This window comes from Paenibacillus ilasis, assembly GCF_043195395.1.
GTDB classification, from domain to species: domain Bacteria; phylum Bacillota; class Bacilli; order Paenibacillales; family Paenibacillaceae; genus Paenibacillus_AQ; species Paenibacillus_AQ lautus.
Map to the genome: position 1 here is coordinate 576,716 of NZ_JBHDJG010000002.1, position 57,671 is coordinate 634,386.

54 protein-coding genes and 1 riboswitch (3 of these 55 only partly in view) are annotated in these 57,671 nt (G+C 51.4%); of the genes, 25 read left to right on the plus strand and 29 right to left on the minus strand.

What is annotated here, in order from left to right; genetic code table 11:
- Positions 1 to 1,333: the 5' portion of a UvrD-helicase domain-containing protein gene (locus ACETK5_RS22700; protein ID WP_394058019.1), read on the minus strand. It extends 1,136 nt beyond the left edge of the window; 1,333 of the gene's 2,469 nt are visible here — the first part of the coding sequence; it begins with the start codon at positions 1,331 to 1,333; the stop codon falls past the left edge of the window.
- 289 nt (positions 1,334 to 1,622) lie between these two features.
- Between ACETK5_RS22700 and ACETK5_RS22705 the strand changes: the two genes are divergently transcribed.
- A complete protein-coding gene (locus ACETK5_RS22705) occupies positions 1,623 to 1,817 on the plus strand; it encodes a hypothetical protein (protein ID WP_326093680.1) in 195 nt (64 codons plus the stop codon).
- A 202-nt stretch (positions 1,818 to 2,019) separates the two neighbouring features.
- Here ACETK5_RS22705 and ACETK5_RS22710 read toward each other — a convergent pair whose 3' ends face one another.
- From ACETK5_RS22710 to ACETK5_RS22745, 8 genes are all read right to left on the minus strand, one after another.
- Positions 2,020 to 3,267 (minus strand): anti-sigma factor, encoded by a 1,248-nt coding sequence (locus ACETK5_RS22710; protein ID WP_394058021.1) that lies wholly within the window; start codon positions 3,265 to 3,267, stop codon positions 2,020 to 2,022.
- Complete coding sequence (locus tag ACETK5_RS22715; protein ID WP_394058023.1) at positions 3,264 to 3,764, minus strand: sigma-70 family RNA polymerase sigma factor; 501 nt, start codon at positions 3,762 to 3,764, stop codon at positions 3,264 to 3,266. Before ACETK5_RS22715 ends, ACETK5_RS22710 begins: the two co-directional genes overlap by 4 nt.
- Positions 3,765 to 3,966: 202 nt before the next feature.
- Entirely contained in the window at positions 3,967 to 4,161 is a 195-nt protein-coding gene (locus tag ACETK5_RS22720; protein WP_394058338.1) for a stalk domain-containing protein, read from the minus strand.
- Positions 4,162 to 4,306: 145 nt separating this feature from the next.
- Entirely contained in the window at positions 4,307 to 4,933 is a 627-nt protein-coding gene (locus tag ACETK5_RS22725) for a phage tail tape measure protein (RefSeq protein ID WP_394058025.1), read from the minus strand.
- 173 nt (positions 4,934 to 5,106) lie between these two features.
- The gene (locus tag ACETK5_RS22730; RefSeq protein WP_100539962.1) at positions 5,107 to 6,234 is read right to left on the minus strand and encodes an ArnT family glycosyltransferase; all 1,128 of its coding nucleotides are present in this window, start codon (positions 6,232 to 6,234) and stop codon (positions 5,107 to 5,109) included.
- A gap of 151 nt (positions 6,235 to 6,385) precedes the next feature.
- On the minus strand, positions 6,386 to 6,616 hold the full coding sequence (locus tag ACETK5_RS22735) for a hypothetical protein (RefSeq protein WP_100539963.1): 231 nt from the start codon (positions 6,614 to 6,616) through the stop codon (positions 6,386 to 6,388).
- 99 nt (positions 6,617 to 6,715) lie between these two features.
- Positions 6,716 to 8,572 (minus strand): bifunctional diguanylate cyclase/phosphohydrolase, encoded by a 1,857-nt coding sequence (locus tag ACETK5_RS22740; protein ID WP_100539964.1) that lies wholly within the window; start codon positions 8,570 to 8,572, stop codon positions 6,716 to 6,718.
- 268 nt (positions 8,573 to 8,840) lie between these two features.
- Complete coding sequence (locus ACETK5_RS22745) at positions 8,841 to 9,458, minus strand: DUF5317 domain-containing protein (protein ID WP_100539965.1); 618 nt, start codon at positions 9,456 to 9,458, stop codon at positions 8,841 to 8,843.
- 299 nt (positions 9,459 to 9,757) lie between these two features.
- Here ACETK5_RS22745 and ACETK5_RS22750 point away from each other — a divergent pair, with 299 nt between their 5' ends.
- The 3 genes from ACETK5_RS22750 to ACETK5_RS22760 all read left to right on the plus strand — a co-directional run bounded on the left by ACETK5_RS22750 (position 9,758) and on the right by ACETK5_RS22760 (position 11,236).
- The gene (locus ACETK5_RS22750; protein ID WP_076322308.1) at positions 9,758 to 9,961 is read left to right on the plus strand and encodes a cation transporter; all 204 of its coding nucleotides are present in this window, start codon (positions 9,758 to 9,760) and stop codon (positions 9,959 to 9,961) included.
- A gap of 188 nt (positions 9,962 to 10,149) precedes the next feature.
- Entirely contained in the window at positions 10,150 to 10,890 is a 741-nt protein-coding gene (gene nfsA / locus ACETK5_RS22755; RefSeq protein ID WP_394058028.1) for an oxygen-insensitive NADPH nitroreductase, read from the plus strand.
- Between the two features lie 85 nt (positions 10,891 to 10,975).
- A complete protein-coding gene (locus ACETK5_RS22760; RefSeq protein WP_394058030.1) occupies positions 10,976 to 11,236 on the plus strand; it encodes a hypothetical protein in 261 nt (86 codons plus the stop codon).
- A gap of 798 nt (positions 11,237 to 12,034) precedes the next feature.
- On the opposite strand, the gene ACETK5_RS22765 is transcribed toward ACETK5_RS22760, so the two are convergent.
- Positions 12,035 to 14,350, minus strand: a complete 2,316-nt coding sequence (locus ACETK5_RS22765) for a helix-turn-helix domain-containing protein (RefSeq protein ID WP_326111406.1) — start codon at positions 14,348 to 14,350, stop codon at positions 12,035 to 12,037.
- Between the two features lie 378 nt (positions 14,351 to 14,728).
- Between ACETK5_RS22765 and ACETK5_RS22770 the strand changes: the two genes are divergently transcribed.
- The 4 genes from ACETK5_RS22770 (at position 14,729) to ACETK5_RS22785 (ending at position 18,603) form a co-directional block, all read left to right on the plus strand.
- Positions 14,729 to 15,709: an ABC transporter permease gene (locus ACETK5_RS22770; protein WP_100539970.1), complete on the plus strand. Its 981-nt coding sequence runs from the start codon at positions 14,729 to 14,731 to the stop codon at positions 15,707 to 15,709.
- Positions 15,710 to 15,739: 30 nt separating this feature from the next.
- Positions 15,740 to 16,624: a carbohydrate ABC transporter permease gene (locus ACETK5_RS22775; RefSeq protein ID WP_100539971.1), complete on the plus strand. Its 885-nt coding sequence runs from the start codon at positions 15,740 to 15,742 to the stop codon at positions 16,622 to 16,624.
- A gap of 69 nt (positions 16,625 to 16,693) precedes the next feature.
- The gene (locus ACETK5_RS22780; protein ID WP_394058033.1) at positions 16,694 to 18,244 is read left to right on the plus strand and encodes an extracellular solute-binding protein; all 1,551 of its coding nucleotides are present in this window, start codon (positions 16,694 to 16,696) and stop codon (positions 18,242 to 18,244) included.
- A 182-nt stretch (positions 18,245 to 18,426) separates the two neighbouring features.
- Positions 18,427 to 18,603, plus strand: coding sequence for an aspartyl-phosphate phosphatase Spo0E family protein (locus ACETK5_RS22785; protein WP_100539973.1), 177 nt, complete (start codon positions 18,427 to 18,429; stop codon positions 18,601 to 18,603).
- Positions 18,604 to 18,634: 31 nt separating this feature from the next.
- Here the strand turns inward: ACETK5_RS22785 and ACETK5_RS22790 are convergent, their stop codons facing one another.
- The 6 genes from ACETK5_RS22790 to ACETK5_RS22815 all read right to left on the minus strand — a co-directional run bounded on the left by ACETK5_RS22790 (position 18,635) and on the right by ACETK5_RS22815 (position 23,365).
- Entirely contained in the window at positions 18,635 to 19,450 is an 816-nt protein-coding gene (locus tag ACETK5_RS22790; protein ID WP_326111404.1) for a TatD family hydrolase, read from the minus strand.
- Positions 19,451 to 19,529: 79 nt separating this feature from the next.
- The gene (locus ACETK5_RS22795; protein WP_100539974.1) at positions 19,530 to 20,363 is read right to left on the minus strand and encodes an ABC transporter ATP-binding protein; all 834 of its coding nucleotides are present in this window, start codon (positions 20,361 to 20,363) and stop codon (positions 19,530 to 19,532) included.
- Positions 20,364 to 20,417: 54 nt separating this feature from the next.
- A complete protein-coding gene (locus ACETK5_RS22800; RefSeq protein WP_100539975.1) occupies positions 20,418 to 21,173 on the minus strand; it encodes an ABC transporter permease in 756 nt (251 codons plus the stop codon).
- Positions 21,170 to 21,463, minus strand: a complete 294-nt coding sequence (locus ACETK5_RS22805) for an MTH1187 family thiamine-binding protein (RefSeq protein WP_100539976.1) — start codon at positions 21,461 to 21,463, stop codon at positions 21,170 to 21,172. Before ACETK5_RS22805 ends, ACETK5_RS22800 begins: the two co-directional genes overlap by 4 nt.
- 80 nt (positions 21,464 to 21,543) lie before the next feature.
- Positions 21,544 to 22,575, minus strand: a complete 1,032-nt coding sequence (locus ACETK5_RS22810; RefSeq protein WP_394058036.1) for an ABC transporter substrate-binding protein — start codon at positions 22,573 to 22,575, stop codon at positions 21,544 to 21,546.
- A gap of 115 nt (positions 22,576 to 22,690) precedes the next feature.
- Positions 22,691 to 22,802: riboswitch (TPP riboswitch) on the minus strand.
- Positions 22,803 to 22,981: 179 nt separating this feature from the next.
- Entirely contained in the window at positions 22,982 to 23,365 is a 384-nt protein-coding gene (locus ACETK5_RS22815) for a VOC family protein (RefSeq protein ID WP_326119081.1), read from the minus strand.
- 259 nt (positions 23,366 to 23,624) lie between these two features.
- Between ACETK5_RS22815 and ACETK5_RS22820 the strand changes: the two genes are divergently transcribed.
- The gene (locus tag ACETK5_RS22820) at positions 23,625 to 25,160 is read left to right on the plus strand and encodes a diguanylate cyclase domain-containing protein (protein ID WP_394058038.1); all 1,536 of its coding nucleotides are present in this window, start codon (positions 23,625 to 23,627) and stop codon (positions 25,158 to 25,160) included.
- 209 nt (positions 25,161 to 25,369) lie between these two features.
- Complete coding sequence (locus ACETK5_RS22825; RefSeq protein WP_326111399.1) at positions 25,370 to 26,416, plus strand: EAL domain-containing protein; 1,047 nt, start codon at positions 25,370 to 25,372, stop codon at positions 26,414 to 26,416.
- Between the two features lie 229 nt (positions 26,417 to 26,645).
- Here ACETK5_RS22825 and ACETK5_RS22830 read toward each other — a convergent pair whose 3' ends face one another.
- The 3 genes from ACETK5_RS22830 to ACETK5_RS22840 all read right to left on the minus strand — a co-directional run bounded on the left by ACETK5_RS22830 (position 26,646) and on the right by ACETK5_RS22840 (position 30,846).
- Complete coding sequence (locus ACETK5_RS22830) at positions 26,646 to 28,949, minus strand: glycoside hydrolase family 65 protein (protein WP_394058040.1); 2,304 nt, start codon at positions 28,947 to 28,949, stop codon at positions 26,646 to 26,648.
- A gap of 90 nt (positions 28,950 to 29,039) precedes the next feature.
- Positions 29,040 to 29,690, minus strand: a complete 651-nt coding sequence (gene pgmB, locus ACETK5_RS22835; protein ID WP_326119084.1) for a beta-phosphoglucomutase — start codon at positions 29,688 to 29,690, stop codon at positions 29,040 to 29,042.
- Positions 29,691 to 29,811: 121 nt separating this feature from the next.
- Entirely contained in the window at positions 29,812 to 30,846 is a 1,035-nt protein-coding gene (locus tag ACETK5_RS22840; RefSeq protein WP_100539983.1) for a LacI family DNA-binding transcriptional regulator, read from the minus strand.
- Between the two features lie 605 nt (positions 30,847 to 31,451).
- On the opposite strand from ACETK5_RS22840, the gene ACETK5_RS22845 reads away from it, so the two are divergent.
- On the plus strand, positions 31,452 to 33,149 hold the full coding sequence (locus tag ACETK5_RS22845; RefSeq protein WP_394058043.1) for an alpha-amylase family glycosyl hydrolase: 1,698 nt from the start codon (positions 31,452 to 31,454) through the stop codon (positions 33,147 to 33,149).
- 114 nt (positions 33,150 to 33,263) lie between these two features.
- Here ACETK5_RS22845 and ACETK5_RS22850 read toward each other — a convergent pair whose 3' ends face one another.
- On the minus strand, positions 33,264 to 35,528 hold the full coding sequence (locus ACETK5_RS22850; protein ID WP_394058045.1) for an ATP-binding cassette domain-containing protein: 2,265 nt from the start codon (positions 35,526 to 35,528) through the stop codon (positions 33,264 to 33,266).
- Between the two features lie 102 nt (positions 35,529 to 35,630).
- Between ACETK5_RS22850 and ACETK5_RS22855 the strand changes: the two genes are divergently transcribed.
- From ACETK5_RS22855 to ACETK5_RS22880, 6 genes are all read left to right on the plus strand, one after another.
- Positions 35,631 to 36,575: a helix-turn-helix transcriptional regulator gene (locus tag ACETK5_RS22855; protein ID WP_326111392.1), complete on the plus strand. Its 945-nt coding sequence runs from the start codon at positions 35,631 to 35,633 to the stop codon at positions 36,573 to 36,575.
- A gap of 247 nt (positions 36,576 to 36,822) precedes the next feature.
- Positions 36,823 to 37,497, plus strand: coding sequence for a response regulator transcription factor (locus ACETK5_RS22860; RefSeq protein ID WP_100539987.1), 675 nt, complete (start codon positions 36,823 to 36,825; stop codon positions 37,495 to 37,497).
- The gene (locus ACETK5_RS22865; RefSeq protein WP_326111390.1) at positions 37,494 to 38,882 is read left to right on the plus strand and encodes a sensor histidine kinase; all 1,389 of its coding nucleotides are present in this window, start codon (positions 37,494 to 37,496) and stop codon (positions 38,880 to 38,882) included. The genes ACETK5_RS22860 and ACETK5_RS22865 overlap by 4 nt, the downstream gene beginning before the upstream one ends.
- 601 nt (positions 38,883 to 39,483) lie before the next feature.
- Positions 39,484 to 40,404, plus strand: coding sequence for an ABC transporter ATP-binding protein (locus ACETK5_RS22870; protein ID WP_394058340.1), 921 nt, complete (start codon positions 39,484 to 39,486; stop codon positions 40,402 to 40,404).
- Positions 40,401 to 41,117 carry an ABC transporter permease gene (locus tag ACETK5_RS22875; RefSeq protein WP_394058048.1) on the plus strand — a complete coding sequence of 239 codons (717 nt, stop codon included), beginning with the start codon at positions 40,401 to 40,403 and terminating at the stop codon, positions 41,115 to 41,117. Before ACETK5_RS22870 ends, ACETK5_RS22875 begins: the two co-directional genes overlap by 4 nt.
- A 1-nt stretch (position 41,118) precedes the next feature.
- Entirely contained in the window at positions 41,119 to 41,853 is a 735-nt protein-coding gene (locus ACETK5_RS22880) for an ABC transporter permease (RefSeq protein ID WP_326111388.1), read from the plus strand.
- Between the two features lie 119 nt (positions 41,854 to 41,972).
- Here ACETK5_RS22880 and ACETK5_RS22885 read toward each other — a convergent pair whose 3' ends face one another.
- From ACETK5_RS22885 to ACETK5_RS22905, 5 genes are all read right to left on the minus strand, one after another.
- Positions 41,973 to 42,812, minus strand: a complete 840-nt coding sequence (locus ACETK5_RS22885) for a Gfo/Idh/MocA family protein (RefSeq protein WP_394058050.1) — start codon at positions 42,810 to 42,812, stop codon at positions 41,973 to 41,975.
- Between the two features lie 34 nt (positions 42,813 to 42,846).
- Positions 42,847 to 43,929, minus strand: coding sequence for a Gfo/Idh/MocA family protein (locus ACETK5_RS22890; protein ID WP_071222181.1), 1,083 nt, complete (start codon positions 43,927 to 43,929; stop codon positions 42,847 to 42,849).
- Between the two features lie 150 nt (positions 43,930 to 44,079).
- The gene (locus ACETK5_RS22895; protein WP_394058052.1) at positions 44,080 to 45,027 is read right to left on the minus strand and encodes a helix-turn-helix domain-containing protein; all 948 of its coding nucleotides are present in this window, start codon (positions 45,025 to 45,027) and stop codon (positions 44,080 to 44,082) included.
- Positions 45,028 to 45,239: 212 nt separating this feature from the next.
- Positions 45,240 to 45,824, minus strand: a complete 585-nt coding sequence (locus tag ACETK5_RS22900; RefSeq protein WP_100539994.1) for a TetR/AcrR family transcriptional regulator — start codon at positions 45,822 to 45,824, stop codon at positions 45,240 to 45,242.
- A gap of 201 nt (positions 45,825 to 46,025) precedes the next feature.
- On the minus strand, positions 46,026 to 46,373 hold the full coding sequence (locus ACETK5_RS22905; protein WP_394058055.1) for an alpha/beta fold hydrolase: 348 nt from the start codon (positions 46,371 to 46,373) through the stop codon (positions 46,026 to 46,028).
- Between the two features lie 194 nt (positions 46,374 to 46,567).
- Between ACETK5_RS22905 and ACETK5_RS22910 the strand changes: the two genes are divergently transcribed.
- The 3 genes from ACETK5_RS22910 (at position 46,568) to ACETK5_RS22920 (ending at position 50,860) form a co-directional block, all read left to right on the plus strand.
- Positions 46,568 to 48,547 carry a peptidase U32 family protein gene (locus ACETK5_RS22910; protein ID WP_394058057.1) on the plus strand — a complete coding sequence of 660 codons (1,980 nt, stop codon included), beginning with the start codon at positions 46,568 to 46,570 and terminating at the stop codon, positions 48,545 to 48,547.
- 118 nt (positions 48,548 to 48,665) lie between these two features.
- Positions 48,666 to 49,964 (plus strand): aspartate aminotransferase family protein, encoded by a 1,299-nt coding sequence (locus ACETK5_RS22915; RefSeq protein WP_394058059.1) that lies wholly within the window; start codon positions 48,666 to 48,668, stop codon positions 49,962 to 49,964.
- Positions 49,965 to 49,984: 20 nt separating this feature from the next.
- Positions 49,985 to 50,860: a UbiA-like polyprenyltransferase gene (locus tag ACETK5_RS22920; protein ID WP_394058061.1), complete on the plus strand. Its 876-nt coding sequence runs from the start codon at positions 49,985 to 49,987 to the stop codon at positions 50,858 to 50,860.
- Positions 50,861 to 50,925: 65 nt separating this feature from the next.
- On the opposite strand, the gene ACETK5_RS22925 is transcribed toward ACETK5_RS22920, so the two are convergent.
- On the minus strand, positions 50,926 to 52,674 hold the full coding sequence (locus ACETK5_RS22925; protein ID WP_326111381.1) for an alpha-glycosidase: 1,749 nt from the start codon (positions 52,672 to 52,674) through the stop codon (positions 50,926 to 50,928).
- 344 nt (positions 52,675 to 53,018) lie between these two features.
- On the opposite strand from ACETK5_RS22925, the gene ACETK5_RS22930 reads away from it, so the two are divergent.
- On the plus strand, positions 53,019 to 53,279 hold the full coding sequence (locus ACETK5_RS22930; protein ID WP_012818820.1) for a metal-sensitive transcriptional regulator: 261 nt from the start codon (positions 53,019 to 53,021) through the stop codon (positions 53,277 to 53,279).
- Positions 53,280 to 53,507: 228 nt separating this feature from the next.
- The gene (locus ACETK5_RS22935; protein ID WP_326119095.1) at positions 53,508 to 54,521 is read left to right on the plus strand and encodes an NADP-dependent oxidoreductase; all 1,014 of its coding nucleotides are present in this window, start codon (positions 53,508 to 53,510) and stop codon (positions 54,519 to 54,521) included.
- Between the two features lie 167 nt (positions 54,522 to 54,688).
- On the opposite strand, the gene ACETK5_RS22940 is transcribed toward ACETK5_RS22935, so the two are convergent.
- From ACETK5_RS22940 to ACETK5_RS22950, 3 genes are all read right to left on the minus strand, one after another.
- Complete coding sequence (locus ACETK5_RS22940; RefSeq protein ID WP_100540001.1) at positions 54,689 to 55,180, minus strand: cytochrome c biogenesis protein CcdC; 492 nt, start codon at positions 55,178 to 55,180, stop codon at positions 54,689 to 54,691.
- A gap of 110 nt (positions 55,181 to 55,290) precedes the next feature.
- Positions 55,291 to 55,866 (minus strand): TetR/AcrR family transcriptional regulator, encoded by a 576-nt coding sequence (locus tag ACETK5_RS22945; RefSeq protein ID WP_100540002.1) that lies wholly within the window; start codon positions 55,864 to 55,866, stop codon positions 55,291 to 55,293.
- The gene (locus tag ACETK5_RS22950) at positions 55,863 to 56,582 is read right to left on the minus strand and encodes an MBL fold metallo-hydrolase (protein ID WP_100540003.1); all 720 of its coding nucleotides are present in this window, start codon (positions 56,580 to 56,582) and stop codon (positions 55,863 to 55,865) included. Before ACETK5_RS22950 ends, ACETK5_RS22945 begins: the two co-directional genes overlap by 4 nt.
- A gap of 229 nt (positions 56,583 to 56,811) precedes the next feature.
- Between ACETK5_RS22950 and ACETK5_RS22955 the strand changes: the two genes are divergently transcribed.
- Positions 56,812 to 57,003 carry a hypothetical protein gene (locus ACETK5_RS22955; RefSeq protein WP_326111376.1) on the plus strand — a complete coding sequence of 64 codons (192 nt, stop codon included), beginning with the start codon at positions 56,812 to 56,814 and terminating at the stop codon, positions 57,001 to 57,003.
- 144 nt (positions 57,004 to 57,147) lie between these two features.
- Positions 57,148 to 57,671, plus strand: partial view of a sigma-70 family RNA polymerase sigma factor gene (locus tag ACETK5_RS22960; RefSeq protein WP_394058065.1) — the 5' portion only. It continues 4 nt past the right edge of the window; only the first 524 of its 528 coding nucleotides appear in the window; it begins with the start codon at positions 57,148 to 57,150; the stop codon falls past the right edge of the window.
- A protein-coding gene (locus tag ACETK5_RS22965) for a DUF4179 domain-containing protein (RefSeq protein WP_394058067.1) crosses the window boundary here: on the plus strand, positions 57,668 to 57,671 show its 5' end (the start). Its footprint extends 1,400 nt past the window's final position; the window shows 4 of its 1,404 coding nt (coding positions 1-4); its start codon is at positions 57,668 to 57,670; the stop codon falls past the right edge of the window. Before ACETK5_RS22960 ends, ACETK5_RS22965 begins: the two co-directional genes overlap by 8 nt.

The following is a 57,671-nucleotide window of genomic DNA, read 5'->3' on the forward strand; positions in this document are numbered from 1 at the left end:
AATTCCGCCGATCCAGCGACAGCCGCAGATGGTCCATGAGCGGTTTGACAATCCACTGCTCGTAGAACAGATCTCCATTCTCGTAATGAATGAACGGAATCTCCCGCATCACGAGCTGTTCGAAAATAGCCCGGCTGTTGTTCGCGGTTCGGTACAGAATCGCATGATCGCGGTACTGCTTTCCGTGCTCCCGGATTCGTTCGGTAATATGAGTCAGCAGCAGCTCCGCTTCTTGGTCGGGATCGCCTGGACGAAGGTATAGCGGTACGCTGCTGCTCTTGCGGGTAGACCGCAGCTGTTTGGGACGGCGGCGTTCATTGACGCGGATTATTTCATTCCCCAGCCCGACAATCGAGGAGAGGGAACGATAATTGATATCCAGTGTCACCACCTTGGCCCCGGGAAACGTCTGGTCGAATTCGAGAATGAATTCGTTTCGCGCCCCGTTGAAGCCATATATGGTCTGGTCATCGTCACCGACAACCATCAGGTTGCGATGCGGGGCGACCATCTTCTTTAGCAGCTCATAGGGCAGCAGTCCCGTATCCTGAAACTCGTCGACCATCACATAACGGTACCGCCTTTGAAGGGAGGCCAGCAATCCGGGATCCTGAGACAGCAGACGGTGGGACATGACCAGAATATCATCGAAATCCATCTGGCCGTGGTCTTGCTTCCACGCTTCATAACGGGCGAAGATTTGCCTTTGCTCCACTTCCGCAGGTGTTTTGACAGGCAGCTCGTCAAGTCCGGTCATACTCATTCGATGGGCCGACCAGAGCGATAGCAGCGTCTCGGCTTCGTAGCTATCCTGCAAGCCCATTTCCCGCAGGATCCGCTTCATAATAAATTGTTGATGCCTGGCGCTGCTCAGGATTTCCTGCCTGTAGCCGCGGGTGCGCAGCAAGTATAAGAAGAAGGAGTGGAAGGTTCTTGCCGTTACTTTGGCGGTTTCGCTAGCCCGTAAGCCGGGAAGCGCCATGATGCGTTCCTTCATCTCGGCTGCCGCCTTGGATGAGAAGGTGACAAGCAGGATGGAAGACGGATCGATCTTCTTGGCCGCAATGAGGTAGCCTGTCCGGCTGACCAGCACGGAGGTCTTCCCGGAACCCGCGCCTGCAAGCGTAAGCAGCGGTCCTTGCGTATGTCGTACAGCCTGAATTTGGGCGCGATTAAGCAGCAGCCCCTGTGATTCCAAGCCGCGAAAAAAAGCCGCATCCGGCGCGTCATCGCTGATCAGGTCCTGGCTGTTCTCGAAGGTAGCCAGCTTGGCAAACGGAATATCCTGACGCTCACCGCCGTATGGGCGTTTATAAAAGGGTATGGATGTCATGAAATTCACCAATCATTTCGTATTTCGGTTATCGTTCTACCAGTTTATCGGATTCTCGGAAGTCTGGCAAAGCGCAGGATATGGATAAGAACCTCGGGATGCGAACACTTATGAATTCATGATGTGAATTTCAGAGGCGCACGCCAGAATTGAGCTGATTTGTTCCGACACATCTGTCAGCCCAACCCATGGATACGAACCAACTTTACACCCGGGGAAAGTGTTATATCATTTAGGAATGCTTTTAGAAGAGCAAAAAAAGAACAGACCATGTTCAAGGAGGACTCTTATGCTGGTTGTTATTGCTATTTTGCAGCTCATTATGATAGGCATTTTGCTGAACATCAACGGGAAGCTGAAGCCGCGAGACTATATTGCTGAAGCGATGGAGAGGGACCGCCGGATCCGGGAGGAGCGGGAGAGGAAGCAGCAAATGGAGTTATGGTCACATGAGGCAAGCGCAGGCAGCGCAGATCATTCATGACCTGAATCATTTATATGAATAACAAAAATCCCGGGCTCAAAATAGGGGAGTCCGGGATAGCTGTTGCCCTTATGTGATTTGCCACATCGTGTGCACGGCTCCCTGTGGTGCACGGTGCGTAGTCGGGGGGAGGCCTGGATGGCTGTTGACATTATTTATGTCAGCAAGCCTGTTGAAGTATACGGCATTCGCCAGAAGACCATCACTGGGTCCAGTTCCACAGCCGCACTTCTCCGACCCGCAGGTCGCGGACCCAGGATACCTCACGCAGGGTCAACAGCTCCTTAACAGGGCCGGTAATGACGGCACCATAGAGACGAACGCCGTTTTGTTCCACGTAAGCTAACGAAGCATCTACGTCAACAAACGGAGCCACCCCGCTGGCAATCAGGTCATACTCTTGCAGCAGCCGCAGCGATTTGATGAAGTGTTCATTCCGCAGTTCCCCGTCTCCATAGGTTTCTATTGAAGGGTAATGTCCGCCGCTGGACACGATTTTGCCAAACCAACCGCGTTTTTCTTCCTTATAGGAGGTAATCGTCAAATCATCATGATGCCAGACGGGATAAGACGGAAAGCCGACAGGATTGGAGATCACATCGTCTCCGCCGCCGAATCGTTCATCCGGTCCGGTATCTACGGCAAACCAGACGGCCTCCATATTCCGGTTCTCGAACTGCTTCAGCAGCTCGTCGGTCGTGAAGAAGCGGTCAAACGATACATAAGCCTCGGCCACGGTACCCTCGGGGAGCTTTTCAAGCCTGGCCCAGTCCCCGCTCTTGGCGGAAGAGGAATCTGGTTGTTCTTTTGACTGTTCTTTACGAGCTTTCTCCGGATCCGCAGACGAAGTCTCCGGTTGACTATTCGGACGGTAGAAAATCTGCGATGAACCCGAGCTGCCATTATTCCAATCCACATCGACGGTGGGCAGCCCGAACAGGAAGTTGACGGTGTATTCGCCGATAGTTACTCGTTCGCTCCCCACCTGTTTGTCCATGTCCCCGTACACTTCCTGACGGAAGAAGGTTCTGACCTGACTGTTTAGACGAACGTCGATATTAGGTTTTGAGATTGAGATGGCGGAAGCAATGGCATCCCGGTATTTATCGTTGCGGCTGGGATCGCCGACCCCGTAAAAAAGCGCCGTAATGATCGAGCTGATGACCAATATAGCCAGAAACGCCGAAATCACGGTCATCGTATTAGAAATCCGAGCTCGCCATTTGCCCCGGCGCACGATTCGCTTTTCTCTCTTGGGCGAAAGGCCGGTCTGATCGTCAGCGGCATGTGGAGGGCTGGCATCGCTCGAACCTTCGTTATCCATCATTTCGTTCACGTAAGACTGGTATTCCTCCAGCTTCTCCATTTCCCGTTCGATTTCGATTTTTTCCTCGTTAGACAGCTTGCCATCTGCATAATCCCTCAGCCGCTGTTTGAATTCTTCGCTCATAAGGTCCCGTCCTTTCGTTTCATTTCCCGCAGCCGCTGTCTGGCCCGAAATAACGTGATTTTGATATGGGATAAGGTGATGTCCATAATATCAGCCGCCTCCTGGTATGAGAACTGATGAAAATCCACCAGAAGCACCGCTTGCCGCTGCTTCTCCGGAATATCGGTTAACATCTGTCCGATTTCTCTTTGGACTTCTTGCTGGAGCAGCGCATTCTCCGGGGTGTTCCGGTCAACCATCTGCTCGAAAAAAACAGCATCCTTGACGATGCTTCGGCTCGCTTTGCGCTGATAATCCACATAAGCGTTATGGGCAACCCGAAATAGCCATGGCTTGATTCGTTCTTCCTTCCAATCCTCGAGATACAGATATGCCCGGTAAAAGGTTTCCTGTACCATGTCTTCGGCCGTATGGTGATCGTAAGAGAGGGAGTATAAGTAACGATAAACGTCTTTCACATAATATTGATAAATCGATTCCAGACTGTTCAGTTTCATGGCCTCCCCTCTATGTAATAACACGTATAACCAGGGCATAAAGTTACAGTTAGGCTGTGAAACATGGTACTGGGCTTTAGCCCGAAAACCGCAAAAGTAAAAGCCCGCCAGGTGAGCGGGCTTCCGATAGAATATGAAGTGCTGCATCGAAAGGGGGAATGCGGTAAATGGTGGGGCTCACGCGCCGTGCAGCATTCGGAAATCACTTGCTGTTCTTGTTTATGTAAGCTGTTGCCTCTCCATTCGAGGATTTGGGAATCATCCCGATCGCATCGGCACCGACAGAGCCGATCTGATATCCAAGCGCTTCCGAGAAGTCCCGCAAGGGGACGTAGAGCTTGTTCTGAATGACAACGGGGGACTCGGACAGCTTGGCTTCCGATCCGTTGACCAGGATTTTGGAATGGGACGGTACGGCTTTTAGAAAACAGCAGCAGCTCCAACGGCCGTGCCGGCTGTCACCGCCACGCCGACAAGAAACGTTTTTTCATTTTATCCTTCCATGGCGGTAGACTTTTACACCATTATATACCAATTCGGCGTTACCTCAATTGAATATCTGGATCCAACACGATAATCCGCTGTTCATCCAACGCGGTGTGCAGCAGTTCATCCTTCAGTTGCTGTGTGCTGGTTATGACGTCAGGCTGGTTTGTCTTCATATCCGTCGTCAGTTTATTCACTAATCGTTCGATCGATAACATATCCCGATATTCCGGCGGAGAGTAGTCTTCCCAGTACTGATCTTCGCTGATGCCCATCGTATCCAGTATGCGCAGGTGCTGTTCTTGCACCTGCCGCGGCTGGGTCTGGAGCGTTTGCCGAAGCGCCTTGGCCCTTTGAATTCCATCCTCCAGACTCGCCGCAACGCCTTGTTCGTCGGCCAATTGAAGCATCAATTCCTTTGTTGCCATTTCTTTAAGAAGCGTGGAGTCATCAGGAAGGGGCGCGGTGCTATGCGCGAGGTTATTCTTATAGGCAATTAAATTGGTATGCGTGATGTAGGTGGAACCGACTTGAATCAGCGCCTGTCCGTTCATAGTGTCGTTCATGCGGTCATTCTGGCCCGAGCGATGCGAAGCATCCGTAAAGAATAGTATGATGCTTACCGTCAGGACGCTTGCCACAGCGATGCTGAGAATGGTGATATATTTACGGTTTATTTTCATACCTACCTGACACCTCTCTTGGCTGGGATATATGAAAACGAAGTTATATTATAGACGTTTCATCAGCCTGAAAGGTTCTGGATAAATATGAAAAAACGCCTGAAGGCACGGATCAAAGTGCTTTCAGACGCAGAAGGCTCATGATGATGGAATGATAGACTTCGCGTTGAAGCTTACTTACGAAGCAGGCGGGTCTTATGTGCATAGATAATCGCTTTGTCCGTGAGAAAAGCAGCGTAGAGGAGCAGGAAGACCGAATAAGGAAATCCGGTACCGTCCAGGCTGGGAACCAACCATTCGGCGGCAATAAAATACAGTAGGGTCAGCAGCACCGGGAGCTGCCGTTTCAGACGATATTTCCAAACCGACCAGATAACGCCGGCAACCCCGGCAAACAGCATGACGAGACGGACGGCGTCCAATGCGGATTGTACGACCTTTCTTGCCTCCTCATTTCCGATCGCTGCTGCATATTTGGAGGTACGGCCGGCAAATATGCTCCGGAAGAGATGAACCAGAGGGTTGCCTTCGATGTATCTCGATTCCAGCCACAGCGAGGCAAGGTTCCACGGACCGGACATATACATCAAACGATTGAACAGCGGGATGTTCAGCCACCATGGAGACAAGATGAGCAAATAACCCGCGCTAATAAGAACGAGCCCGCCAGTTACGATTTTGACCGGACTGCGGTACTTGATCCAAAAGGGAATGAACAGTACAGGGTACAGCAGCGCCTGAAGGTTGTAGCAAGCCATAAGCGCCGTAAGCGCGCCGGCAGCCGCGTACCAGCCAGCCTGCTTCAATTCAAGCGCTCCGATGACGGCGCAAACCAGAAGCAGCATCAAGGTTTGCATGGTCGTATCCGGCAGGATCAGCCGGACTGCGCCGTAAGCCGGCCAGAACAGCGCGTAAATCAAACATGACAGAAAAGCGATTCGCGTATTAAACATGTAGCGGGACAGCACGAAAACCAAGTAGACGGAAATTGCATGAAAGACACATTGGAGCAGCTGGTAGGCAATCAGGGCAGCATCCATGCTTCCGAATAAGGCGGTAAGTCCGGCAATCATAAGCGGCACACCGGGCATGACGCTGGAGGCATGGACTTCCAGGTCTCCACCGGGGTGGCTGATCATGGCCGCACTTTGAATATATCGTTCTTCAATCACGCTGCTTATGCTCGGGGAACGTTCATGAAGACCAGTAAGAACCAGCAGACATGACATAACCAGAACCGCTGCAATCAGTACCAGCAGCATCCTTCGCTGCACACGGTTTAACGTCCATATGGAAAACAAAGGGTCCACTCCACTCTTTTATATAATCTCTAGGGTTCAAATCATCATACATACTCTTATATATTAAAGAAAAAACGATGAAATAAAAAGGCTCCGCCAAAACGGAGCCCATAAGTTCAAGTTAAGCTGCAGCGACAGGGTCAGCCCACTATTAAAAGCCGCTGTGATACTTATCGTTACTGGATGAACGATTCTTTGACGTCCCGTCCCGCTGCTTCTCTTCCTGGCGCTCCAGCCTGGCGTCCTCCATCGGAATGGGGTCCACATGCTGCTCGCTCTCGTGCATATCGAACAGGCTTTCTTGTTCCGTCGGATATTGTTCAGGGTGATCCATGTTGCCGGGACCGTTGTGAAGCGGTAGATCCTTTTTCTTGTCAGCCACCGTTGCTCACCTCATTTATCGTTGTGATACTACCTTTATACCTTATTTGGGGAAGTATCAAACATGAAGAGGTGATAACGGGAGGGGGCATAGGTCTTATTAAGACGTCTCCGAACCGGCTGCAGGCTGCTGCTGCGCTTCTGCTTTGAGTCTTAAATAACGGATAAACAGCTCAACAAGCTCCGGGTCGAATTGCGTGCCCGAGCAGCGGAGCAATTCCTCAATTCCCTCCTCGAAGGTTTTCGTTTTTTGGTAAGGCCGTTCCGTTGTCATCGCGTCAAAGGAATCGATAATGGTCAGCATCCGGCACAGCTTGGGGATTTGGCTGCCTTTGAAGCCGTGCGGATATCCGCCGCCATCATATCTTTCATGGTGCAATTCGATGTAAGGAACCAGTTCCTTGAATTTCTCGTTCGTTTCCGCAATGCGTTTACCCCAGCTGACATGCCGTTTGACGGTTTCCCATTCGCCGGCCGTGAGCTTGTCCCGTTTGTTCAAGATCCCCCAAGGAATCTCCAGCTTGCCGATATCGTGAATGAGTGCGCCGAGTACAAAATTGCGTCGCTCCACACTATCAAGCCCGAGCACTTCGCTGATGTCCATGGCATAGCGGAATACCCGTTTGGAGTGTTTGAACGTATCTACATCTTTATACAAGAACAGCTTCAGCTGCTGCTCAATATCGCGGACATCTTCCGCGAAGTCGATCTCGGATTCTTTTTCGGCGCCGCTCCCGTATACATGCACATTATTCTTACCCTGCTTCTTGGCATAGTACAGCGCCTGATCGGCAAGCTCGACAAGCTGTGACTTGTCATGGATATCAATCCGATAGGACGCAACGCCGGCAGAGAAGGAGAGACACCCGGAGGGGAAAATCTCGACGCCGTCAAAATAGGTATCGTTCAGTTTTTTGCGGAGCCTGTTAATGAAGGAACGGGCCTTATTGTCATCGTAACCCGGCATTAGAATCGTGAATTCCTCACCGCCGAAACGGGAAGCCACCACCTCGGCCGTTTCGGATTCCACCTTGAGGTAATTGCCGAGAAATCCTAGCAGCATGTCCCCTTTCAGGTGTCCGAATTGATCGTTGTATTTCTTGAAATCATCGATATCGATCATAGCCAGCGACAATGGCGTCTCATTAGCCTTGGCTTTCTTGATCTCGTCTTCCAGCAGGCTTTCAAAATAACTGTGATTATACAGGCTTGTCCGTTGATCCTTGATTGCTTTTTCCTGTACTTCGTTATACATCGTGAATAGCTGTTTAAAGGAATAAGAGAGCATCACGCTCAGGCCTATGAATAAGGTGAGACCGAATACGCCGTTATGTACGATAAGAACGGAGAGGACGAGCGACAGTATGAGTGTACTTAAATACACGAGCAGGGTGTCTTTAATGAAGGACTTCAGAATGTCGTATAAAGATCCCCGATATAACAAGTAATAATAAAATCCAAGCAGAAACACGTTAATAATAAAATAGACGAGCAGGGCGCCAAGATAAGCACCAAAATGATCATTGATGATGGGGCCCGGTTGTCCTCCTGCAGCCTTAAAAACAAGCGAGGAACCAACGATCATGAGTGTATATATGGAGAAGTTGACAAAATGCTTCCAAAAAGGGATCTTCCTGTCATACAGTGCTGTTGCTAGAGTATTGAATAGGATTACCGAAAGAGCAAAGGGGGCGCCATATATAAATATGCAAGCTAAATAAACGGAAGAATCCATAGATTGCAAATTACCCTCAGGCGGCAGCTGGAAGGTGAAGTAATTTAATATTAGGGCGGCGCCTAACATTGCATAAACCCATACCCACTGTGAAGGAGAGTAGTATATAAATTCTCCTTGATGTACTAGTAGAAAGGTTATACAGCCCATAAGTGAAATGAACACAAAGTACAGCTGTCCCGGAAGTTCCCTGGAAATCTTAGGACGCTTGAATATGGACATAACGGTTTCTCCTCAATTAAAAAAGCATGGTGTGTATTCTCCACATTTTAAGATATATTGCGTCGCAAAACAACGAAAAAGATGTAAAAAAACAGGCTGAGCATTCCAGCCTGTTTTTTTAGATATTTATGTTATCCCAATCTGTATCCGGAAGTCAGAGCGACAACAACGGAAGCAACGATGATCGCATTCAATACGATGCGGGAATACTTAATTTTATCAGTTTTCTTCATAGTTCTCCCTCCTTTCCAGGTGGTATGATGTATGATTAATTCTGCGGTTCAGCATGTTCAGTCGTATCGGATTTGCGCATTAAGGTTTGAACATTGGTATTCTTCCCGGAAGTCATAAAATGGACAATGTAGAGGAATATACCGATATTCATGATAATATCTCCGATACTGATTACCTGCGTTCTTGGATAGGGTGGAGATAATGGAATGATGTCACCAAGAAGGGACAGGCGGGTAGAAGCGTCCATAAGATAGTGCTTGGTAGTAGCTGTGGCATCCATTAGCATGTCCACATAAACGGGATCCAGCACGGAAGCTGCGCTCATGGAAACGGGCATTCTGCCACCGTTCACTGCCATGACAAGGAAATTCAGAAAGACACCTGCCAAGATGCTGCCAAAACCTTTCTGATCCCGGTTCATCCAGAGAAAGATCATGCCGGCAACATAGATGAACATAAAGACGTAGCCGCTTGCGGCTGCCAACCAATCAGAGTTCACTTGAAAGCGGAATATCAGCAGCTGCACAATCAGGAGTATAGGGAAGATTAAGCCGCCCTTCAGACGAATCTTACTGAATTGCTGCAGTCCATGACGGAGTCCGCCACGTATCAGTCCGACAATTAACCCGAGTATAATGCCGTCAAATACCATGATAGAATTCCTACTTTCATAGTTCATTATCTCTGTAATTAAGATAGTTCGACAGCGAATTGGAAATTCCTTCAACAAAAATCAAATTTTATGAAAAAATTGTAAGGGTCTGATAAAAAGCTTGTCCCTTCCTGTATGAATCTAATGAATTATGTACATTATAACAGATTAAAAGGATAAATCTTCCTACTTTTTTCGTGTTTCTGTTGCAGAAAAGAGCAAATTCTTGAACTTTACATACCTATGGGGGGTATAGTAAGGTTAAATGGTACAACATTATATGATAGGAGGACGACAACATGAAACAAGTGACATTGACAGTGGAAGGCATGTCCTGCAACCATTGCGTGAACTCGGTGGAAGGCGCGCTGAAGAATGCGGGAGCTTCTGGTAAAGTTGATCTTGCATCCAATACAGTGGCCGTCGAATACGACGAAACCAAGGTCAGCCTTGAAGCATTGAAAGAAGCGATTGAAGAGCAAGGCTACGATATCGTGTCCTAACGAAAGATTCCATGGAATAATCCAAAGCCGCGAGTTTTGGCTAAAATAGGAGCCGGCTGCTGAAGGCGATCGACAGCAAGCCGGTTTTTTTGCGCTTCGGTCGCTGGTCGTCTTAAGCTTGCACTGCCCAAGCCGAAGTTTCATAATAGATGGAACAATTCTTTAAGAGCCTAAGGAGTGGATACCCGATGAATGATACCATATCACTTCTGATGAACCATCGATCGATTCGTAAATATTCGGATCGGCCCGTGTCCGAGGAGCAGCTAAGGACAGTTGTGGCAGCAGGTCAGATGGCATCAACCTCAAGCAACGTCCAGGCATACAGCGTGATTGCCGTTACCAATCCGGAGAAGAAGCAGCGGTTGGCCGCTTTAGCGGGAAATCAGGCGTATATTGTGGAATGCCCGGTATTTCTGGTGTGGTGCGCGGATCTGTATCGTTTGAAAAAAAGCGCAGAGGCGCACGCGGTTGATCAAGAGACGTATGAAGATTCGACCGAGAATTTCATCGTGGCCACAGTGGATGCCGCTTTGGCTGCGCAGAATGCCGCGATTGCTGCGGAATCGCTTGGTCTTGGCATCGTGTACATAGGTGGGGTCCGCAACTCCATTGCCGAATTCTCCGAGGCTTTGGAACTGCCGGAGCTGGTCTATCCGGTATTTGGCATGTGCCTGGGCTACCCGGATCAGGAGCCGGGGCTTCGTCCGCGGCTTCCGGTGGAGGCTGTTTTGCACCGCAATAGCTACAATCGTGCGGCTATAGAAGAAGTGAGGAACTACGATCGAACCTCTTCCGAATACTTGTCCCTGCGTACCCATGGCAAAAACAACACGCCGTGGTCGGCGCTTATGGCTAAACGCCTGACAGAGCCGGTAAGGCTGCACATGAAGGACTTTCTGAAGGGGAAGGGCTTTATGGGGCGTTAGACATGAATAGAGAAAGCGGGTACGGCGCTCTCGTAAAACAATAGAGAGAGCGGGTACGGCTGCTCTGTGGGAATCTCCGGAGGGCATGGCTCTAGGAACTAAGCCCGGCCTCGGAACCAGGCTTGGCCCCGAAACCAAGCCCGGCTGGCGTGGGATTGGTGGCGTGGGGGACGCAGTGTTCCGAGAGTTTGCCGTAGCTTCCAGCTGCAAGCCGGAACGAGTTATGGCCCGGCAGCGTAACCAAGCCCGGCTGGCGTGGGATTGGTGGCGTGGGAGACGCAGTGTTCCGAAAGTTTGCCGTAGCATCCAGCTGCAAGCCGGAACGCGTTACGGTCCGGCCGCGTAGCAAGCCCGGCTGGCGTGGGATTGGTGGCGTAGGGGACGCAGTGTTCCGAAAGTTTGCCGTAGCTTCCAGCTGCAAGCCGGAACGCGTTACGGTCTGGCAGCAGCAGGATCGGACCTCAGATCCGTTATTTTCGCTATGGGCTCGTTTTTGCCGATCTATCGGACACCCGTTCCGTTAATTAGCGTATAATCCGAAAAATAAGGGCCATATTCGGTGAATAACGGACCTCATGTCCGTCACCATTCGAGAAATGGTGCTTTTGATCAAAATAAGGTCCGCTGAGTCCGCTAAAATATGCAACTCGCTAAGCGTGCCGCCATGTACGACGTTTGAACGCAAGTCATAACATAGGAAGCGTGCCGCCATGTATGACGCTTGAACACAAGTCATAACACAGGAAGCGTGCCGCCATGTACGACGCTTGAACGTAAGTCATAACATAGGAAGCGTGCCGCCATGTACGACGCTTGAACGTAAGTCATAACATAGGAAGCGTGCCGCCATGTATGACGCTTGAACGCAAGTCATAACATAGGAAGCGTGCCGCCATGTACGACGCTTGAACGCAAGTCATAACATAGGAAGCGTGCCGCCATGTATGACGCTTGAACGTAAGTCATAACACAGGAAGCGTGCCGCCATGTACGAGCTTGAACGTTGTCATAACATAGGAAGCGTGCCGCCATGTACGAGCTTGAACGTAACTCATAACACAGAAACGGGGCTGTCCCAAGGGACAGCCCTTTTTTCAGTCTGCCCCTATTATACGGAGATTGCTGATCAGGATGACATGCCGAGTCATTTGCCGATGCCCTGCTGACGGTATTGTCCGGGCGTGATCCCTTCCAGCTTCTTGAACATTCGATTGAAGTAGGGAGGCTGATATCCTGCGGCTTCCGCAATCTCGTGAATGCGAAGATTGGTGGTCAGCAGCAGTTCTTTGCAGCGGTTCATGCGCACGGTGGTCAAGTAGTCTATATAATTCGTGCCCGTCATCTGCTTAAATGCTTTGCTCAGCTGGGATACACTGACACCGGCTTCCATGGCCATGGTATCCAGGGACAGGTCTTGCATCCCGTTTTGCTCGATTTGCTCCAGTACGTTTTCGACCAGCGATTTCATGGAGCTGTTGAAGTTCTTGGTTAACTGATCGAGGTAGGGTTCGATGATTTCTTTCTGGAACCAGGTCACGCATGCCTTCGGATCCCGAAGCAGGGACAGCTGTTCCTGCAGATTGGAGAAATCGTACACCTGGTATGGATTCAAGCCAGCCTGCAGCATAGACCGGTGAACGCTGGTAATTAACCGCATGAGGCCGTGGTGGACATGCCACTCCGAGCCTCCTCCGGCTTGAAGCGCCGTTACGAAGCGGCTTAGGGAGCGCAGCGCATCCCCTTGAAGCCCAAGATTCAAGGTGTGAATGAAATCCTGCTCCAATTCCAGCGGAAAGTCGATCCAGTCGTTTTTCTGGGAAAGCACGGTTTCTGCTTCCAGCAGCTGACTGCCCGCGTCAAAGGAGCGGTAATGCAGCGCCCGCTTGGCCTGTTCAAGAATATGGGGAACATCGGTCCAGGTTGAGCTTGGTCCGCCTAATACGATGGTTGCCGACATGCGGAGTGTATCGCGCAAAGCCCGCATGACCTGATCGCACAGCTGCCTCATCATACGCGTCTGTTCATCGGCTTTATGGGAAGCCGGAACGATCAAGATGACGCCGAAGGAGCCGTCGAAGAAGTTGATGGGATGCATATATGCGCTTATGTCCTCTGCCAGCTCCTGGATCACGTTCAGAGCGGCATAGGTGAGAAGATGCTGGTCATTTTCCGTCAGCGGCGTCCGATCCTCACCGTGGGTATGCTGCTGAAGCACGATGGCCGAGAACTGTTTATCGGTAATGTCAAGATCCATCTCCTGCAGCTTGAGCACGTATTCGGGCTCCGTCAGGTGGGCGGCTTGTCCACTCAAAAATTGATTGATATAAGCCTCCCTGATCGCGGGCAAGGATCGCTTCCACTGGCTTTGCAGCGTATCATGCGAGAACCGGTACTGCTTCCACTCGTGTTCAATATAATCCAGCTCATTGTATCGCGAGCTCGGTTTGGCCTGATCGCCCCCAATCATATTCAGCATCTTGCGAATAGGGCGATACATGCTCTTAGAGGCAAACCAGCTCACAGCCAGTGATGCCGCGAGCGCAAAAGCAAAGCAAATCAGAATGATATGGGTGTACGGCTTCGTTGGAGCAATGATCTTGGATTGCGGCGTGCCTGAAACATAGGTCCAACTTTGCTGCATCTTTTCGAATTGAACGGTATTCACCAGCAATACATCCTGGTCGACCGGAACCTTCAACCGCAAATTCGCACTCCGGGCATTCTCGGGAAGCTTCAGCTGCTCCTGAATCGCGCTCATCGCCTTCGGCATGCTGCGGCTCATCCCCGACTCCCCGATGACATGACCATGGTCGTCCAGCAGGAACGAGAGATTCTCGCTATTGCGAATGACGTGCAGCTTCGACGGATCAATATAGATGACGATCGCGCCGTAGGGTGTATGACCGTTGAAGGGAAGTCGCATGACAAGCGCATGGGAAGATTTGTCCTTGTTAAAAGGCCGCTCCAGGTCATGGACCCAGAACATGTCCGTATCTCCTTCCATGAGCTTGTTGAAGTTTAACGCATCCTGTTCCTGATTCAGCGTCCGCAGCCCGAGATCAGGCTCCATGATTTTATTTTGCTTTTTGATATAGAGATAGACCTGATCCACCAGGGGATCGGCATTCTCCACCAGGTTCAGCGTACTGAACAGCTCGTTTGTCTCCTCGATATTCGATACAAAGTCCATATCGGACAAGGAAGGCTTGAAATGGGGTTTCACCACCATATTGAGGGCGTAGTGGACCAACTGGGTGAATTGCTCGTCTACTTGTCTCGCAGCGTCAACCAAAGCTTCCTCGTTCCGCTGCTGATATTGGTTAATCATATGCTGGTTGCCCACATAAAGGTAAACGGCCGTTATGGCCGAGATGGGGAGGCATGTTAACAACACGGCAAGCGCGATGCTTCTCCAATACATAATACCTTTGAAAACGGATTCAGGATTCTGTTGCCTCATTACTTTAACCCCCTGTTGGCATAAACAAATCAAAGGCTTGATCGAAACGAGCCGGTAAATGATTACATACTATCATAGCGAAAGAGTGGATGAGTTGAAAAGATCATATCTTCCCAATTGAGGTCGGTCAACGTTAGCGATTAACCGAATCGGACGTTCATTCGCCGTGGAAAAAAAGTGCAATGCAAGGAAACGAAAGGTTCCTCAATACCTTAGAGACCCAAGCATTTCCCTGTGTTGTGCAGCGAACGGACAGGGGATTGGAGTCGGCGGAAAAAAAGTGGAATTGCAGGGAATGTTGCAACCGTTTACATTAGGACTACATTCCGTGAACGGTATGTTGAACGAGATGACAAGGCTGAAAGTGAGGGAGTATCGATGAAAGCACAAGAAACCGTTCAGTCGGCAAAAGGAAACGGGAGCCCCCCCATAAGCGTGAAATCCAAAACGAAGTGGGGGCGGATATGGTCGGATGTTGTGCGCGACAAGTATTTGTACGTGCTGGCCTTGCCGGGACTGATCTTTTTTATCATTTTCAAATATATTCCGATTACGAATCTCGTGATTGCCTTCCAGGAGTATTCTCCATACTTTGGGGTGTTCGGAAGCCCCTGGGTTGGGTTCGAGCATTTCACCAGGTTTTTCTCCAATGATGATTTCTGGATGCTGCTGCGCAATACGCTGGCGATCAGTTTTCTAAGCTTGATTTTCTTTTTCCCGGCACCGATCATTTTATCTTTGATGCTGAATGAAGTGCGAAGCTCCTTCTATAAGCGGACCATTCAATCCCTGGTGTATATCCCCCACTTTTTATCCTGGGTATTGATCTACGGGCTAACCTACCTTATGTTTTCGCAATCGGAGGGCTTGTTTAATAAGTGGCTTATCTCCATGGATTGGGAGACGATCGATATTCTCTCCAACCCGAACTACTTCTGGGGTATGCTGACGGGACAATCCATCTGGAAGGAAGTCGGCTGGGGAACCATCATCTTTCTCGCGGCCATCGCGGGAGTGGACCCGCAATTATATGAAGCAGCCGTCATGGACGGTGCGGGCCGTATGAGACGGATGTGGCATATTACCCTGCCCGCGATGCGCAACGTGATCCTGATTCTGTTGATCCTCCGTCTGGGAACGATTCTGGATACGGGATTCGAACAGATTTATCTGATGATGAATGCACCTGTTACCAATGTAGCCGAAGTGTTCGATACCTATGTATACCGGGTAGGGATTCGGCAGGGAGAGTTCAGCTACAGTACGGCCATCGGATTATTCAAATCGATTGTCGGCGTCATTCTGGTGGTCACGGCCAACCGGTTGGCGAGGCGGTACGGTCAAGAAAGCTTGTACTAATGGATGGGCGAAGACAAGGAGGAGTAAGACATGCATGAGAAAGGATGGAAAACCAGGCTGTTCGGGCTTGTGAATAACGGACTGCTGCTGATCATCGGTTTGGCAACGATATTTCCGATTTATTATACCGTTATTTTGTCGTTTACCGATCCGGTGGAGTATTATCAACGAAGCTTGATATTATGGCCGCGGGTTTGGACGCTGGATGCTTATAAGCATTTGCTCTCCAACGGATTGTTTGTCACCTCGATTTCCGTGAGCGTGTTCCTGGCTACGGTCGGCACGCTGCTCAGTCTGCTCGTTACCGGGGGCATGGCTTACGCGGTGTCCCGCAAACGCCTTCGGTTTCGCAAGGCGATCATGATTATGGTGTTAATCACCTTTCTCTTCACGCCGGGGCTGGTTCCGCTGTATCTGGTCGTCCGAAATGTGGGACTCATTGACAGCGTCTGGTCGCTGATCCTGCCCAGCTTGACCAGCGCATGGTATGTGCTGCTCATGAAGGGATTCTTCGACAGCATTCCGGACAGTCTGGAGGAAGCCGCGATGATTGACGGCTCCAATGATATCGGCGTGTTCTGGCGAATCATTCTGCCGTTGTCGCTGCCGGCGCTGGTGGCTTTCGGATTGTTCTTTGCGGTCGGCTATTGGAATACGTACTTCAACGCACTGATGTTTATTAACGACCAGAAGATGTGGCCGCTGCAAGTGCTGCTCCAAAATATGCTTGTGGATCCGACGACAATGGGATCGGGAAGCGGCGGAGGCTTTGCCTTCCAAGTGAACCGGCCCGTCCCGACGGAAACGTTGAAGATGGCGGCGGTCGTTATTGCAACCGTTCCTATCATGTTAGTGTATCCATTCCTGCAGAAGCACTTCGCCAAAGGAGCGATGGTAGGCTCTGTCAAGGAATGAATCGATATACGGTCTATCTGCCATCATGATCAGTCAGGCGAGATGTATCATTATAAGGGAGGTCTAATTATGAGAAAAATGGAAACAAAGCCGGGCAAGTCGTTTTTAAAAATGTCGGGGGTGCTGCTCTTGGCAAGTTCGCTCTTGCTAAGCGCATGCGGCAGCCGAGAAGGAAGTGCACCTGGCGATAACGAAGGCGGAACAGACAGCAGTGAACCTACAAGCATTACGATACAGACCCTGAATTATGCCACCGAATTCATAGACAATACCAATGCACTATGGAAAGAGCTTGAGAAACGCACCAACACCAAGCTGAATATTACGTGGCTGTCGCCGTCCACGGCCGAAGAGAAGATCAATGTCATGCTGGCATCCGGCGATCTTCCAGAGGTTACTTTCGTGGAAACGATGCAGAACCCGCAGCTGCAGAAAATGCTGAAGCAGGGAGTCTTCTGGGATCTGACGCCGTTTCTTAAAGACTACCCGAATTTGAACCGCGAAGAACTGAAGGAAATGTGGGAAATCACCAAGATGGATGGCAAGAACATCGTCATTCCTCGTTATTATCCGAGCTATGGCGGAGGCGTGTTCCCGATGATCCGCAAAGACTGGCTGGATGCCCTACAGCTGGAAACACCCAAAACGCTGGATGAGTTCCATAACGTGTTAAAGGCTTTTAAAGAACAGGATCCGAATGGTAACGGACAGGCCGATGAGATTCCATATGCCGCAAATCCGGGGGCCCTCGCTTATATTTATAATATATTTAATGAAACGCAAGGGTCCTGGAAGCTTCAACCCGATATTACCCTGACTCCGATTATGACATCGGACGAGTCAAGGGAGGCCATGTTGTGGATCAAAAAGGCTTATGACGAGGGCTTGTTCCCCAAAGACTTCGCAATCATGAAGTTCTCGCAGGTGATGGATACGATGCGAAGCGCCAAGGCAGGGGTAGGGGGCATGTCCATGAACCATGCCTGGGTGACCGGCGAAGCCGTGAAAGGCGTTGATCCCAAGGCGGATCTGATGCCGCTTGCTTACTTGGAGAATGCTAACGGGGTGAAGTATACGCCTTCAGGATCGCCGTACTACGGCGTGTACCTGATTCCGAAGAAAGTGCCGGAGGCGAAAGTGAAGAAAATCCTCGAGTTTTTCGATTACGGTTATAGTCAAGAAGGCAATGAAATGCTGACCTACGGAATCGAAGGTGTCCATTACAATGTGGAGAACGGGAAGAAGGTTGCAACCCCGCAGGCCGCTGTAGATAAGACGGGTGACGGCAACTTGAACAATATGATTCACCTCGTCAGCGACGATATGGCCATCAGCGCGGTAGGGATGCCGGATGAAGTATACGAGCGGAACGTAGAGATCGTCACAGAGCGAAAGACGGTCAAGGTTCCGAATCCTTCGGGAGAGCTGTATTCGGAAGCCTATAACAAATACTATCCCGAGCTTTCCAAGAAAGTGGAGGATATGCGGGTCATGGTCATCACGGGCAAAGAACCGGTTGAATCGTACGATAAACTGATCGAAACGATCAAGAGTGATCCGAAGATGAAGGAAATTACAGACGAGATGTCAAAGGCATATCAGGAGAAGTACGTTAAATAAGTATGTTAAATAAGTACGTTAATAAGGGAATCCAAAACCACAATGCTGCAGCTTGCATTGTGGTTTTTTGGCGTGAATAACAGAAATCGCCCCTCCATGTTATATTTCTGATGTCTAATATTAAACATCCTATAATTTTACATTAAAGCATAAAATATTACATGAGGGGAGGATATAAAGTCATGGAAACGAAGGAAGGCATAAAGTTTAATATCGAGCAAGAACGGCATAAGCTTCATAAGATGAAGCAGCGGTATCGTGATTTTAATCATCCCAAAGTCCTCAGACAATCAATCGTGCTCGATGAGTTGATTAATCAATATAACCGATTTCTTAAAGAGAACAAGCCGATTGCCTAAACAACCGACTTGAGCTGAATGTAGATTCTTTTTATAGATCGTAAAGTCTCGCGGCGTTCTCATACAAAATCCTGCGGGCCTCGGATATGGACAACCCCTGAAGCTCAGCCCATGCCGCAGCCACAGAAGCCGTCATCCGTGGATGGGTCATCTGTCCGGTGAACGGACCCTCGAACGGCCAAGGACCATCGGTTTCGGTCATGACGAGATGATCCGGATATCTACATGCCATATCACGAATTTCTTCCTCATAGAGGATGTCAGGCGTAAAGGAAATATAGTATCCGTTACCCGCCATCCGCTGCAAGGTGTCGCGTGAGCCCTTGAACCAATGAAAATGGGCACGAGTGACGCCGTATTTTTCGAGCAAATCACATGCGATATCCGCATCTTCATATACAGCGTGCAGAACGACCGGTTTATGATACTTTTTAGCAAATGCTATAAATTGCTCCAGCAGATCGGCGTAAGGACGGTTATCCCAGGGACGGCCCTCCGATTCAGCCTCCAGCCTGGCGTAATAGGGGAGACCCACCTCTCCTACGGCAACCATCTCATCGGCATGCTCTGCCATCCAATCCAGCAGTTCTTCGGTTTCGTCAGAGGAAGGGAGGGGCTGCTCCGGATGATAACCGAAAGCTGGCCGCACCATCGGTCCGTACTGCCTGGCCAGCTCCAGGTTTCGCTTGCAGGAAGCCAGATGCATGGAGACGGAGATGAGGGATTGAACCTCATGATGGCGGATATCCGCCAGAATCGCTTGTTGATCGGATAACGAATAACTATCCAGATGAATATGAGTGTCCATCAGTGGGAAATTCGCTTCACGCTGCATGAATGATTTCATCGTTACATAACCTCGCTTGTAAGCTTCCATGAAGCATTTTGCTGATCATGGATGTATGTATTCCGCTGGCCTTCATCGGTCAGCGTTTGTGCTGTTCTTCCCGCATGATGGCGGAAATTTCGGTTTTTAATGCAATGAAGGACGGATCCATCAGGATATTTTCCCGGCGTGGACGGGAAAAAGGGACTTCTACCCTTTTCAAGATGGTTCCGGGCCGTGCCGACAGGATATAGATGCTGTCCGAGAGGAGCAGCGCCTCCTCGATATGATGGGTGATCATCAGCACCGAACGGCGCGTATCCTCCCAGATATCGAGCAGCCAGCGCTGCATATCGCTGCGCGTCAGCGCATCCAATGCGCTGAACGGTTCGTCCAGGCACATGACTTCCCGTGGACTCATCAGTGCGCGCAGAAAAGCCGCCCGCTGCTGCATTCCGCCTGAAAGGGTGTGCGGATACGCTTTTTCGAAGCCGGAGAGTCCGGCCCGTTCCATCCAGCTGCGGGCATGTTCCCTGGCAGCGGCTTTCGAGGTGCCCCTCAGCTCCTCGGGAAGAAGCACGTTGTCCTCCACCGTACGCCAAGGGAAGAGTGCCGGCTGTTGAGGCATATAGGCGATGCGGCCTTTTTCCCCGGTCACGTCCTGACCATCCATGAGAACGGAGCCCGCATCCGGAGCCGTTAACCCCCCGATGATATGGAAGAGCGTGCTCTTTCCGCTGCCTGAAGGACCAATCAAGGAGACGAATTCCCCGGGCTGCACCTGGAGCGAAAGATCATCCAGCACATGCACTTCGCTGCGCCGTTCGCGGAAGGTTTTTCGAAGGCTGCGAACCTCAAGGGCAGGCGCTGGCGGGACCGCTGCAGAGGATCGGCCAAGCCTGTCATGATCCGACAGGGATACTTGATGTGTCATATCGCAAAACAGCCTCCTTTTATATCTGTTGGAAAATGTCCATTCACAATGGTTTTAACCTTTTCGATTCCAGCGGATCAGCCGCTTCTCCAGCAGGGTGATCAGCAGCACCATCAGCAGGCTGAGCAGGACGATGACCAGGATGGCAACAAACACCCGGTCCGTGCGGTAGCCGGATTTTTGCAGCATCATGTAGTAGCCGATACCCCGGTCCGAGCCGATCCATTCCCCGATCACCGCCCCCATGACCGAATAGGTGGCCGCAATGCGAATCCCGGAGAAGATGGAGGGAAGGGCATGCGGCAGCTCCAGCTTGGTGAAAATTTGCCACGAGGTAGCCCCCGCCATCTGCATATAATTCATCATGGTGCGGTCAGTACGGGCGAGTCCGTCCAGGGCCGCAACAGCGACAGGGAAGAAGCAGACCAGCGTAATCACGATAACCTTGGGCAGCATGCCGAAGCCGAACCAAATCATGAGAAGCGGGGCAAGGGCGATGGTCGGCACATTCTGGCTAAGAATAAGAAGCGGATAAAGGGCGGTTTTGAGAAAAGGCACCATGTGCAGAGCCAGCGAGATGACAAGACCGATCGCCGTGCCGATCATAAATCCGATCAGGGTTAATTGCAGGGTGGCCGCTGTATGCTGGAAGAGACCGGAAGCTCCGGTAACGGCCTCATGCCCGATGGCCGTCGGCGCAGGCAAAATAAAGGGTTCAATGTCGAATACGGATACTGCGGCCTGCCAAACCATCAAAAAGAAGAGGACCGCCACAACGGGCGGCCAAACAGAACTCCACCAGCTTTTCATGGACGGTATTTCTCAGTCAGCTTATCCATGCTGATACCGGTCGGATGATGCGCGATTTTGACTTGGGATATGATGCTGGGACTTCCCGCATTCACCAGCGCCTCGTGCATGCGCTCAACGATCTTGAGCAGCTCGGAGAGCTCTCCTTCCATGGTCGTTTCGAGTGCATGGACCTCATATTTTACGCCCGATTCCTGAATGACCTTGATCGCTTCATCCACATAAGGGATGCTGTCGGCCCCGTTTGGCGTTCTCGGTATTACTTGAATGCTTAAGAGTGTATTCGCCATATAAACTCATCCTTTCGTGCAAGCTATATTGTAATGGAAGAGAGGCGGCCTGCTGTCTCTCCTCTTAAATAGAAATAACCTTATGGCTGCTCCGGTAAAAATTCATTGGTAAATGCGCGGTCCGCGTCAAGTTCCTTCTCCAGCAGCTTGCGCTCAAACATCCAGTCGGCATACCCCGACCATACTTCGGCTTTCTGCTCGCCCCAGCGGGGTGCATCATCCTGATAACGGGGGCTCAGCCATTTCTGGCTGGCGAGAACCAGTTCGGCATCCAAGTCAGGAACAGCCTTCGTAAGCAGGGCTGCCGCATCTTCAGGATGTTGAATCGCATAGTCATATCCTTTTGAAGTCGCCCGCATGAACGCTTTGACAAGCTCGGGGTCCTCCTGGATCTGCTTCTCGTTCGTTACGATCACCGGTGTGTAATAATCAAGCTGCTCCGAGTAGTCCTTCACATAAATCATGTCAAGCGGCTCATTGCGAAGCTCGGCTTCAATCCCCGTCCAAGCATAGAAGATCCAGGCAAAATCAATGTCGCGTTTCACGGCCGTAAAATAATCGGCATCGCCCATATTGACCATATTCACCTTGCTGACATCGGCGCCATCGATCTCCATGATGGATTTCATGACGGCCTCCTCCACAGGCGAGCCCCAGCCTCCATAGGATTTTCCTTCAAAATCGCCTGCCTTCACGATGCCTTTATTCTTGGGGGCGGCAAAGCCGGATGTATTATGCTGAATGATCGCTGCAATGGAAACGAGCGGCAATCCTTGCGTTCTGGCCAGCGTTACGCCTTCCTGATAGCTGATGCCGAACGGCACGTTTCCGGATGCGACCAGCGTATCCGTTCCGCCTGCTCCCGGCTGGACGATCTGGACATTAAGCCCTTCTTCCTCATAATACCCAAGCTCCTTCGCTGCATACAGGCCGGTGTGATTCGTATTGGCGGACCAATCGAGCATCAGCTGTACGTCACGGAGTTTCCCGGGAGTCTGACTGTCTTCGCCTTCGGCACCTGTCTTCTTGTTCTGTCCGCTTGTGCCGCATCCAGACGCAACCATCAGCAGGACGCAAGCAAGAAGCAGCGGAATCCATGTTCCCTTCTTCATCGTTTCTTCTCTCCTTTGAATTCTCTTTCTATAACCTCGTTAACTCCACAAAAAAAGCGCCCTGATGATATCAGGACGCATGACGGCGTAAGTGTATACCACGGCAAATGAAAAGCTGCCGCAAACATGGGCTTCCTACGCTGGCATTACCCAGATCAGGTGTAAGGGTCAGTATCATATCGGATACACTCTCAGCCGGCCAAATTCCAGCTCCCCCGGTATTTATGAAGTTTCGATCATTACATCCGCTATTATAGTCCTAACACACCAGACCTGTCTAGTTCGAAGGGGCACGAACGAGGCAGGTCTTGGTTTAGAACACGTATGCAATTGGAAGAATGAATGGAGCTATGAACCTTTCACAAGATAAAGGATTTGAATAAGGCTTCTACCGTACGTAAGAGGTTTAGCGCTGGAAAAACTCAATCCACTCCCCTTCGGGACCGTGAACGAAGAAATAGCGATACCCATTCGGGAGCGTCACGATTTCCTCATCCAAGTGAGGCACGTCCAGTCCCTGAATACGAGCATATTCCTCTTCGATGTTATCCGTGCTGACGGCAAAATGATGAACGGTCCCTTCTGCGGGCAGCGTGTCGCTGTAACCCTGAATAAGCTCGACCTCCGTTTCGTTGCTGCCGTTAAATCCGAGGAATGCCAGCTGGATGACGCCATTGGTATGGGTGAGGCGATCCTTCAGTTCAAGTCCGACGACGGCGGTGTAAAAGGCGATCGTGGTTTCAAGGTCCCGGACGACAATGCCGACATGATCCAATCGTTTCTGTGACAAGGCTAAACACCCTTTCCGATTCATATGAGATATGAATGAAATATTATCACATAATTCCTATACGTCAAGTAGGTCTTGAAGGCGGTAACTTTTCGGAGCGTTACGGGTTTCATAGAGTAGAATCCGTGGTTTTTCTTTCATTTCCTCATCTTTACTTTTGGGTGGGTAAAAAGTATCATGAGAACTAGAAGTATTAATTCGAAAGACCTAACAAACAAGTGTTGAAAAAAGCTTACCTTTTGGCCGAGGAGGAATGCTTATGAGTCCAACTCCAGCAGATCATCTGTGGATTCGACTCGCCATGATATATGCATTCATTCAGATCATGATCGCTCTGTGGATGCCTGACGCTTTATCGCTTCAGCGTGTTCTAGTCATTATTCCTCCTGCAGCTGCCTCCGTTTATTTAATGCGGATTAGTCGGCGCTATGAGGTTTATCTTCGCAGGTTTTGGTTTATTGTGAGTCTCGGATTGATGGGGGATGCAGCGGCCCGAATCATTCACGCATGTCATGTTTGGTTTGGAAAAGAGAGCGCTTTCTATCCGGCTCTAACCCATTTCTTCTGGGGGCTCGAACTCATCCTGTTCGCAAGTTCTCTCATTTATTTATTCCGGCATGTACAGGGTTCGTTTCGGGGGCTCCGGTTTATGCTGGACATCGTGATTGTTGGCATAACGGTCATGACGGTAGGATGGGAGTATTTCATCAAACCTGAGCTTGAGGGTCTGGCCCATGAGGCAGTATGGGGAAACATTTGGGTGGACATGCTGTATCCGCTGTGCGCCATGGTACTTATTTTTTTTACGCTGGTGTTGTATTTTAATACCGGACAGTTAAGGAAATGGTCGGCCATTCTGTTATGTCTTGGCGGGAGTACTTATATTGCAGGAGATGTTCTATACATCTATCTTGTTGATCTTATGGGTATCGAGGCACGTCCCTACCTGTATCCACTCTATTCATTATCGGTATTTTTTATTAGTTTCGCAGGTGGGCAGTCTGCCCCTGCTTCCCGTAAGCCCTCTGTTGGCGAGCGGGAGCCGCGTTCGATCGGAAACCTGATCGTAAGGTACCTGCTTCCCTACAGCGTGCTTGGCGGGATGTTTGCCCTTATGGCGCAGCGTTTTGGAGGGTGGAATGGACTGTTTACCGGCCTATCCCTGTGCGTTATCCTGATTTTGTTCAGGCAGATTTTGATTCAGTTCGAGAACGACCGTTTGTTTGCCCGACTGCATGAAAGTCTGATGCAGAGTGAATCCCTGGCACATCGCGATGATCTTACGGGGCTGTATAATCGCCGCTATTTTAATGCAAGGCTGTCGAGTTCGCTGAAGGAGGCGGACCGCAAAGGTTCCCGCGTAGGCTTGCTGTATATGGATATGAACCGTTTCAAACGAGTCAATGACCGATACGGCCACCGTGCCGGCGATTTGTTGATACGAAAGGTTGCAGACCGGCTTCAAACTCTCGAATCAAAGGGAATCTTGGTTTCCCGATTAGGAGGAGACGAATTCACCGTCATGATCCATCCAGCCGGCGAAGATCAGGAGCTGATCTGGATGGCGGAGGAGATTTGGACGATGCTTAGCGAGCCGTACGAGCTGGAAGGACATGAGGTTCGAACCACGCCGAGTATCGGCATTGCGGTTTACCCGGATCATGCCAGAAATGACCAGGAGCTGATTGGCCGCGCGGATGCAGCGATGTATGCGGCAAAGGAACGGAACGCCCCTTGGCATTTTGATGTGGAGCGGACGATGCTGCTGCAGCTTTTAGATCAAAAGGTTGAGTAGAAGAATGTATGACGATAGTATCGACAATGGGTTGTTAAAAGCAATATAAGTCGATTTTTGTAGAATTTGGCGCAATCATTGCACGAATCTTGCGCATTTCTCCTAAAATAGGTCATAACTTCGATATAAAATCCATAAAATGCAAAGAAATCATATTCAAAATGCCGATAAGAAGCATAGTGAGAGCTAGCTTGCCAAGGAGGACGAACATGATTTGCGACAATTGCAGCACCTTTGAACCGATTGAGGACCAGGGGACCATTCATATGAAGCCTGCAAGTGGCGAGCTTATTCAGTTGCTGGCAGTGAACGGCTACACGGTACATGAAAACAATGAGGGTTGTGCTGTGAACTACAAGGTACGTGCGGACCTGATCTCCATGATGAAGTGTCTGCAGCCCCTTCCGCTGAAGATTCGTCAAGAGCTGTTCTTCTGTGTTACCCGTGGAGAAACTCCGCAAATCCGGCATTCGTGGACCCCTATGCAAAAGTTCGAACTGCAGATGGAGCATTACGATATGGTAAGTATCATTTTACATAAGCAGTTTACGAGCTACATGCAGCCCATCGTGGATTCATCCGAGCAGATCGTTGCCTACGAATTTCTCCTTCGTCCGGTAGAGTGGGGAGCCAGCTTCCAGCCGTATGAGCTGTTTGAGACAGCCCGTAAAACCGGATTGCATGCTTTCCTGGACCGGGCAGCACGAACCAGCGCCATTGAGACCAGTGCCGAGTGGCTTCCTATCGGCGTGAAGCGATTCGTGAACTTCCTGCCATCCTCCATATATGATGCGCAGATGTGTCTAAGCCACACGTTTAATACCATTGACAGGCTCCATCTGGATCCGAGGGATTTCGTATTTGAGGTTGTGGAAACCGAGAAGATTGATGATGTTGAGCATTTGCAATCGATTTTCGAGGTGTATCGCAGTCATGGAATCTCGGTAGCCATGGATGACGTTGGTGCAGGTTATTCCACATTGGAGCAGATGATTAAGCTTAAGCCGGATTATGTAAAGATCGACCGAAGTCTGATCGACCATTGCGATCGTAATCCCGCCCAGCAGAAGCAGCTCGAAATGATCACGAACATGGCTCATGATTTTGGGGCGATGGTGCTGGCTGAAGGCATTGAGAGACGGGAGGAGTTTCATTTTTGCCGAGATATCGGGATCGAGCTCGCACAGGGGTATTTGTTTGGGAAGCCATCTGAACGACCTCCGCGTGATCCCCATTCTCAGCTCATCTATTCATAGCATACATAATCGGTATTTCCCCGCCATCTTGATGCGGAGCTTTCACATCTGATTGCCGCAGCCTTCGGCTGAGTTCGGACAATACAGATGCTAGGCATGGTGAAGACAGGTCCTTCTGAATGAGTAATGATGCCTGAAGGAGCCCATTTTCTGTAAAAACAAGAGCCCTGGAAAGTTATCCAGGGCTCTTGTTTTTATATAAGTTGGTGCATTTGAAGACGCATGCTTGTTATCTTGCGGCTTTTACCTCTCCCAATCCGTCGATGCTGTATTCCTTGCCATTCACGTTCAGGACAGCCGGCGTATCCGTTTCGTTCACGATGATGGTTTCCTTTCCTTTTACGTTGACCTTCAGGCGGGATCCGCGGAACATCACCTTGAAGGAGAAGGAAGACCAGTGACCTGGAATGAATGGATTCAAATGCAATACGCCGTCCTTCACGCGCAAGCCGCCGAACCCATGCACAACGGACATCCAGGTACCCGCCATACTGGTTGTATGACAGCCGTCCTCGGTATCGTTGTTGTAGTTGTCCAGATCCAGGCGAGCTGTACGGAGGTACATCTCGTACGCCTTCTCCTGGTACCCAAGCTCGCAGGCGAGAATGGAGTGTACGCATGGCGAAAGGGAGGACTCGTGTACCGTGAACGGTTCATAAAAGTCGAAGTTGCGTTTTTTCGTAGCCAAGTCGTACTGGTCGCCAAGGAAGAACAATCCTTGCAGCACGTCAGCCTGCTTAATGTATACCGAACGTAGAATGCGGTCCCAGGACCAGTTCTGATTCAGGGGCAGGTGGGCTGGATCCAATTCCTTCACCGGAACAAGCTCCTTGTTGAGGAACCCGTCCTGCTGCAGGAATACGCCGAGCTCATCATCTACCGGGTAGTACATTTTGCTGATGATATCCTGCCATTTGGTCGTTTCGACATCCTGCAGCCCCAGCTTCGCCGTAAGCTCGGCATAGCGGGAATTCTCGTTCTCTTTCAAATATTCGAGCACGTCAAGCGTGTATTCCATCGTCCAACTGGCAATGCGGTTAGTATACCAGTTGTTGTTGACGTTGTTCTCGTACTCGTTCGGGCCGGTGACCCCAAGCATCATATACTGATCCTTCGCCGGCACGTAATTCACGCGCTCTTCCCAGAAGCGGGAAATTTCGACGAGCACTTCCAGACCGTATTGGCCGAGGTAAGAGAAGTCGCCGGTATAGTTTACATAGTTATAGATGGCATAGGCAATAGCGCCGTTACGGTGGATTTCTTCAAACGTAATTTCCCACTCGTTATGGCATTCCTCGCCGTTCATCGTCACCATAGGATAGAGGGCGCCTTTGGTAAAGCCGAGCTTCTTGGCGTTTTCCTTCGCTTTTTCCAGGTGCTTATAACGATAGATCAGCAGGTTGCGCGAAATGCTGGCGTCCGCGGTGCTCAGGTAGAACGGCAGGCAATAAGCCTCGGTATCCCAGTAGGTGCTGCCGCCGTATTTTTCCCCGGTGAAGCCCTTCGGCCCGATGTTCAGACGGTCGTCTTCGCCGCTGTAGGTTTGGTTCAGCTGGAAGATGTTGAAGCGGATCGCTTGCTGGGCCGCCACATCGCCTTCAATGACGATATCGCTTTCCTTCCATTTGTCGCCCCAAGCATCCGCCTGCTCCTTCAGCAGCATCTCGAATCCGGTCCGCACCGCCGGCTCCAGCACAGTACGTGCAGCATCCACCAATTCGCCGAATCCATAATTGCGGGAAGTAACGTTAGCGACATATTTATAGATGGTGATGGCTTCGCCTTCAGATACCGGCACGCTTACGCGGTTCCCCGCATATTTCTCTTTCTCCACCAGTTCGGCTTGAAGTTCCAGCTTCTCGCCGTTCTTTAAAATGGTATAAGACATGACAGAGGTTACGTGGAAATCGAGTTTTTTGGTCTTCACGGTCAACGCAGCAGAACCTTGCGCCGCTTCCTTGAATACCTCTAGCCAGAATTTCTCGTCATAGTTGGAGTCCTTGTTCTTCACATCGCCATCGAGATATGGCGTTATCGTAAGCTCTCCAGCGAAATTGAGCGGAGTTACGGCATATCGAATGGCGCCGATCTCGTGGCGTACAATGCTGACAAAACGAACAGCTTCAACCTTGAGCTCTTTGCCGTCTTCCATGACAGCAGTGAAGCTGCGGGAGAGGAAGCCTTCCTTCATATTCAACTCACGCACAAAATCCTTCACCGTGCATTGGGCCAGATCAAGCGGCGCGCCGTCGATTTCAATGCCGATGCCAATCCAATTGGTGCTGTTCAGCACTTTGGCAAAATATTCAGGATAACCGTTCTTCCACCAGCCTACACGGGTTTTATCCGGATAATACACACCGGCCATATAACTGCCCTGCAGGGAGGAGCCGCTGTAGGATTCCTCGAAGTTGGCGCGCTGGCCCATAAATCCGTTCCCGATACTGAAGATACTCTCCGAGATCTCATGCGTGTGAGGATCAAAGCCCTCCTCAATAATTGACCATTCATCAAGCTTTAAATATTGTTTCACAATCATCGGCTCCTTTGTTTTTAGGAAAAATGGTTGCAGATCTATATGGGATGAAACTACTGGATGCCGTAAGCATGTGTACGCATTCGCTTACAACTCCTGTAGACGATCCACTGTGAATCCTTCCAGGGAGGGAAGAACGATGTTGGCCCGCCCCAAGGTTTCAGGCGAACCGATGCCGACGCTGCGCATGCCCGCGCGCGTGGCAGCTTCGATACCGGCTTCGGCATCCTCGAATACGACGCAGGCGTCAGGCCGGGCGCCAAGCTCATGAGCGCCCATCGTAAATACCTCTGGATCCGGTTTCGCTTGGGCAGTCTTCGTTCCATCGATAATGGCGTCGAAGTAAGGCGTGAGGCCGGTATTGTTCAGGATCAGCATCGCGTTTTTGCTGGCAGAGCCCAGCGCAACCTTGATGCCGCGGTCCTTTAGCGCTTGGATAAATTCGAGGGCTCCAGGCAAAATCTCAGATTCATCCATGTTGGAAATATACTCGACATACCAGGCGTTCTTCTTCTCGGCCAGTGCCAGCTTCGCGCTTTCATCCAGCGTCACTCCGCCAACCTCGAGCAGTATATCGAGGGAGGCCATGCGGCTTACTCCCTTCAGGCGTTCATTGTCCTGCTCCGTGAATTCAAAGCCGAGTTCCCCGGCAAGACGCTTCCAGGCAATGTAGTGGTACTTGGCGGTATCCACCAGAACGCCGTCAAGATCAAATAAACAAGCGGATATGGATGACATGAACATCCTCCTTAACGAATTAGTGCAAACGTTTGAACCAAGCAGCAAAAATAAAGGAAGCACCACGATGCTTCTTTATTTTGAAAATACTTCGTGCATCTTCAGCGACTCGATCCGGACCTTAAGGCTTCGGCAGCGAAAACATTGAGGATTCGCGAATCATCAACCGGTGCGGAATGATATAGCGATGCGGCAGTATCGTATTGTCATCGTTACGAATGGTCTGGATTAGGGCTTGAGAAGCGGTATAACCCAGGTTATAAATCCCGATGTCCACACTGCTCAGCGGCGGGGTCGATAGTTCGGTCAATGAGATGTTGTTGAAACTGATAATAGACACATCTTCGGGCACCTTATACCCTAGCTCATGCAGTCCCCGCAGCACGCCGAAAGAGACAATATCGTCAACAATGACAAGCGCCGTCGGACGTTCAGGCAGGTTCATGAAAAAGGACATGGCGCGATAGCCGCTCTCCTGGAGGAACTCGCCCTCGACAATCCATTCTTTTCTCATCTCCAGACCCGCATCGGCAAGCGCTTTGCCATAGCCTTTCATCCGGTCCTGAGATACGATCAGGTTTGGCGGGCCGCTGACAAAGCCGATTCGTTGATGTCCAAGAGAGATCAGATGCTTGGTTGCATCATAGGCAGCCTGCACATTATCCGTATCGACGGATAACAGATCCGGGTATTTCTCGCTCCGGCCGACAAGCACGAACGGATAGTTGTTGGACTTGAGAAAATCGACCACCTTATCGTCCTGCCTGGAGTACAGCAAAATGGCGCCATCGACGCGGCGACCGTTAAGCAGCCGGGATACGGCTTCGACTTCTTCCTTCTCATTGCCGCCCGAACTGAGAACGACGTCGTATCCGGAGCGGTTCGCTTGGGTGACGATACCGCGGATCAGTTCCATGAAGAATAAGTTGAGGAACAATTCTTCCGCAGGTTTCGGCAGAATGACGCATATGCTTTCCGTCGTTTTGGAAACAAGGCTCTTGGCCATAATATTGGGATGGTAGCCCATTTCCTCCATGATCTCTTTCACCTTACGCGAGGTTTCGCGACTGATTCTAGGATGATTGGATAGCACCCGTGAGACGGTGGAGGGGGATACGCCCGCTCGTTTTGCAACATCTTTAATCGTTACAGACATAATAGGACCTCCAGTGGAACCGTTTGCGTTTTTTTGAAAATAAGAAAGCGACTACTGGAGTTCTCTCTTAATTCAGAAGAGTAACTTCCGCTAATCGCGGACCGTTCTTCTTTATTTAATTGTGGGTCTGTCAGGCCCTGAGTATACATGATACCTATTGATTTAAAGCCATATTGATCCGGTATGTTAAACGGTTTCACACTGCTATATTAACGTTAATCGATAGGCTTGTAAATACGTATCCAAGTCAGTCCAGCGCAATTATTTCACAAATGCATCAAAAAGGAAGCAAGGGTTAGAAAACGGGAGAAAGGCCGTTATTATGGCCAGAAAAGCCCGAAAAACAACTCAAAACGGCATTGTGCAAACGATTTAACAAAGAAAAGAAGTGGGTTATGATATGGATGGATAAAAACGAGTCCTCACCTACGCAAGAAGATGAATTTTAAGTTGAACCACGGAATGTAACCGTTTTACTGGAAAACAATAGTGGAATCGAATACAAACGTTTGCGCTAATCTAAATTGCTGTAGAGATCCATTTGAATAGATAAGTGCAGTAACTGGATGAACTTCAGCTGCTGCAACGAACAGGAGGTAAACAACGTGATATGTAATCAATGGGGAAGACGCAGGGTTCTGCCTATATGGCTCGCCGCCATTGCGCTTACGGGAAGTCTGCTGGCAGGCTGCAGCGACACAGCGGCTCCACCGCAAGAGGAAGCTAAGCCGCCAGCGGCACCGGAAACGAAACAGCCGGATCCGAAAGCGCCCGCAACAATGGAAACAGCGGAGGTGGACGAGCAGCCCTCCGATGTCTATTATGAAATTTTTGTACGCTCATTCTATGATTCCGATGGGGATGGGATCGGTGATTTACAAGGCGTCATTGAGAAGCTGGATTATCTGAATGACGGAAATCCGGACACTACTGGCGATCTTGGCGTGACGGGGATTTGGCTGATGCCGATCAATCCTTCGCCAAGCTATCATGGCTATGATGTGACCGACTATCGTTCCATCCATCCGGAGTACGGAACAATGGATGACTTCAAGACGCTGCTTGCTGAAGCGGATAAGCGCGGAATCAAAATTATTGTGGATTTGGTAGTCAATCACACAAGCACGGAGCATGCCTGGTTTCAGCAGGCTGCGAAAGACAAGGCTTCGGCGACCCGCGATTGGTACATCTGGGCTGAGGATCAAGGGAAGTCCCCTTCGGGGGCCAGCGCGGCAGGCAGTGGTTCGCCTTGGCACGAGATGAACGGAGCCCATTACATGGGCACGTTTTGGGGCGGAATGCCGGACCTGAACTTCGATCATCCCCAGGTCCGCGAGGAGATGAAGGAGATCGGGAGGTTCTGGCTGGAGCTCGGTGTTGATGGGTTCCGGATCGATGCAGCCAAACATATTTATGAGGATCTGATGTCCGATAAAGGCGAGGCGACAACGGCCAAGAATACAGCATGGTGGCAGGAATTCCGCGCCAGCATGAGTGAGGTGAATCCGGACGCGTATATTGTCGGTGAAATTTGGGATAATTCCGCTGCGGTCATTGCGCCGTATCTGGATAACGCGTTTGATTCCGGGTTCAACTTCGGACTGGGCGAGAGCATCATCGGTGCTGTGATGAACGAGAAGGATAACAATCTGGCCTTTACCTTGGAGCGGACTTATGGTTTGTTCAGCCAGGTATCGGGCGGCAGGTTTACGGATGCCGCATTCTTGACGAATCATGACATGAACCGTGTCATGTCGCAGCTGAAGGACAATGAGAACCAAGCCAAGATGGCCGCGGGCATTCTACTGACCATGCCGGGCAATCCGTTTATCTATTACGGAGAAGAGATCGGGATGAAGGGAGCGAAGCCGGACGAACAAATCCGCGAGCCGATGGTCTGGTCCAATACGGGCAGCGATAAGGGACAGACGACCTGGGAGCCGCTTAAGCATAACCGGGGCGATCAGGTACAGGGCGTGGAGCAGCAGACGGGAGACCCGGACTCTTTGTTATCCCGTTACCGCACGCTGATCCGTTGGCGGAATGATATGCCTGCGCTGAACAGCGGTACGATTGAATCCTTTGCTTCCGGCAATGGGCAGGTGATGGCTTATAACCGCCGTACAAACGATAGCGGTGCCCTTGTGGTTCATAACCTATCGGGTACGGAGCAGACGGTGGACCTGGCATCGAAGAACGGATCTGCGGTATTCCAGTCATTGGCGAGAACAACCGACGACAGCGCGGCATTGGATGGTAACAGCTTAACGCTGCCGCCCTATACGACCGTCATATTGGAGTAGGCCCTTTCCTGACTAATACAGCGAAACATGGCAAGACCCCGAGCCCCTAAGGGGGTGCTCGGGGTCTTTTTGACCGTTAGGGTCTTCCGTATGAGAGCCTGGAGGGCGTAGATGTTAGGATTGAAACTGCCGTAAATATCTGGCCGTTAGGGAATGCGGGTGTTTCAGCAGATCGGCCGGTTTGCCGGAGAACAGGACATTCCCGCCGTCTTGCCCCGCGCCGGGTCCCATGTCGATAATCCAATCGGCCTGGCTGATGATGTCCAGATTATGCTCGATCACAATGACCGTGCTGTTCTGAGCGACAAGTCGGTTGATGATGGACATAAGCCGCTCACAGTCGGACAGGTGAAGGCCAGTCGAAGGTTCATCGAGCACATAAATTTCACCTTGCTTATCAAGCTCCGCTGCCAGTTTCACCCGCTGCCGTTCCCCTCCCGACAGCGTGCTTAAGGGCTGACCGAGCGTCAAATAACCCAGTCCAACATGCTGAATACGCTGAAGCGCGGATACGATGCCCTTTTCCGCAAAATAATCCAGCGCTTCGTCGGTGGTCATGGCGAGCACGTCACTGATGGTTTTACCGCGAAGTTGATAGCGCAGAACATCATCATGAAAGCGGCGGCCCCGGCAGGCTTCGCAAACGGTGACCAGGCTGTCCATAAAAGCCAGATCCATCGTAATCGTGCCGGAGCCGTTACACACCGGACAAGCCCCCTTGGCATTAAAGCTGAAAAGGGATGGACTTACCTGATTCTCGTCGGCGAACAGCTTGCGGATGGCATCAAAAGTGCCCGTAAACGTCGCGATATTGGAGCGGTTGGACGCCTGAATCATATCCTGGTTCATGATGTTGGCCTCTGGATAAACGTTTGGCAGCGCCTGGTTAATGAGCGTGCTTTTACCTGAGCCGGCAACGCCTGTTACCACCGTGAGCACTCCGGCCGGAATGCTCACGGACACCTGCTTCAGATTGTGAAGGGAGGCGTCTTTGATGTGCAGCCATCCGGCCGGCTCCCGGACCGCGGACTTTAACCGGGCGCGTTGACTGAGATATTTTCCTGTCAGGGTGTTGGCGTGCCGCAACCCTTCCGGGTCTCCCTCATATACAATCGTACCGCCAGCGGTGCCGGCTCGCGGCCCCATATCGACAATATGATCCGCAATCCCGATGACGTCGGGATCATGCTCCACGATGATGACCGTGTTTCCCTTATCCCGAAGCTGTCGCAGCAGGCGGTTCATGTTGTGCACATCGTGGGGATGCAGGCCGATGCTGGGCTCGTCAAAAATATACGTCAAATCCGTCAAGCTGCTCCCCAACTGGCGCACCATTTTGATGCGCTGGGACTCGCCGCCGGACAGGGTCGAGGTTTCCCGGTCCATCGTCAGGTAGCCGATCCCGACCAGAAGCAGCTGCTCCAGCCGAGTTATGCAGGTTTCCACGATGGTTGCTGCCGCCGAATCCCGGATTGTCTGCAAAAAGGCGATCAGCTCATTGACCTGCATCCGTGCACAGTCGGCGATGGAGGTTCCGTTGATTTTGCAGGAGAGCACCTCCTGATTCAGTCTTCCGCCGTGGCATAACGGGCAGGCGGTCTCGGCCACCACTTGATCGATGGCTTCCCTATAAGTCCTCGCATCCCGTGAATCCTTGCTCAGGAATGTCCGCTCGAATCGCGGGATAATGCCTTCATAATACGAGGTGGGCGGCCATTCCTCCGTCGGGTTCGGCGGTTTAAAGCCGGTTTTGTACAGCAGCGTGTCCCATTCTTCCTCGGTGTAATCCTTCAGTTTCTTATCATTATCAAACAGGCCTGTGGCGACATAACGCTTCCAGCGGAACTCCCCCGGGCGGAATGTCGGGAACCGGATGGGGCCTTCGTTCAGCGATTTCTCCTTGTCGATCAAGTTCTCGATCCGAAAGCTGTTCACTTTGCCCAGCCCCTCGCAATGAGGGCACATGCCTTGCGGGTTGTTAAAGGAAAACACATCCGAATATCCGACAAAGGGCCGTCCTACCCGGGAGAATAACAAGCGCAGCAAGGAATGGATATCGGTGATGGTTCCTACGGTTGAACGGGCATTGCCGCCGATTCTTTTCTGATTGACTACGATCGCGACCGACAGGTTCTCAACCGAATCGACCTCCGGCTGCCCGTAATGCGGGAGGCGATGACGGATAAAGCTGGAATACGTCTCATTCAGCTGACGCTGGGATTCCGCGGCAATCGTATCGAAGACCATGGCGGATTTGCCGGAACCGGACACACCGGTGAATACCGTGATTTGTTTTTTGGGAATAGACAGGCTTACGTTACGCAGGTTTTTGTTTCGTGCACCGTTTACCTTGATGGCCCGTTCCATGTGGTTGCTCATCATGAGGGCTCCTTTCTTGGATCGTTTTGACCTTGACACAGCAATAGCATATCTTATAAACATGACAATTCTTGTCTAGTTATTGTGTGTAAGGAGGGTATTATGTCAAAAGCGAAGCAGCTTATGGATGTCATGATGTATGTCAATGCCAAAAGGAGCTTTACCGCTCAGGAAGTGGCCGATGAGTTCGGCGTTTCCGTTCGCACGGCGCACCGGTATTTAACCGAGATCAGCGATATGGGCGTTCCTTTATATACCGAGCAAGGGCGGCACGGGGGATACCGTACGTTGAAGAGTCGCGTTCTTCCGCCGATCCTGTTCGATGAAGATGAAGTGTTTGCTATTTTTTTTGCCTTCCAAGCCTTGAAGCGTTATACCTCGTTACCGTTTGAGCTGAATATCGGCTCTGCCTCACGCAAGCTGCTGGCCGGATTTCCGGAGGATACCAAAATGATGATCAGCCGTCTGGAATCGGTGCTGACATTCTGGAGTCCAAGCAGAACGGCAGGCTCCCCCTATCTAAAAGACGTCATTGAAGCCGCTCTTCATCAGCGGGCTGTACGGATCAGCTATCGTTCCAAATCGGGTACGAGCGACCGGGAAGTGCTGCCGATCGGCGTTTATGCCCAGGATGGTTTATGGTATATGCCCGCCGTGGAGCACGAGAAAGAGGGGGTGCGCCTGTTCCGCATGGACCGGATGGAATCCTTAGTCCTGACCGATAACATCTGTGTGGCGGACATTAGCATGCAAGAATGGCTTGAGGACTATCCCATTCGGGAGCCTGTTCGATTATACGCCGAGCTGACTAGGGAAGGGGCAAGACAGTGCGAGAGCATTCCGTGGCTGGAGGACGAGGTGGCCATGCAAGATGAGCACCGGGGCATTGTGGATACCGTCGTCGATCGCAATGATGTTGAATATGTCGCTCAAGTCTTCCTGCGTCTGGGTATGGAGGCGAAAGTCATTGAACCTCCGGAGATCGTTGATATGCTAAGGGAGAAGGCAAGGCAGCTGAGCCTGCATTACGGAGTATTGGATACATAGGGTGCCCGAATCACGCAAGGGCCGTAAGATAAAGTGGCGTGGAGTGCACGGAGTTAGATTCAGAGAAAGTCGATGAGGATCAAGGCAGGTTAGCGAATCAGATGCCTGCACGCTTGGTATCCCATGATACAATGACAAATGATGGAACCATGTATAGCTAAATAGATACGGTTTTTTTTGTCTTAAAGGATCTAGGGAGCCCCTTCTCAGGGGAGATGAATATTAGCACGAGAAAGGAAGATGGATTATGAGCGCATGCATTCTATATATCGAGGACGACCGCGAGATCGGCGGATGGGTCAGTGAGTTTCTTAGGGACAAGGGGTATGAGGTGCGGTGGCTGCTGAGCGGAGAGAAGGCCGTGGAGGAAGCGGCTCCGTGTGCGGTCGTTGTTCTGGACGTCATGCTCCCGGGGCTTGACGGCTTCACGGTCGGGCAGCGTCTCAAAAAGGCCTATCCCGGACTGCCTATCCTGATGCTGTCGGCCCGAACCTCCATTGACGATAAGCTGCAGGGGCTCGAGTTTGCCGATGATTACTTGACAAAGCCTTTCCATCCGGACGAGCTGGCTGCCCGTCTGGAGGTGCTTCTGCGCCGATCTGTCGTGAAGTCCGCGGAGCCCATGAGAGTAAAGCACTTATCCGTATATGAAGCCGAGAATCGGATCGTGAACGAAGATACCGGCGAGGAGACGCTGCTCACAGGCAAGCAGCATCAAATCTTTATGTACTTGCTCCAGCACCAGGGGCGTGTCATGACCAAGGAGCAAATCTACGAATCGGTTTGGGGAGAGTCTTATATCGAAGGAGACAAGACGCTCATGGTCCACATCCGGTACCTTCGGGAGAAGCTCGAGCGGGATCCTGCCACCCCGGAGATTATTGAGACCGTTCGCGGGCTTGGTTACCGGGTGAGAGCATGAGATGGAAAAGGAAGCAGGGAAGGTTCCGCAATTCGCTGACCAACCGGTATTTGTTATTAATTTCGATGGCCATGATATTCATGCCGATCATGTTTCCGTTAGCGTCGATTTTCTACTGGTTCGTGAACGATACGTTCTCGGATCGGCCGCCGGCCCCTGTGGGGAAGTATACCAGCGGTGCCGCGTTAGAGAAAATGTGGCACGAGGAAGCAGCCGGATTAAGCGGAGCTTCGCCGGAAGCCATTGAACAGAAGCTGAATTCAATACGGCAGGAGTATCCGGAAATCTCCATGTTCTGGGTGGATGGAGGCAATGAGACCAGGCTGCAGCTGCCGGTGCAGCCTAACGTTCCGGAGGTATGGAGCGCGCTCTACACCGTGCAATTTATGAAAAGCTCCCTGGATGGCGATCCGTTCACCTCCGTGGCTTTTATTGGAGGAGAGGGATCGGGAGAAGGATTCATGGTCATGCAGCTGCCGAGAAAATACCTCCATGTCCAGCAGCCTATTGCGAGCGAAACGGCCCTGTACGGTCTGTTTATGGCCTCGATGTCGGGACTGTTCATTCTGGTCTCCTGGCTGTTCTTCGTGCGCATCCGCAAGCGGCTGCTGCGACTTCGCTTTGCCATGACGTCACCTCATACGGTGACGGGCATACCGCAGCCGGTTACGTTAACCAAGCATGACGAGATTGGACAGCTGGAAGAGGGCTATAACGATATGGTCATCCAATTAGTGGAGGGGCAGCGCCGCCAGCGCGAGGAAGAAGAGCTGCGCAAATCCCTGATCGCCAATCTGTCCCATGATCTCAGAACCCCGCTGACGGTGATTCGAAGCCATATTTTTTCTATGGAGCGGGAGCCGCTGAGCGAGAAGGGGAAAGAATCGTTGTCCCTCATCGAATCGAAAATCTCGGATTTAAGCGGCCTGATCGACAACTTGTTGTCCTACAACTTGCTCACCAGCGGCAGGGTGCAGCTGAGCATGGAGCCGACCGACGTTCTGCGAATCGTCAAGGAAAGCGCGGCGGCCTGGTATCCCGTATGGGAGAAGGCGGGGATCGAGCCCGATATCCAGGTGCGTGACGAGCCGCTGAGCTGGACCGTGGACGTGCTGTGGTTCCGAAGGCTTCTTGATAATCTGTTCCAAAATGTCGTCCGCCACGCCCAATCCGGGCAGTACATCGGAATTCATACCGAGGAGAGAGAGGGGCATGAGGGCATGCTTGTCATTTCGGATCGCGGACCGGGAATCGAAAGCGACTCCGGCAACAAAGGCACAGGCATCGGCCTGGCCATCGTGGAGCACCTGACAAGGGAAATGGGACTTGGATGCCATGTGGAAAGCTCGGACGAGGGGACGAGGATCCGCATCTGGAAGCGGTGAGTAAACAAAGGGTGTACATGCGGGCGAAGAGCGAGGTCATTTCTAGCGGGAGTCATATGCAATTCAGGTGACTTTTCTCTGTTATGAGCACTTAGGCTGAGAAGTGAAGGATTCAAACCGCTTGAGGCTGTCATAGAAATTGATTACGAACCACTGGATATACGAGAAGGAATCGGAATTTGCCGGTTCCTTTTTTGGTTGCGGAATTACACAAGCGTTCGTGTTCCTGGGTATTCTTGGAATGGCTGTCGACCATATATGATTTAAAGTGACGGGGTAGGCATTTATGGTTTTGGGTACGTCCGATTTTTACTATGAACTTTCCACGTGTACACCAGCGAAGGGGACGGAATCGTTGCTGGAGAAGCGAAGCGTTCGCCAATAAATCCGGGAAACCCCCGCTGGGCAAATTCCGGTTTCCTGGATTTAACAGCGATCGGAAGAAAGATCCGGCACCGGAGCGGCCTTAGCTGCACCAAGTGACTCTTAGCTCTTTTCACGAAATAACCGTTTGGATAGGCTACCAGTTTTTTTAAAGAAAATTTAAACTTGGGGTCGACCGGCATTTAACCTTGGACATGTAGGATATATACCTGAGGTGATGAACGTGACGGAACTCGTCATTCAAACGAAAGGCTTATATAAAATATACAAAAAACGCGCAGCAGTCGTGGATTTAAACCTGGAGATCGCCCGCGGCGATATTTATGGCTTCCTGGGACCGAACGGTGCCGGAAAAACAACCACCATCCGCATGCTGCTTGGACTCATTCAACCAACGCGTGGCGCGATTCATTTGTTCGGCAAGGATTTGAAGAGTGAAAAAATGGACATTTTACGCCGGACCGGATCGCTCGTGGAGTACCCATCGTATTACGGCCACTTGACGGCCGTAGAGAATCTGGAAGCGATTCGCCGGATTACCGGCGGCCCGAAGTCCCGCATCGCGGAAGTGCTGGAGATCGTCTCCTTGACGAAGGAGGCCAAGCGCCCGGTCAAGGGATACTCGCTTGGGATGAAGCAGCGTCTTGGCATCGCGGCCGCCCTGCTGAACCATCCGGAGCTGCTCATTCTGGATGAGCCGACCAACGGCCTGGATCCGTCCGGGATACATGAAATCCGGGAGCTGATCAAGAATATGCCGCGCCAATACGGCATTACCGTGCTGGTATCCAGTCACCTGCTGGGCGAGGTCGAGCAGATGGCGGACAAAGTCGGCATTATCCGTGAAGGAAGGATGGTGTTCCAGGATACGATCGACAATCTGGTATCCACGGCTTCCAGCGGTTTCCGCTTATCGGTATCCGAGCCGGAGGCAGCGCTCGGATTGGCGCTGGACCTGGGCTGTGAAGGAGTTCTTCGTAATCAGATGCTGGAACTGGAGAGCATGCAGGATGCCAAGATCGCGCAACTCGTGAAGCGCCTGGTGGAGAACCAGCATGCGGTATACCGGGTGGAAGAGCAGCGGAGGTCGCTCGAGGATATCTTCATGCAGATCGTAGGGGAGGGAAGCCGGGTATGATGTTCCGTGCGCTTTCCGCCGATTGGCTGAAAATCCGGGGCAAAGGCATCTGGTTTCTCGCTGCGCTCGGTCCCATTGGACTGGCAGCAATGCAAGGGCTGAACTTCGGACTTCGCTATGATTACCTGATGAAATCCTACGCGGCAGATCCCTGGGGCGGGCTGCTGGAGAACGTACTGTTTTTCGTGCCGATTGCCCTTTTTCTCGGGATTACGCTGGTCTGTTCGCTGATGGCCAACGTGGAGCATCAGCTGAGCTCATGGAAACAGCTTCTGGCATTGCCTATTTCCAGAACGGCAGTATTTAGTGCCAAGTTCCTGCAGGCCTTCCTGATTCTCTGCGTATCCTGTCTCCTTCTGTCGATCAGTACCGCCGTGCTTGGCATCCTACTGGGGATGGGCGCAGATCAAATGCCGTATCTGGATCTGCTGCGCATCGGTTTTGTGCAATTATTTGCTGCGCTTCCCATGCTGGCCTTTCAGCTGTGGATGTCATTGACGCTCAAGAACCAGGGAATCGCGGTTGGAATCGGGATTACCGCCTCCGTTGTATCGATGTTTGCCATGCAATTCCCTGATTGGATGCCGTTAAAGTGGCCGCTGCTGGCTTATATGGGGCCAGGAGAAGCCAAGGTCATCGGAGCGGGCTTGCTGCTGGGTGCAGTGATAGCGTGCGCGGGCCTGATTCATTTTAACCGAAAGGATGTGGATTAAGATGACATCCTATATAAGAGCGGTGTCTGCCGAGTGGCTTAAGCTGTCCAAATCCAAATTGTGGCCGCAGATTTTCCTGTGCGCGATTCTGGTCATGATGCTGGGCATATTGAATGGGAAGCCTGAGGAGCTTGCGCCATGGGAGCATCTGATCAGCATTATGATCATTTTGCATGCCATGCTGCTGCTCCCGATTCTAACAGGTATTTTTAGTGCGATGGTGTGCCGGTATGAGCATTCGGGCGGGGGATGGAAGCAGTTGCTCGTCCTGCCGGTTTCTCGCGGAGCCGTCTATTTTGCGAAGTTCTCGGTGGTAGCCATGCTGCTTGCCGTGGTGCAGTTGCTGTTCATGGGAGCCGTGTTGGGAGCCGGTTTGATCCACAAGGTGGATGCTCCGATTCCGTGGGAAATGCTGCTGCGCTGCGTGCTTGGTGGCTGGATTGCCTGCTTGCCGCTGGCCGCCCTGCAGCTTGGAGTCTCCACGGCATGGAGCAGCTTTGCCGCTCCGCTAGCATTGAACGTTGTGTTTACCATACCGAACATGCTGGTGGCCAACTCGCAGACGTATGCTCCATACTATCCGTGGACACAGCCGTTTCTGGCGATGATGCCCGTGGGTCAAGCCGATTTCGGCGCCTTCAACCTGCCGTTTCAGAGTCTCATGACCGTGGTGGTGGGCGGGTTTCTACTATTCTTTCTCGCGGGCTTCGTCTATTTTCAGCGGAAAGAAGTGTAACCTTCAGAACTGAATTTCCGGCTTGCTTGGTTTCATGAAAAGGAGCTGCTCCTGGCCTTTACGGCCTGTTGGAGCAGCTCTTTTTTTATATTCCTATGTGTAACGAACCCTTGGTTTCGCTATTGAGGCAATTCTACCCAGACATAAGGGGTATTCGCCGCCTTTAATCCGTACTCAATAATCGTGATGACAGCAATGGTTTCCGCCGGGTTGACGGCAGGCTCGCCCGTTTCGAAGAAATTCACCAGATTCTCAATGAACAGGGCGAAGAAATTCGAATTCGCGGTGACCTGCTTGAAGCCCCCGTCGCCATTCTTAATCCCCAAGGTAAAAGGACAGTTATCCCCAAGATGATTCACGGTGGCTTGCCGTCCGTTCCCGAAATCGATCAGCAGGGCAGGGGAGTCAGGCGTTCCGATATACATCACCCGCTTCGCGCTGGCCCCCATCAGGCTGACGATCGGCTCGATCTGATGGATCGAATAATTGGCGAAGGCACCCGGTCCCCAGCTGCTGATCGTTTGAATATCGCTTCGGTCCAGCTCCGTGTATTCGCTGGCAAAACGGAGGGCGGACGTCGAATACATCGGCGTTCCGTGCTTTGCCGCCAGGTCGAACAGGCGGATGGCCGTTTCGCGGTCAGGCGCGAACGTTTTATCGATATAAGTCGGCTTGCCCGATTGCAGCGGCAGCTGGGACAGCTCCTCATGGAATTCCGGGTTATCCGGCGACAGCACGATCAGGTAATCGCTGCGCTCCACCACCTCTTCAATCGTGGGCAGCAGCTCAATGCCAAACTCCTGACTCCAGGCAGCGTTCGTGAGCCCGTTCTCTTTGTCTCTTTTGCCGTAGGCGTACACGACCTTCATGGCATGTTCCGATGCCTGCTCAATCCACCCGGGATATTTATTCGCGTGGAATTGGTCCAGATGCAGGTCGATGAATCCGATTTTTTTCATGATAAAAGGGCCTCCCTGGCGTTCGAACTATAGGTTATAGGCTGTTCTGGGCAACGGGCTGCAGCGAAACCTCCGCGCCTTGGTCGGACGAGTCGTAAATCGCCTGGATGATCTGGGAGGAGAGGATGACCGTATCGATATGCGAAGGCTGCTTCTCCCCGGTTTGAATGCAGCGGATGAACCCGTCGATCTCATTCTGGAACATGCTGCCGAGATTGAATTTCGGCGTGGTTTCGATCAATGCGCCGTCCTCCGTAGTGTAGAAGGTGAAGTCCGCTCCGTATTTCAGCCGGATGCCGCCTTTGTCGCCGAGGAAGTCGATGAACATCTCTTCGGCGCCGATATTTTGCGCCCATGCGCCGTTCAGGGAAATGGTCGGGCCTTCCGTGCGGACGAGAGCCGTGACAAAATCGTCGACGTCATACGTGCCGTCATATTTCGGCGGACCTGCCCACATCTTGAGGAAGGTGTAATTCTCCATGTCTTTACCCAGCTTGCAGTAGGCCTGGCCGGAGACGGTCTTCGGCTTCGGATCGCCCGTACAGTACATCACGACATCGAGGAAGTGAACGCCCCAATCGATCAGCGCGCCGCCGCCGGCAATGGCTTTGGTCGTGAAGGCGCCGCCGAGACCCGGGATCGAACGGTGGGAACGGAAGCTGGCATATACGTGATACAGTTCGCCAAGATCGCCGTTTTGGATCATTTTTCGGATTCTGTTTACGCTTTCATTGTAACGGTTGACCACCCCGATATTGAGCGTTTTGCCCGTTTCGTGCTGAACCTTCTGCATTTCCAGCGCTTCCGCGTAGGTACGGGCTGCCGGTTTTTCGCATAATACATGCTTTCCTGCCCGCAAGCAATCGATGGCGATGGAAGCATGAACGTCATTCGGCGTACAGATCGATACGGCGTCGACCTCAGGGTCGTTCAGGATCTGGTTGTAATCTTCGATGGCTTGGCCGCATTCGTATTTGGCAACGGCGGCATCGGCCCGATCCTTCACGATATCGCAGAAATATTTGATCTCAGCGTCTTCGTTGGCCATGTAGGCCGGAATATGGGCGCTGTTCGCAATCGTGCCGCAGCCAATCACGGCAATTGTAATTTTGTTCATCGGTTCTCCTCCAAAATCGTGGATTGATGATGCAGTGATGACATGAGCCTGTCAGTTGATTCTTCGTTATTGCTTGCCCCGAGTATAGCATGTGAGCGATCGCTTCGATTTCACTATCGTGTTTATTTATTGGATTATCGTACCGAGGCGCTAGTCCACGGTTTTAAAAGCGTTCTTTTTATAGTAAGCGGGGGTCGTTCCCGTGTATTTCTTGAAAATACGACAGAAGTAGGGAAGCTCGTTAAACCCGACCTTGAAGCACACATCGGTTACCGTGAGTTCAGGCTCCGTGAGCAGCCGCATGGCCATCCGTATGCGGTAGTTAGCCAAGTACTGGCTGAAGGTCCAGCCGGTCACTTCTTTGAACCGTCGGCAAAAATTCGTTCGGGACATCATCGTCATCGCGCAGAGATCCTCCAGCCACAGAGGCTGGTCGTAATGGTCGTGAATATATTGAACGGATTCCAAAATGGGCTCCCGGTACGGGGCGCTGCCCGCGGTTACCGATATATGCTTGCCTTGCTCGGCATGCTCGCGGTTCACAATCGCCAGCAGCTTCAGCAGATTGGCCTTCAGCAGAATATCGTAGAATGGCCCCCGGCTTCCGTATTCGGCCAGCATTTCGGCCAAGAGCTCCTTTACGGCGAGGTCGCTGCCTCCGGTCAAGGTGATTTTGAGCGGGACGCGGTCTTCGGTCGTAATAAAAGGCTTGATGAAGGAAAGGTCGAACAGCTGCGGCTCGTCCGGCATTCCCTCCAATCGTTCGTTAATGAAGGCCGGCATGAATTCGCACCCGAGCACCTCCATTTCTTTCCCGGGAATCATCTCCACGCGATGGACGCTATAAGGAGGGAGCACGAATATATTGCCCTGGACCATCCGGTATTTTTGGCCATAGAGCGTATGGATGAATTCGCCTTTGCTGACATACCAGATTTGAAGATAGTCATGCATATGATCGGATAAACTCCCGAACTTTTCGGTAATGCGGTACATTTTGCAGGGCAGGCCATTCGCCATCTCCAGCTCCGACGTAAAGTAGGCGATTCCTCTTCGGGTGCACTCGGCGATATCCGGTTCCAGCCAGTGAATAGCCATCGTTCATTTCCTCCTCACGCTCGTGTCGATCCTGTTATTAACAGCATAACTGATTAAGGACATGAAGGAAGAGAAAAAGTTGAAAAAGTTAATCGAATTCTGCGTTCAAGGAGAGAAGCGATATCATAAGGAGATTTAATTGGAGGGAGTCAGTATATGCAGCAAAGAGCCGAGGCGTCCTGAAACACAGGAGTAACCTCGGCTCTTTTTCGTTACGGGCAAAACTCCTTCAGCATCTGCTCCTTCACTTCTTCAATGGGGAAGTGCTGGGGATAGGTGGATATCATCAGCATGATGCCCTGCAGGGTAGAAGAAAAGTACAAGGAGCGTTTGTGCGGCTCGGGAACTCCGAGGTCTTCGAATATACGGCATTGAATCTCAAACTGTCGTGCAGCCTCTTCCACAAGACGCTTGCTGTAGGGAAACAGCTCTTGATCCGCTTCGGGCTGGGTTTGAAGATGCAAGTAAAAACGGAATACTTCGGGTTGCCGATAGACGTTGTCGATGGCTTGCTCCAGAATAAATTTCAGCTGATCTGCGGGTGCTTGGAGTGAAGCGGCATTTTCTATGACTTCGGCCACGCCTGCGATTCGCTCCTCGACCATTGCGGCCAGCAGACCTTCCTTGCCTGAAAAGTAGTTATAGAGCAGCCCTTTGGATATTCCGGCTTGCTTGGCTACATCGCTAATGGAAGTGGCGTGGTAGCCCTGATGGATAAACAAATCCATGGCGGCTTCTAAAATTTTGTCTTTCGCCATCTGGCGTATGCGTTCATTTTCGCTAGGTGTGCGCGGCATGAAATCTTCATTCCTTCACGAATGGGGTGTGATATCGCGGGATAACTCCTCCGGATGCGTTAATGTGACCATGTGATCCGCTCCCGCGATGGCGGTAAAGCGAGCGTTCGGAACTCTCCGAAATTGTTCCCCTACCTGCTGGTTATCGGGCAGTTCATGATCTCCTATGATAAAGAGCGTGTTGGCCGAGATATCCTGTAATCACTCCCTTTTTGAACACGCATTTTCAGGATAATGGATTATGAACTCCGTGGCAATCCGGCCGCCCATAGAATGTCCAATAACCGCAGCTTGCGAAATATTCAGATGATCAAGAAGAGACAACAGATCTTCAACAAAGTTTGGCGGCTGAACGGGAGATGGGGAGCGTCCGGCTCCGCGGCCATCAAAGGCAATCACGTAAAAGTTCTCAGATAAGGAAGGAACAAGAAAGCTCCAATCCCGCATATCGGCTCCACCGCTGTGAACAAGGACAACAGGCTTACCACTACCGTGCACTTCATAGTGCAGATCCAATAGAATACCCTCCAATCGATCATCGATTTCCAATGATTGCAGCCCTTGATCCGCTTTATTTTATTATTGAATGAATGGTTGGTCAATATGAAACGGGAACGGTTGTTGAAATGCTATCGGCATTGGAATCTTACTGTAAAAATCGCTGTGAATTAATTCACTAATGTTATTTGTGAATTATGTTACAATCGAAAAAAATAAACTTGGCGGATGAGGAGGAACGGACGATGGCTCGTTATTTTAACGGTAAAGAAGTGGAACTGCTGGCTCCTGCCGGAACATTCGAGATATTCAAAACCGTCATTGACGCAAACTGCGATGCCGTATATTTCGGGGGACCATCCTTGAACATGCGCATGATGCGCAAGGGCTATAACTTAAGTTATGAGGAAGTCAGAGAAGCCGTCCAATTGGCCCATGAGCGCGGTAAACGTGCCTACATTACAGTGAACAACCTGATGAATGAAGAGGACTTGGAGGAAGCGAAGCGTTATTTCGCCTTTTTGAACGAGATTGGCCCGGATGCCATTATCGCACAGGATCTGGCCGTGTTTCCTCTGATTCAAGAGATGAACTATACGAATATACCGGTTCACTCTTCGGTCATGATGAACGTGCACAATCTGGAGATGATTGAAGCCGTCAAAGCATTGGGCGTTTCCCGTGTCGTGGCTTCGCGGGAGATGGACTTGAAGACAGCGGAGGTGCTCCAGGCTAGGAGCGGAATGGAGTTCGAGTACTTCGTGCACGGCGATATGTGCACCGTTCATGGCGCTAACTGCCTGTACAGCTCCATGCTGTTCGGCAACAGCTCCAACCGGGGGCGATGCATGAAACCTTGCCGCTGGGATTATCGGGTGAAAAAAGACGGCTACCTCTATCCTACCGAGTACCCGCTTGCGGCGAAAGATATGTATATGTATGAGCATATTCCGGAGCTGATCAAGTCCGGCATTACCAGCTTCAAAATTGAAGGACGCATGAGAGACATCGAATTTTTGCTGATGGTCGTTAACTCTTACGGGGATGCCATCGATCGTTACATTGCGGATCCACTGGGCTATAACCGCGAGGACGGGGCGGATACGCTGCATAAAAACCGGAAGCGCGATTTCACGACAGCTTATGCCTTTGGCAAGCCGGGACTGGAGTTCATCAATCGCCGTTATGAAGGAACAGGCAAGTTTTACAGTACGGGGAAGGTGTTCAGCACGCCTACCGCGGAACGCGAGATGAAGGAGGAACGGGTGCTCCAGGTGAAGGAATCGCTTCTTCTTGCGAAGCGAGAGCAGCCGGGCACGTCGATTCCGCAAATTACGGTGCATGTCAACACGGTGGAGCAGGCCCGTGCGGCAATAGAAGAAGGGGCGGATGTCATCTACCTGACCGGCGACGTGTTCCAGCCGGATCGTCCGTTTGGACGTGAAGATATCGAAGCCTTGACCGCGGATAAAGGAAACGCGGAGATCATCCTTGGCATGCCCCGCATGATGAATGAGCTTCAGATGGAGCAGTATCATCAGTTCCTCAGCGCAGGCAAGGAGTATAACCATTATGGCCTGGACGGCCTGCTTGCGACCAACATCGGTGCCATGCACAAGTTCCAATCCCTAGGGCTGCCGCTGATTGCCGATTTCAGCCTGAACATATACAACCATACGGCGGCCTCGTTTTATAAGGACCATTTTGGCATATCCCGAATCAATCCGTCCCTTGAGCTTCAGCTCCATGATTTGACGAAGTTGCTGCGTCATCCGGAGATTCCCGTCGAGATCATCGTTCACGGCTCGCCCATTGTGATGTATCTGGAGCATGATTTATATGCCAATGCGGCAGAGTTCGAGCCCATAGCGGAAGAGGACAACCGGTTCGTGGATAACCGTCATCTCGTGCTGCTTACGGATAAAGGGGAGAACCCCGTATACCGGGATGCCGCAGGGCGTAACCACTTGGCGCTGGCGAAGGAGCTATGCTGCATGCCGTTCTTGAAGGAGCTGCACGAAGCGGGCGTGAATCATTTCCGTATTGAAGGAAAAACGTATACGACGGAGCAGCTTCGCGGTCTGGTGCGGACATATCGTCAAGCTGCGCTGAACCTGGATGCATGCGGCAGGCTGTATCAAGGGATGGCACCCGTTTACGCCGGGTTCACGCTCGGTTCGCTCCAATTTGGTCATTCCCTGGAACTGGAGCTGACTGAAGTATAAGATCCGCTTTGAGACGGAGTATCAAGATGAACCCGATGTGAGGTGCCATTTTCCTTGGTCTATTTTCACGGAACAGAACATGGGAGAAACGAAAACAATTCAAAAGAGGTGAATATCCATGACGCATGCAGAACTGACGTATATCGGTCCGGAAGCCATCGTGGCAAAGCGTCGGGAGTACGGTTACCCTTGCACAGCCAATTTCTATAAAGAACCGCCCCAGATCGTCAGCGGCAAGATGCATAAGCTTTACGGCCATGATGGCAAAGGGTATGTCGACTTCTTCACGGGGGTGTCGGTTGTCGCCTGCGGTCACTGCAATGAAGCTATTACGGCAAGAACGATCGAACAGCTGCAGACGCTGCAGCATACGTCAACCATTTACCTTACCCAGCCGATGGCAGATCTGGCGGAGCGGTTGGCAAACGGCGTTTTGCCTGGCAACCTAAAGCGAACGTTCTTTGTGAACAGCGGCTCCGAAGCGAATGAAGGCGCGCTGCTTGTCGCCCGTCTGCACACAAAACGCCGCAATTTTCTGGCACTGGAATACGGCCTTCATGGCCGCACCTTCCTGACCATGAACGTGACCGGCATCCCGATGTGGCGTACTGATGATTTCCTGGACCAGGAGGTGACTACGTTCATTCCGCGTCCCTATGATCCTGCCATGGATCAAGATGCTGCCGCTCGCCGCTCCCTGGATGCCTTGGCGAGTGTGCTCGCGGCGAAGGGAGACACCTTCGCCGCAATGATCGTGGAGCCGATCCAAGGCAATGGGGGGATGATCGTGCCGCCGGATTGGTATTTCCGTGAGCTGAAGGCGATGCTGGAGCGGTACGGCATCCTTCTGATTGCCGATGAAATCCAGACAGGCTGCGGCCGCACGGGACGCATGTTCGCGATCGAGCATTACGGCATTGTACCGGACATTCTGACCATGGCGAAGGCACTAGGCAATGGCGTGCCCATCGGTGCTTTCTCCACGACGGATGATATTGCCGCCAGTCTAAACCGACCATCCACCTCCACTTTCGGCGGCAACCCGGTGTCATCCGCCACGGCGCTTGCCGTATTGGATTACATCGAGCAGGAAGGCTTGGTCGAACGTTCTCTGCGTGTCGGCGGGCAGCTTATCGAAGGATTGAGGGAGCTGCAGGGCCGATACGGGCTTATCGCCGATGTCCGAGGCAAGGGTTTTATGGCCGGGGCCGAAATCCGTGGAGCGACCGATGAGGAAAGCGCTGCATGGACCGATATCATTCTGGAGCGCATGAAGGAAGAAGGATTCATGATCGGCAAAAATGGCATCGGCCGAAACGTGCTGGCTTTCCAGCCGGCCATGATGATTCCGGAGGAAGATATCGAGGCCATGCTCAGCGCGCTGGATAAGGTGCTGGCAGGGTTATCCCAAACGTAAACGAATGAGGTTGGATCCATATGCAGATGATGTATAAAGTCGTTCATAAGACCAAAATGTTCGGAGAACTGGTGATGTTCTCCCACACGCTGTTCTCGCTGCCCTTTGCGATCATTTCCATGATCTGGGCCGCCGGCGGCGTACCATCATGGCATGTCATGCTGTGGTCGTTGATTGCGCTGGTTGCCGCGCGCAATGGGGCCAATGCCTTCAACCGCATCGCCGATTTGAAGTTCGATGCTGCGAACCCGCGAACCGCAAATCGCCATATGCCGAGAAAGCTCCTGCTGCCTCGCGAAGTATACGTATTTGTGGTCGTTAACTTTGCCATCTTCATTCTCGCGGCAGGGATGCTGAATCCACTCTGCTTGGGACTTTCGCCGGCAGCGATCGTGCTGATCTGCACGTACTCGTACACGAAGCGCTTCACCTGGCTGTGCCATCTGTACCTGGGCTTCACGATTGCTTCGGCTCCGATCGGGGCATGGTTTGCCGTCACGGGGCAATTTGCCTTCATTCCCTTTATCATCGGTACCGTCGTGATGCTCTGGATTGCTGGCTTTGATATCATCTACGCCACGCAGGATATCGAATTCGATCGCAGCACCGGCTTATGGAGCATTCCCCGCGCGTTTGGGTTAGAGGGCGGACTGCTCATTTCCAGAATGCTGCACGGGATTATGGTCATGCTGCTGCTTTCCCTTTACTTTATCCAAGGCTTGGACTGGCTCTACTTGACGGGAATTGCCATCTCGGTGTTACTGCTGGCCGTGGAGCATCGCATCATCAAGCCTTCCAGCCGCAGACGGATGCATCTCGCATCGTACAACCTGAATCAGGTGATTAGTTTGACGATTCTGCTGTTTACTTTGGCGGATCAGTTTTTGCTCGGATAAAAAAACTCCCTTCGACTGCCGGCCCGCATACACGGGCCATATGGCATTCAAAGGGAGTTTGATGTTTATTGCCCGGCTTTCAAGATCGCAAAGCCGTAAGCCGGCAGCTTCACGGTCAGCTGGCCGTGCTTCGCGCTAAGGCTTTCGCCGTTCCACAAGTTCGTCCACTGGCTGTCCAGCACAGGGAGGGTCATCGTGTTGCCCGCCTTGTCATTGTTGACGGCAATGAGGATCGTTTCATTGTCGTCCTCGCGCAGGTAAGCGATTTTGCCGCCGTTCTTCTCGGCCTTCAAAAATTTGAAGGTTCCCGTGCGAAGAGCGGAATGCTCTTTGCGGAGCTTAATGAGCGTTTGGTAGAAATGGAACAGGTCCTTGTCATGCTTGGACTCATCCCATTCCATGCATTTGCGGCAGCCCGGATCGTGCCCGCCGTCCATGCCGATTTCGTCGCCGTAGTAGATGCAAGGCGTGCCGAAGTACGTGAACTGGAACATCGCCGCAAGTTTCATCAGGCGTTTGTCGCCGTTCGCCTGCGTTAACAATCTTGCGGTGTCATGGCTGTCCAGCAGATTAAACATGACTTCGCTGGCTTGTCTTGGGTAACCGGCAAGCTGCTTGCCGAGCATGAAGGAGAATTTCTCGGCATCGGCGGTACGGTTGATGAAGAAATCCAGTACGGCATTCGTGAACGGGTAGTTCATGACGGCGTCAAACTGGTCGCCTTCCAGCCAGATGGAGGATTCATGCCACACTTCGCCAAGGATATAAGCATCCGGGTTGGCTTTTTTCACGACTTGGCGGAATTCGCGCCAGAAGCTGTGCCCCACCTCGTTGGCTACATCCAGACGCCAGCCGTCAATGCCCGTTTCCTTGATCCAGTACTCGGCGGCCTTGAGCAGATAAGCCCGGACTTCCGGATTCTCCGTGTTCAGCTTCGGCATCAGCGGCTCGAATGCAAAGGTATCGTAAGTCGGAATGCCATCCACCACTTCCAGCGGAAGGGAGCGAACGTAGAACCAATCCTTATATTTGGAGTTCATGCCGTTCTTCTGCACGTCAACAAACGGCGCAAACGTTCTGCCGGAATGATTGAAGACCGCATCCAGCAGGACGCGGATTCCGCGCGCGTGGCACAGATCGACCAGTTTCTTCAGCGTGTCCTTGTCGCCGAACTGCGGATCGATTTCCATATAGTCTTCGGTATCGTATTTATGGTTTGTCGTTGCCGTGAACAGCGGCGTAAAATAGATCGCGTTGACGCCCAGCTCGCTTAGATGATCGAGATGGTCGATAACCCCCTGAAGGTCACCGCCGAAGAAGTTCTTCGGCGTTGGTTCGGCACTGCCCCAAGGCAAGGCGCCTTCCGGGTCATTGCTTGTGTCCCCATTCGCGAAGCGTTCCGGGAAGATTTGATAGAAAATTGCGTCTTTGACCCATGCCGGCGGGTGGAACACGTCATCCGGATTGATGAACGGGTATTCGAACAGGCGGTCCGGATTGGCCGGCGGCTCCGTCAGGAAATCATATTCGGTCATCCAGCGTTTCTCGTCGCCCTGTTGGAGCAGGAAGCCGTATTTCAAGCGGCGGTACGGAGGGGTTGCCTCGCACTCCCAATAATCGAACATTTCATCCGAGGACAGCTTGGTCATCGGAATGTATTCCATCGTTTGATCCCACAGGTACTTGTCCCCTGCAAGAGCGTACACTTCGGTAAGGTCGTCTTTTTTAGTGCGGATTCTGAGGTGAATGGTCGTGCCGTTATAAGCATAGGACCAGTTTTTGCGCGGACGGTGATAGATCGCTTCCAAGAACATCGATAATTCCTCCTTAAGTAGGTAAATTAAAAAAAGGCACAGCCAGGACTATGAATAGCCGAGGTTGTACCTTTGTAAGATAACATTGCCTTTAAATTATGAGGTTTGGATCTGGGTGACTTGATTTCATTCGTTATTTAAAAATATACCATGGGCTCTTAGCGTATACAAGTCCTATATCGAAGTCGCTGATCCTGTGCGGCAACGAGGCAGCAGGGTGCGGATTTTCAAGCGGGATTCTGCCGGGCGGGGCAGGTCGTAAGGAAAGCGCGGGTGTTTGTTGTATAATATAGGGACAAGGACAAGCCTGACAGTGCAGATACGTAGTATAGGAGGACAGTCACATGCAATACGACGATCAGATGAAAAACCGAATCAAGCGGATTGAAGGACAGCTTCGCGGCATCCTGAAAATGATGGAGGAGAACAAGGACTGCAGGGAGGTCATCACGCAATTATCCGCTTCGCGTACGGCAATCGACCGGACGATTGGCGTTGTCGTCAGCTCCAATCTGGTGGATTGTGTACGGAAGGCCGAAGCGAATGGTGAGGATACGGAGAAGCTTGTGCAGGATGCCGTTAATTTGCTCGTAAAGAGCAGATAAAGGTTAGGATAGCAGGCAGGGTAAAATCCTGAATGAACCAATCCCCTCAGGTGTTCAACCCATGGCGGAAGCACTTGGACTTTGAGTGGAACTTCTCGGAATTGAAAATGCATCCAAAAGTGAAGGATACGGGTCGTTAACGGGTCTGGCGTTCGGGCTAGGAAATTTGTAAACGGACAAAATGGGTAAAGATAAAGATGACGGTTTTACTAAAAGGAGGGTACTCAGATGTCTGTGAACGAACAAATTATACTAGCCAAAAGGCCGCAAGGCATGCCGGATGAGTCGGATTTTACATTTGAGGAGCAGCCTTTGCCCGTTCCGCAAGCTGGAGAAGTCTTGATACGGACCGTATACTTGTCGGTGGATCCGTATATGCGGGGCAGAATGAGCGATGCCAAGAGTTATGCGAAACCTTACGAGGTAGGAGAGGTTATCGCTGGAGGCGCAGTAGGGCAGGTGATGGAATCGACGGATCCGACCTATCGGGAAGGCGATTTTGTTGCAGGAACATGGGGCTGGCAGCGCTTTGCCGCCGTGCGGACCGGCACGCTGCGTAAGGTTAACCCGGATCTGGCGCCTGTATCGACCGCCCTGGGCGTACTGGGAATGACCGGTTTGACTGCCTATTTCGGACTGCTGGATATCGGTCAGCCGAAGGAAGGCGAGACGGTGGTGATATCGGGTGCCGCAGGTGCTGTTGGTATGATTGTCGGACAGATTGCCAAGATCAAAGGGACTCGCGTGATCGGTATTGCCGGTTCTGACGAGAAAACCAAGTACCTGACGGAAAAGCTTGGGTTTGATGCAGCGATCAATTACCAGACCGAAGATCTGGCCTCGGCTTTAGCGGAAGCTTGCCCGAATGGGGTGGACGTCTATTTCGATAATGTCGGCGGTGAGGTTTCCGATGCGGTGCTGCGTCTTATCAACAAAAATGCACGAATCCCGATTTGCGGCCAGATCGCACTCTATAACCTGGAAAAACCCGATACGGGTCCGAGAATTCAGAGCCTGCTGCTGACCAATACGGCACTGATGAAGGGCTTCCTGGTCGGCGACTACGCCAATCGGTACAATGAGGCATTGCATGAACTGGCCGAATGGCTGAGGGATGGTAACATTCAGTACGCCGAACATATCGTCGACGGTTTCGAGAAGACCATTGAGGCATTTCTGGGGCTCTTCTCCGGGGAGAATCTCGGGAAACAGCTGGTGAAGGTAAGTGAAGAGCAAAGTTAGTCTTTGGATATATATAATAAAAGAGTGTCGAATTCACGCGCTTCGTGAAACTCCTCCTAAGGGAGTTTCGCGACCGGACGGGTACAGCCGTCCGGTTTGCGTGAGCATCGGCACTCTTTTTTTGCGCTTATTAAGTTTCATGACTAGTTAACGATGGAACATGTCCGCTATATAGCCGCTCCTGGTGTCGTAAATTGCTGATACTGGCGATACATCGAGATGCGCCAGTGGACAATCATGCCGTAAGCCAGCATGAAGAACAACGCCGCGGTCTGCGGGATGGAAATATGCTGCTCAATGTAACCGTGGAGCAGGAGCCGGACAGTCAGCAGGCCGAGCAGAATGTAAACAAAGCTTTTCGATTTCTGCATGAAGATCTGGCCATCGACCTTCTCGAATTTGGTGCTGCGAATCAGTGGATAGGAGAAGATGAACCAGCCTACCAGAAAGGCAATTCCCGCCCACCATATCGGGATGCGTACCTGCGGCTCAACGAACATCAGAAACCCGGTGCTCATCGCTAGCGGAGGGATGATGATCTTCTTGACGGTGACGGGGCGGTGACTCGCTTTCATTCGAATGAAAATAACGGTCAGTGCCATAACCAGCATCGCAATCGTAGAGCCTATTTGAAGAATTGGGGAATCGAAATTAACCACAATTCAGAACCTCTTTCCATAAATAAAGTGACATGAAATGTGCTGCCTTTTGATTATAGCACATTCTGATGCCAGGCAAAATCAGGCAGGTGCGGGAGGTAAGGCGCTTTTTAACGCCGTCTGTCTTGAAGCTGGAGCCCAGCGACGAAACTGCGGATCATGAAATCCAGACTTTCATCTACATTCAAATCCATGGCGAATTGGCCTGCACGTTCCAGGGATGAGAAGCCGTGGCATAGGCTGCGAAAGGTCCGTACGGCATGCAATGCATCCGCCTCGCTGAACTGGTACGGAGCTAAAATTTGAAGCAGAAGCTCGACAATCTGATTGCCTACTTGCTGCGCCTCCTCCTGTTCCGGACGGAGAGGCTGCAATGCGGCTTCGTACAATCCGGGGTGAGATCGGGCAAAGTCGACATAGGTAAGGCATACATAACGCAGGGCATCCTCGCCTGACCGGCCGGCGACAGCCTTCAGCAGCCGATCATGCAATGTCTGGAGGCCATACAGCATCAGGGCAGCATGCAGACCGGGCAGGCCGTCTACATGGTTATACAGGGAAGGCGACCGAACGCCAAGCTTACCTGCAAGTGCGGCCAAAGTCACGGTATGAAGTCCATCCTGATCCGCTAGTTCGGCAGCGGTTTGAAGCAGTTGAAGCCGGTCGATTCCGGGTCTCGGACTCATTTTGCATTCCTCCTGATCGTAGATTCCGCATGGGCAACGGCCTGCTGCATGGCACCCACCGGATTCTCTAGCATCCGTCCATGGCCGACAGCCAGAACGGAGGGCTTCCGTGCGGTTAGTGTTTTGGCGCTTTCCAAGGCGAGCTCCTTGCTCCAGGTCGCCATGGCAGGGAAGGGAAACCAGGGCTTGAGCACACCGGATACGGCTAAACCGCCCCGTGTTTGCCAAGCATCGCCGGCAATCAGAATACCGCTGCGCTCATCGAGAAATGCCATATGCCCCGGTGTGTGCCCGGGAGTGGCGATGGCCTTGAGCGAACCAATGGAATCCCCGTCACCCAGAAGCACATCCGGAACGGTGGTTATGTTCTTGGGAATATCTCCGCGAATCGGAGTCTGCAGTTCTCCAGGCTGGAGCTCGGCATTTCCCTTAAGCAGCAGCGCATCTCGCCGCGAGATGTAGACCGAAGCATTCGGAAGCTCTTTCTTTAACCCGTCGAGCGCTCCGACATGGTCGCCGTGGGCATGGGTCAGCACGATTCGGGTGATGGGTTTGCCTATAGCGGCTGCCGCTTGAAGGATTCCCTGCTGGGAAAATGACATGCCTGTATCAATCAGCGTAACCCCGTCGCTTTCTTCTACAAGATAGACATTTACCGGGAAAAGACGAGGAAGAAAAGAAATTTGAGTTACGTGCTCAATCGTCGTTTTTAACATAATAACATTCCCCTCTCACTTAAAACTAATGATGTTAGTATAATAACTAATAATATTAGTTTTATCAAGCCCGAATTTTAACATTTTCATGAAATGGATCTTCTAACCACTAAAATTTTTATATATTTACCAAATTTTGAGTGCAATTTTCATCATTTTACGTTACCATAAAGATAGATATACGGAAAAAAATGTAGATTATTGAGATGAAGGGTGAGGGGCGGACGACATGGATATTTTCAAACGCATCGTACTTCTGATGGTGATGTATACCTTCTCCGCAGTACTGTTGTATGTAGCCAGTCAGCACACGCCATATCTGCTTCCTGTCATCTGGATTTCTGCGCTTATGCTGCTGTTATGCGGCATCGGCTATCTGGGATACCATTACTTCTTTAAAGGACGCAGAAAACGAAGTTAATCGAGAAATACGTTACAAGTCTGCCTAACCGGGCGGGCTTTTTTTGTGCGAAAAATAAAAAAACCGTTTGAATCGCTTCGCAGTCTTATATACAGTGATGTAAATAAGCGAGGCAGGTCGGATAAGGGGAAGGGTAATCGGATAATGGATAATAAAGAGCTTGCGGCGGCTGCCTGCAGAGGGGACGAGGAAGCGTTCTATGCACTCGTTACGGAGCACCGGAGGCGCCTATACGGAATTGCATATAGTTATTTGCATAACGAGAGTGACGCACTGGAGGTATTGCAGGAGACGGTATGTCGGGCGTGGATGAAGTGCCGGAAGCTGAAGCATCCGGAGGCCTTTGTTCCTTGGCTTATACGGATCCTGATTAACTGCTGCGTGGATGAGCAGAAACGGAAAAAACGTATGGTTCCGGTTGAAGAAATTCGCAGCCAGGAGACGGCTGCCGAGATGGTCAGTGACAGCAAGCTGGATCTGGAGCGTGCGCTCAGCCGGATGAAACCCAAATACCGCCATGTGCTGATTTTGAAATACTATCAGGACATGACGATCAGCGATATCGCCAATATTCTCGAGGTTCCGGAAGGGACGGTCAAAACCCGTTTGCATCAAGGATTAAAGCTGCTTCGGCAAAAAATCGAGCCAGGAGGTGCCATATTCCATGT

Excerpts from the sequence above, each read along its gene's own strand:
- ACETK5_RS22705 (WP_326093680.1), top strand. The coding sequence starts at position 1,623 with ATGCTGGTTGTTATTGCTATTTTGCAGCTCATTATGATAGGCATTTTG.
- ACETK5_RS22710 (WP_394058021.1), bottom strand. The coding sequence starts at position 3,267 with ATGAGCGAAGAATTCAAACAGCGGCTGAGGGATTATGCAGATGGCAAG.
- ACETK5_RS22715 (WP_394058023.1), bottom strand. The coding sequence starts at position 3,764 with ATGAAACTGAACAGTCTGGAATCGATTTATCAATATTATGTGAAAGAC.
- ACETK5_RS22725 (WP_394058025.1), bottom strand. The coding sequence starts at position 4,933 with ATGAAAATAAACCGTAAATATATCACCATTCTCAGCATCGCTGTGGCA.
- ACETK5_RS22740 (WP_100539964.1), bottom strand. The coding sequence starts at position 8,572 with ATGTCCATATTCAAGCGTCCTAAGATTTCCAGGGAACTTCCGGGACAG.
- ACETK5_RS22745 (WP_100539965.1), bottom strand. The coding sequence starts at position 9,458 with ATGGTATTTGACGGCATTATACTCGGGTTAATTGTCGGACTGATACGT.
- ACETK5_RS22750 (WP_076322308.1), top strand. The coding sequence starts at position 9,758 with ATGAAACAAGTGACATTGACAGTGGAAGGCATGTCCTGCAACCATTGC.
- nfsA (WP_394058028.1), top strand. The coding sequence starts at position 10,150 with ATGAATGATACCATATCACTTCTGATGAACCATCGATCGATTCGTAAA.
- ACETK5_RS22760 (WP_394058030.1), top strand. The coding sequence starts at position 10,976 with ATGGCTCTAGGAACTAAGCCCGGCCTCGGAACCAGGCTTGGCCCCGAA.
- ACETK5_RS22765 (WP_326111406.1), bottom strand. The coding sequence starts at position 14,350 with ATGAGGCAACAGAATCCTGAATCCGTTTTCAAAGGTATTATGTATTGG.
- ACETK5_RS22770 (WP_100539970.1), top strand. The coding sequence starts at position 14,729 with ATGAAAGCACAAGAAACCGTTCAGTCGGCAAAAGGAAACGGGAGCCCC.
- ACETK5_RS22775 (WP_100539971.1), top strand. The coding sequence starts at position 15,740 with ATGCATGAGAAAGGATGGAAAACCAGGCTGTTCGGGCTTGTGAATAAC.
- ACETK5_RS22780 (WP_394058033.1), top strand. The coding sequence starts at position 16,694 with ATGAGAAAAATGGAAACAAAGCCGGGCAAGTCGTTTTTAAAAATGTCG.
- ACETK5_RS22785 (WP_100539973.1), top strand. The coding sequence starts at position 18,427 with ATGGAAACGAAGGAAGGCATAAAGTTTAATATCGAGCAAGAACGGCAT.
- ACETK5_RS22790 (WP_326111404.1), bottom strand. The coding sequence starts at position 19,450 with ATGAAATCATTCATGCAGCGTGAAGCGAATTTCCCACTGATGGACACT.
- ACETK5_RS22795 (WP_100539974.1), bottom strand. The coding sequence starts at position 20,363 with ATGACACATCAAGTATCCCTGTCGGATCATGACAGGCTTGGCCGATCC.
- ACETK5_RS22800 (WP_100539975.1), bottom strand. The coding sequence starts at position 21,173 with ATGAAAAGCTGGTGGAGTTCTGTTTGGCCGCCCGTTGTGGCGGTCCTC.
- ACETK5_RS22805 (WP_100539976.1), bottom strand. The coding sequence starts at position 21,463 with ATGGCGAATACACTCTTAAGCATTCAAGTAATACCGAGAACGCCAAAC.
- ACETK5_RS22810 (WP_394058036.1), bottom strand. The coding sequence starts at position 22,575 with ATGAAGAAGGGAACATGGATTCCGCTGCTTCTTGCTTGCGTCCTGCTG.
- ACETK5_RS22820 (WP_394058038.1), top strand. The coding sequence starts at position 23,625 with ATGAGTCCAACTCCAGCAGATCATCTGTGGATTCGACTCGCCATGATA.
- ACETK5_RS22825 (WP_326111399.1), top strand. The coding sequence starts at position 25,370 with ATGATTTGCGACAATTGCAGCACCTTTGAACCGATTGAGGACCAGGGG.
- pgmB (WP_326119084.1), bottom strand. The coding sequence starts at position 29,690 with ATGTCATCCATATCCGCTTGTTTATTTGATCTTGACGGCGTTCTGGTG.
- ACETK5_RS22840 (WP_100539983.1), bottom strand. The coding sequence starts at position 30,846 with ATGTCTGTAACGATTAAAGATGTTGCAAAACGAGCGGGCGTATCCCCC.
- ACETK5_RS22850 (WP_394058045.1), bottom strand. The coding sequence starts at position 35,528 with ATGAGCAACCACATGGAACGGGCCATCAAGGTAAACGGTGCACGAAAC.
- ACETK5_RS22855 (WP_326111392.1), top strand. The coding sequence starts at position 35,631 with ATGTCAAAAGCGAAGCAGCTTATGGATGTCATGATGTATGTCAATGCC.
- ACETK5_RS22860 (WP_100539987.1), top strand. The coding sequence starts at position 36,823 with ATGAGCGCATGCATTCTATATATCGAGGACGACCGCGAGATCGGCGGA.
- ACETK5_RS22865 (WP_326111390.1), top strand. The coding sequence starts at position 37,494 with ATGAGATGGAAAAGGAAGCAGGGAAGGTTCCGCAATTCGCTGACCAAC.
- ACETK5_RS22870 (WP_394058340.1), top strand. The coding sequence starts at position 39,484 with ATGAACGTGACGGAACTCGTCATTCAAACGAAAGGCTTATATAAAATA.
- ACETK5_RS22875 (WP_394058048.1), top strand. The coding sequence starts at position 40,401 with ATGATGTTCCGTGCGCTTTCCGCCGATTGGCTGAAAATCCGGGGCAAA.
- ACETK5_RS22880 (WP_326111388.1), top strand. The coding sequence starts at position 41,119 with ATGACATCCTATATAAGAGCGGTGTCTGCCGAGTGGCTTAAGCTGTCC.
- ACETK5_RS22885 (WP_394058050.1), bottom strand. The coding sequence starts at position 42,812 with ATGAAAAAAATCGGATTCATCGACCTGCATCTGGACCAATTCCACGCG.
- ACETK5_RS22890 (WP_071222181.1), bottom strand. The coding sequence starts at position 43,929 with ATGAACAAAATTACAATTGCCGTGATTGGCTGCGGCACGATTGCGAAC.
- ACETK5_RS22895 (WP_394058052.1), bottom strand. The coding sequence starts at position 45,027 with ATGGCTATTCACTGGCTGGAACCGGATATCGCCGAGTGCACCCGAAGA.
- ACETK5_RS22900 (WP_100539994.1), bottom strand. The coding sequence starts at position 45,824 with ATGCCGCGCACACCTAGCGAAAATGAACGCATACGCCAGATGGCGAAA.
- ACETK5_RS22910 (WP_394058057.1), top strand. The coding sequence starts at position 46,568 with ATGGCTCGTTATTTTAACGGTAAAGAAGTGGAACTGCTGGCTCCTGCC.
- ACETK5_RS22915 (WP_394058059.1), top strand. The coding sequence starts at position 48,666 with ATGACGCATGCAGAACTGACGTATATCGGTCCGGAAGCCATCGTGGCA.
- ACETK5_RS22920 (WP_394058061.1), top strand. The coding sequence starts at position 49,985 with ATGCAGATGATGTATAAAGTCGTTCATAAGACCAAAATGTTCGGAGAA.
- ACETK5_RS22925 (WP_326111381.1), bottom strand. The coding sequence starts at position 52,674 with ATGTTCTTGGAAGCGATCTATCACCGTCCGCGCAAAAACTGGTCCTAT.
- ACETK5_RS22930 (WP_012818820.1), top strand. The coding sequence starts at position 53,019 with ATGCAATACGACGATCAGATGAAAAACCGAATCAAGCGGATTGAAGGA.
- ACETK5_RS22935 (WP_326119095.1), top strand. The coding sequence starts at position 53,508 with ATGTCTGTGAACGAACAAATTATACTAGCCAAAAGGCCGCAAGGCATG.
- ACETK5_RS22945 (WP_100540002.1), bottom strand. The coding sequence starts at position 55,866 with ATGAGTCCGAGACCCGGAATCGACCGGCTTCAACTGCTTCAAACCGCT.
- ACETK5_RS22950 (WP_100540003.1), bottom strand. The coding sequence starts at position 56,582 with ATGTTAAAAACGACGATTGAGCACGTAACTCAAATTTCTTTTCTTCCT.
- ACETK5_RS22955 (WP_326111376.1), top strand. The coding sequence starts at position 56,812 with ATGGATATTTTCAAACGCATCGTACTTCTGATGGTGATGTATACCTTC.